The organism is Streptomyces antioxidans, assembly GCF_000968685.2.
GTDB lineage: Bacteria > Actinomycetota > Actinomycetes > Streptomycetales > Streptomycetaceae > Streptomyces > Streptomyces antioxidans.
This window is the reverse complement of the sequence record NZ_LAKD02000011.1, coordinates 115,344-169,791: the sequence shown is the minus strand read 5'-3', so window position 1 is coordinate 169,791 and position 54,448 is coordinate 115,344. Positions and strand designations below refer to the sequence as shown.

At 70.8% G+C, this 54,448-nt stretch carries 57 protein-coding genes, 1 tRNA gene and 1 pseudogene (1 of these 59 running past the window's edge); 19 read left to right on the top strand and 40 right to left on the bottom strand.

Annotated features, from left to right (window positions below):
* Positions 1-322: 322 nt before the first annotated feature.
* Positions 323-718, bottom strand: coding sequence for a hypothetical protein (locus VT50_RS06805; RefSeq protein ID WP_046083939.1), 396 nt, complete (start codon positions 716-718; stop codon positions 323-325).
* A gap of 41 nt (positions 719-759) precedes the next feature.
* Positions 760-1,161, bottom strand: a complete 402-nt coding sequence (locus VT50_RS06800; protein ID WP_046083940.1) for an ATP-binding protein — start codon at positions 1,159-1,161, stop codon at positions 760-762.
* Positions 1,162-1,315: 154 nt separating this feature from the next.
* Here VT50_RS06800 and VT50_RS06795 point away from each other — a divergent pair, with 154 nt between their 5' ends.
* On the top strand, positions 1,316-2,221 hold the full coding sequence (locus VT50_RS06795) for a DUF5753 domain-containing protein (protein WP_046083941.1): 906 nt from the start codon (positions 1,316-1,318) through the stop codon (positions 2,219-2,221).
* Entirely contained in the window at positions 2,218-2,427 is a 210-nt protein-coding gene (locus VT50_RS06790) for a DUF397 domain-containing protein (protein ID WP_046083942.1), read from the top strand. Before VT50_RS06795 ends, VT50_RS06790 begins: the two co-directional genes overlap by 4 nt.
* Positions 2,428-2,478: 51 nt before the next feature.
* Here the strand turns inward: VT50_RS06790 and VT50_RS06785 are convergent, their stop codons facing one another.
* On the bottom strand, positions 2,479-3,072 hold the full coding sequence (locus VT50_RS06785; RefSeq protein ID WP_046083943.1) for a lytic polysaccharide monooxygenase auxiliary activity family 9 protein: 594 nt from the start codon (positions 3,070-3,072) through the stop codon (positions 2,479-2,481).
* Between the two features lie 153 nt (positions 3,073-3,225).
* Here VT50_RS06785 and VT50_RS06780 point away from each other — a divergent pair, with 153 nt between their 5' ends.
* The 3 genes from VT50_RS06780 to glxA all read left to right on the top strand — a co-directional run bounded on the left by VT50_RS06780 (position 3,226) and on the right by glxA (position 6,535).
* A complete protein-coding gene (locus tag VT50_RS06780) occupies positions 3,226-3,582 on the top strand; it encodes a hypothetical protein (RefSeq protein ID WP_046083944.1) in 357 nt (118 codons plus the stop codon).
* A gap of 105 nt (positions 3,583-3,687) precedes the next feature.
* Complete coding sequence (locus tag VT50_RS06775; protein WP_046083945.1) at positions 3,688-4,368, top strand: FadR/GntR family transcriptional regulator; 681 nt, start codon at positions 3,688-3,690, stop codon at positions 4,366-4,368.
* A gap of 214 nt (positions 4,369-4,582) precedes the next feature.
* A complete protein-coding gene (glxA, locus tag VT50_RS06770; protein WP_046083946.1) occupies positions 4,583-6,535 on the top strand; it encodes a radical copper oxidase GlxA in 1,953 nt (650 codons plus the stop codon).
* Between the two features lie 61 nt (positions 6,536-6,596).
* Here the strand turns inward: glxA and VT50_RS06765 are convergent, their stop codons facing one another.
* From VT50_RS06765 to VT50_RS06750, 4 genes are all read right to left on the bottom strand, one after another.
* Positions 6,597-7,679 (bottom strand): glycoside hydrolase family 6 protein, encoded by a 1,083-nt coding sequence (locus tag VT50_RS06765; RefSeq protein ID WP_046083947.1) that lies wholly within the window; start codon positions 7,677-7,679, stop codon positions 6,597-6,599.
* A 171-nt stretch (positions 7,680-7,850) separates the two neighbouring features.
* Positions 7,851-8,558, bottom strand: a complete 708-nt coding sequence (locus VT50_RS06760; RefSeq protein ID WP_046083948.1) for a class F sortase — start codon at positions 8,556-8,558, stop codon at positions 7,851-7,853.
* A gap of 62 nt (positions 8,559-8,620) precedes the next feature.
* The gene (locus VT50_RS06755) at positions 8,621-9,166 is read right to left on the bottom strand and encodes a hypothetical protein (RefSeq protein ID WP_046083949.1); all 546 of its coding nucleotides are present in this window, start codon (positions 9,164-9,166) and stop codon (positions 8,621-8,623) included.
* 125 nt (positions 9,167-9,291) lie between these two features.
* Entirely contained in the window at positions 9,292-10,074 is a 783-nt protein-coding gene (locus VT50_RS06750) for an HAD-IIA family hydrolase (protein WP_046083950.1), read from the bottom strand.
* A 224-nt stretch (positions 10,075-10,298) separates the two neighbouring features.
* Here VT50_RS06750 and VT50_RS06745 point away from each other — a divergent pair, with 224 nt between their 5' ends.
* Positions 10,299-10,487, top strand: a complete 189-nt coding sequence (locus VT50_RS06745) for an antitoxin (protein WP_046083951.1) — start codon at positions 10,299-10,301, stop codon at positions 10,485-10,487.
* A gap of 55 nt (positions 10,488-10,542) precedes the next feature.
* Here the strand turns inward: VT50_RS06745 and VT50_RS40930 are convergent, their stop codons facing one another.
* Both VT50_RS40930 and VT50_RS06725 read right to left on the bottom strand, forming a co-directional pair.
* Positions 10,543-11,958, bottom strand: a complete 1,416-nt coding sequence (locus VT50_RS40930) for a hypothetical protein (RefSeq protein ID WP_053048390.1) — start codon at positions 11,956-11,958, stop codon at positions 10,543-10,545.
* Between the two features lie 117 nt (positions 11,959-12,075).
* Positions 12,076-13,227 (bottom strand): ROK family transcriptional regulator, encoded by a 1,152-nt coding sequence (locus VT50_RS06725; protein WP_046083952.1) that lies wholly within the window; start codon positions 13,225-13,227, stop codon positions 12,076-12,078.
* Positions 13,228-13,294: 67 nt separating this feature from the next.
* On the opposite strand from VT50_RS06725, the gene VT50_RS06720 reads away from it, so the two are divergent.
* Together VT50_RS06720 and VT50_RS06715 are read left to right on the top strand one after the other, a co-directional pair.
* Positions 13,295-14,398 (top strand): Gfo/Idh/MocA family oxidoreductase, encoded by a 1,104-nt coding sequence (locus VT50_RS06720; protein ID WP_046083953.1) that lies wholly within the window; start codon positions 13,295-13,297, stop codon positions 14,396-14,398.
* Positions 14,395-14,883, top strand: a complete 489-nt coding sequence (locus VT50_RS06715; RefSeq protein WP_046083954.1) for a heme-degrading domain-containing protein — start codon at positions 14,395-14,397, stop codon at positions 14,881-14,883. The genes VT50_RS06720 and VT50_RS06715 overlap by 4 nt, the downstream gene beginning before the upstream one ends.
* 91 nt (positions 14,884-14,974) lie before the next feature.
* Here the strand turns inward: VT50_RS06715 and VT50_RS06710 are convergent, their stop codons facing one another.
* The 5 genes from VT50_RS06710 to VT50_RS06690 all read right to left on the bottom strand — a co-directional run bounded on the left by VT50_RS06710 (position 14,975) and on the right by VT50_RS06690 (position 19,472).
* Positions 14,975-15,838 carry a fumarylacetoacetate hydrolase family protein gene (locus VT50_RS06710; RefSeq protein ID WP_046083955.1) on the bottom strand — a complete coding sequence of 288 codons (864 nt, stop codon included), beginning with the start codon at positions 15,836-15,838 and terminating at the stop codon, positions 14,975-14,977.
* Between the two features lie 174 nt (positions 15,839-16,012).
* Positions 16,013-16,672: a YidC/Oxa1 family membrane protein insertase gene (locus VT50_RS06705; protein ID WP_046083956.1), complete on the bottom strand. Its 660-nt coding sequence runs from the start codon at positions 16,670-16,672 to the stop codon at positions 16,013-16,015.
* A 202-nt stretch (positions 16,673-16,874) separates the two neighbouring features.
* Positions 16,875-17,195, bottom strand: coding sequence for a DUF6412 domain-containing protein (locus tag VT50_RS06700; protein ID WP_046083977.1), 321 nt, complete (start codon positions 17,193-17,195; stop codon positions 16,875-16,877).
* A 46-nt stretch (positions 17,196-17,241) separates the two neighbouring features.
* Positions 17,242-18,030: a class E sortase gene (locus VT50_RS06695; protein ID WP_046083957.1), complete on the bottom strand. Its 789-nt coding sequence runs from the start codon at positions 18,028-18,030 to the stop codon at positions 17,242-17,244.
* A 119-nt stretch (positions 18,031-18,149) separates the two neighbouring features.
* Positions 18,150-19,472 (bottom strand): DUF445 domain-containing protein, encoded by a 1,323-nt coding sequence (locus VT50_RS06690; protein ID WP_046083958.1) that lies wholly within the window; start codon positions 19,470-19,472, stop codon positions 18,150-18,152.
* Positions 19,473-19,749: 277 nt separating this feature from the next.
* Here VT50_RS06690 and VT50_RS06685 point away from each other — a divergent pair, with 277 nt between their 5' ends.
* Complete coding sequence (locus VT50_RS06685; protein WP_046083959.1) at positions 19,750-21,060, top strand: SGNH/GDSL hydrolase family protein; 1,311 nt, start codon at positions 19,750-19,752, stop codon at positions 21,058-21,060.
* A gap of 141 nt (positions 21,061-21,201) precedes the next feature.
* Here VT50_RS06685 and VT50_RS06680 read toward each other — a convergent pair whose 3' ends face one another.
* The 4 genes from VT50_RS06680 to VT50_RS06665 all read right to left on the bottom strand — a co-directional run bounded on the left by VT50_RS06680 (position 21,202) and on the right by VT50_RS06665 (position 24,739).
* Positions 21,202-21,993, bottom strand: a complete 792-nt coding sequence (locus VT50_RS06680; protein ID WP_063893160.1) for a DUF1707 SHOCT-like domain-containing protein — start codon at positions 21,991-21,993, stop codon at positions 21,202-21,204.
* Positions 21,994-22,079: 86 nt separating this feature from the next.
* A complete protein-coding gene (locus tag VT50_RS06675) occupies positions 22,080-23,069 on the bottom strand; it encodes an ABC transporter ATP-binding protein (protein ID WP_206269356.1) in 990 nt (329 codons plus the stop codon).
* A gap of 58 nt (positions 23,070-23,127) precedes the next feature.
* Positions 23,128-23,892: an ABC transporter permease gene (locus VT50_RS06670; protein ID WP_240529069.1), complete on the bottom strand. Its 765-nt coding sequence runs from the start codon at positions 23,890-23,892 to the stop codon at positions 23,128-23,130.
* A gap of 46 nt (positions 23,893-23,938) precedes the next feature.
* Positions 23,939-24,739: an ABC transporter permease gene (locus tag VT50_RS06665; protein WP_046083962.1), complete on the bottom strand. Its 801-nt coding sequence runs from the start codon at positions 24,737-24,739 to the stop codon at positions 23,939-23,941.
* A gap of 313 nt (positions 24,740-25,052) precedes the next feature.
* On the opposite strand from VT50_RS06665, the gene VT50_RS06660 reads away from it, so the two are divergent.
* A complete protein-coding gene (locus VT50_RS06660) occupies positions 25,053-27,407 on the top strand; it encodes a transglycosylase domain-containing protein (protein WP_046083963.1) in 2,355 nt (784 codons plus the stop codon).
* Positions 27,408-27,635: 228 nt separating this feature from the next.
* Here VT50_RS06660 and VT50_RS06655 read toward each other — a convergent pair whose 3' ends face one another.
* Both VT50_RS06655 and VT50_RS06650 read right to left on the bottom strand, forming a co-directional pair.
* Positions 27,636-27,938, bottom strand: coding sequence for a GroES family chaperonin (locus VT50_RS06655; protein ID WP_044581870.1), 303 nt, complete (start codon positions 27,936-27,938; stop codon positions 27,636-27,638).
* 125 nt (positions 27,939-28,063) lie between these two features.
* On the bottom strand, positions 28,064-28,432 hold the full coding sequence (locus VT50_RS06650) for a DUF3618 domain-containing protein (protein WP_046083964.1): 369 nt from the start codon (positions 28,430-28,432) through the stop codon (positions 28,064-28,066).
* A gap of 136 nt (positions 28,433-28,568) precedes the next feature.
* On the opposite strand from VT50_RS06650, the gene bcp reads away from it, so the two are divergent.
* Both bcp and VT50_RS06640 read left to right on the top strand, forming a co-directional pair.
* Positions 28,569-29,036, top strand: coding sequence for a thioredoxin-dependent thiol peroxidase (gene bcp / locus VT50_RS06645; RefSeq protein WP_046083965.1), 468 nt, complete (start codon positions 28,569-28,571; stop codon positions 29,034-29,036).
* Between the two features lie 57 nt (positions 29,037-29,093).
* A tRNA-Leu gene (locus tag VT50_RS06640) sits at positions 29,094-29,177 on the top strand.
* A 66-nt stretch (positions 29,178-29,243) separates the two neighbouring features.
* Here the strand turns inward: VT50_RS06640 and rdgB are convergent.
* The 4 genes and pseudogenes from rdgB to VT50_RS06620 form a co-directional block, all read right to left on the bottom strand.
* Positions 29,244-29,879 carry an RdgB/HAM1 family non-canonical purine NTP pyrophosphatase gene (gene rdgB / locus VT50_RS06635; RefSeq protein ID WP_046083966.1) on the bottom strand — a complete coding sequence of 212 codons (636 nt, stop codon included), beginning with the start codon at positions 29,877-29,879 and terminating at the stop codon, positions 29,244-29,246.
* Between the two features lie 46 nt (positions 29,880-29,925).
* Entirely contained in the window at positions 29,926-30,321 is a 396-nt protein-coding gene (locus VT50_RS06630; protein WP_046083967.1) for a hypothetical protein, read from the bottom strand.
* A 79-nt stretch (positions 30,322-30,400) separates the two neighbouring features.
* Complete coding sequence (gene rph, locus VT50_RS06625) at positions 30,401-31,132, bottom strand: ribonuclease PH (RefSeq protein WP_046083968.1); 732 nt, start codon at positions 31,130-31,132, stop codon at positions 30,401-30,403.
* Between the two features lie 86 nt (positions 31,133-31,218).
* A pseudogene (locus tag VT50_RS06620) lies at positions 31,219-31,461 on the bottom strand (PTS sugar transporter subunit IIB); the annotation flags it as partial.
* Positions 31,462-31,652: 191 nt separating this feature from the next.
* Here VT50_RS06620 and VT50_RS06615 point away from each other — a divergent pair.
* Complete coding sequence (locus tag VT50_RS06615; RefSeq protein ID WP_046083970.1) at positions 31,653-32,942, top strand: PTS transporter subunit EIIC; 1,290 nt, start codon at positions 31,653-31,655, stop codon at positions 32,940-32,942.
* 99 nt (positions 32,943-33,041) lie between these two features.
* Here VT50_RS06615 and VT50_RS06610 read toward each other — a convergent pair whose 3' ends face one another.
* From VT50_RS06610 to clpS, 8 genes are all read right to left on the bottom strand, one after another.
* Complete coding sequence (locus tag VT50_RS06610; RefSeq protein WP_046091074.1) at positions 33,042-33,794, bottom strand: MBL fold metallo-hydrolase; 753 nt, start codon at positions 33,792-33,794, stop codon at positions 33,042-33,044.
* A 189-nt stretch (positions 33,795-33,983) separates the two neighbouring features.
* On the bottom strand, positions 33,984-34,934 hold the full coding sequence (locus tag VT50_RS06605) for a PLP-dependent cysteine synthase family protein (RefSeq protein ID WP_046091075.1): 951 nt from the start codon (positions 34,932-34,934) through the stop codon (positions 33,984-33,986).
* Positions 34,934-35,212 carry a MoaD/ThiS family protein gene (locus tag VT50_RS06600; protein WP_046091076.1) on the bottom strand — a complete coding sequence of 93 codons (279 nt, stop codon included), beginning with the start codon at positions 35,210-35,212 and terminating at the stop codon, positions 34,934-34,936. Before VT50_RS06600 ends, VT50_RS06605 begins: the two co-directional genes overlap by 1 nt.
* 94 nt (positions 35,213-35,306) lie before the next feature.
* Positions 35,307-35,423 (bottom strand): putative leader peptide, encoded by a 117-nt coding sequence (locus VT50_RS41150; RefSeq protein WP_338058310.1) that lies wholly within the window; start codon positions 35,421-35,423, stop codon positions 35,307-35,309.
* A 91-nt stretch (positions 35,424-35,514) separates the two neighbouring features.
* Positions 35,515-35,940: a M67 family metallopeptidase gene (locus VT50_RS06595; RefSeq protein WP_046091077.1), complete on the bottom strand. Its 426-nt coding sequence runs from the start codon at positions 35,938-35,940 to the stop codon at positions 35,515-35,517.
* A gap of 137 nt (positions 35,941-36,077) precedes the next feature.
* Complete coding sequence (locus tag VT50_RS06590; protein WP_079343776.1) at positions 36,078-37,493, bottom strand: amino acid permease; 1,416 nt, start codon at positions 37,491-37,493, stop codon at positions 36,078-36,080.
* Positions 37,494-37,702: 209 nt separating this feature from the next.
* Positions 37,703-38,314 (bottom strand): DUF2017 domain-containing protein, encoded by a 612-nt coding sequence (locus tag VT50_RS06585; protein WP_046090136.1) that lies wholly within the window; start codon positions 38,312-38,314, stop codon positions 37,703-37,705.
* A complete protein-coding gene (clpS, locus tag VT50_RS06580; protein ID WP_046090137.1) occupies positions 38,314-38,625 on the bottom strand; it encodes an ATP-dependent Clp protease adapter ClpS in 312 nt (103 codons plus the stop codon). The genes VT50_RS06585 and clpS overlap by 1 nt, the downstream gene beginning before the upstream one ends.
* Before the next feature lie 83 nt (positions 38,626-38,708).
* On the opposite strand from clpS, the gene VT50_RS06575 reads away from it, so the two are divergent.
* Complete coding sequence (locus tag VT50_RS06575) at positions 38,709-40,043, top strand: nicotinate phosphoribosyltransferase (protein WP_046090138.1); 1,335 nt, start codon at positions 38,709-38,711, stop codon at positions 40,041-40,043.
* 78 nt (positions 40,044-40,121) lie between these two features.
* The gene (locus VT50_RS06570) at positions 40,122-40,706 is read left to right on the top strand and encodes a nicotinamidase (protein ID WP_046090139.1); all 585 of its coding nucleotides are present in this window, start codon (positions 40,122-40,124) and stop codon (positions 40,704-40,706) included.
* Between the two features lie 144 nt (positions 40,707-40,850).
* Here the strand turns inward: VT50_RS06570 and VT50_RS06565 are convergent, their stop codons facing one another.
* The gene (locus tag VT50_RS06565) at positions 40,851-41,174 is read right to left on the bottom strand and encodes a hypothetical protein (protein WP_046090140.1); all 324 of its coding nucleotides are present in this window, start codon (positions 41,172-41,174) and stop codon (positions 40,851-40,853) included.
* Between the two features lie 133 nt (positions 41,175-41,307).
* The gene (locus VT50_RS06560) at positions 41,308-43,695 is read right to left on the bottom strand and encodes an immune inhibitor A domain-containing protein (protein WP_046090141.1); all 2,388 of its coding nucleotides are present in this window, start codon (positions 43,693-43,695) and stop codon (positions 41,308-41,310) included.
* 319 nt (positions 43,696-44,014) lie between these two features.
* Here VT50_RS06560 and VT50_RS06555 point away from each other — a divergent pair, with 319 nt between their 5' ends.
* A complete protein-coding gene (locus tag VT50_RS06555) occupies positions 44,015-44,317 on the top strand; it encodes a hypothetical protein (protein ID WP_046090142.1) in 303 nt (100 codons plus the stop codon).
* A 39-nt stretch (positions 44,318-44,356) separates the two neighbouring features.
* Here VT50_RS06555 and VT50_RS06550 read toward each other — a convergent pair whose 3' ends face one another.
* From VT50_RS06550 to VT50_RS06540, 3 genes are all read right to left on the bottom strand, one after another.
* Positions 44,357-44,863, bottom strand: coding sequence for an RDD family protein (locus tag VT50_RS06550; RefSeq protein WP_046090143.1), 507 nt, complete (start codon positions 44,861-44,863; stop codon positions 44,357-44,359).
* Between the two features lie 54 nt (positions 44,864-44,917).
* Positions 44,918-45,520 (bottom strand): RDD family protein, encoded by a 603-nt coding sequence (locus VT50_RS06545; protein WP_046090144.1) that lies wholly within the window; start codon positions 45,518-45,520, stop codon positions 44,918-44,920.
* 172 nt (positions 45,521-45,692) lie between these two features.
* Entirely contained in the window at positions 45,693-47,378 is a 1,686-nt protein-coding gene (locus tag VT50_RS06540; protein ID WP_046090145.1) for an RDD family protein, read from the bottom strand.
* A gap of 506 nt (positions 47,379-47,884) precedes the next feature.
* Here VT50_RS06540 and VT50_RS06535 point away from each other — a divergent pair.
* Together VT50_RS06535 and VT50_RS06530 are read left to right on the top strand one after the other, a co-directional pair.
* On the top strand, positions 47,885-48,850 hold the full coding sequence (locus tag VT50_RS06535; protein ID WP_046090146.1) for a helix-turn-helix transcriptional regulator: 966 nt from the start codon (positions 47,885-47,887) through the stop codon (positions 48,848-48,850).
* Between the two features lie 114 nt (positions 48,851-48,964).
* Complete coding sequence (locus VT50_RS06530; protein ID WP_046090147.1) at positions 48,965-50,014, top strand: NAD(P)-dependent alcohol dehydrogenase; 1,050 nt, start codon at positions 48,965-48,967, stop codon at positions 50,012-50,014.
* 118 nt (positions 50,015-50,132) lie between these two features.
* On the opposite strand, the gene VT50_RS06525 is transcribed toward VT50_RS06530, so the two are convergent.
* The 3 genes from VT50_RS06525 to hppD all read right to left on the bottom strand — a co-directional run bounded on the left by VT50_RS06525 (position 50,133) and on the right by hppD (position 53,975).
* A complete protein-coding gene (locus tag VT50_RS06525) occupies positions 50,133-51,500 on the bottom strand; it encodes an FAD-binding oxidoreductase (protein ID WP_046090148.1) in 1,368 nt (455 codons plus the stop codon).
* Between the two features lie 87 nt (positions 51,501-51,587).
* A complete protein-coding gene (locus VT50_RS06520; protein ID WP_240529063.1) occupies positions 51,588-52,583 on the bottom strand; it encodes a phage baseplate protein in 996 nt (331 codons plus the stop codon).
* A gap of 252 nt (positions 52,584-52,835) precedes the next feature.
* Complete coding sequence (gene hppD / locus VT50_RS06515; protein ID WP_107424741.1) at positions 52,836-53,975, bottom strand: 4-hydroxyphenylpyruvate dioxygenase; 1,140 nt, start codon at positions 53,973-53,975, stop codon at positions 52,836-52,838.
* Between the two features lie 155 nt (positions 53,976-54,130).
* Here hppD and VT50_RS06510 point away from each other — a divergent pair, with 155 nt between their 5' ends.
* A protein-coding gene (locus tag VT50_RS06510) for an Lrp/AsnC family transcriptional regulator (protein ID WP_046090151.1) crosses the window boundary here: on the top strand, positions 54,131-54,448 show its 5' portion. It continues 150 nt past the right edge of the window; the window shows 318 of its 468 coding nt (coding positions 1-318); its start codon is at positions 54,131-54,133; the stop codon falls past the right edge of the window.

Below are 54,448 nucleotides of genomic sequence, written 5' to 3'. Positions count from 1 at the left end.
TAGCGACCACGTCAACGCGCGGCGTGAGGTAAAGAGTTGGCAAAACGGCGCGTGGCGGCGTGCGTTGTGCTGTCGCGCCGCTGATGCGCCGGGGGCGCATGTCCACAAGTTACCGGCGAGTGCACCTTTTGGATCCGGGGGGACTACGGACCGCAGCGGTTCGGCGCGGTTCGGCGACGCGGAGTGGGGGCCGGTGTCCGGTTACTGCCATCTCGGCACCGGACGTCCCCCTCCCCTCATCCGGGGGTGGCATCCGGGGGTGACCGCCGATGACCGCCGGCGTGAGCCGCGACCGACCGGTGTCAGCCACCACCGACCGGTGTCAGCCGAAGCTGATCGGCCCGTTGATGTCCTTGGCCTGGATGACCGGGCCGGTGATACGGGCATTGCCCCCGATGCGATTGTGCACGGCGCCCGGCTCCTCGGCCGCCGCACCGTGCGCACGCAGCCAGGCCGCCAGGTCACGGCCGAACTCGGGGTCCTGACGGGCCCGTTCGACCAGCAGATCGGCCAACTCGCGCAGCCGGGCGCCATCGTCGTACGGAATCACCACCGGCTCCGGATCGGGCGCACCGACCGGTTCGCCCCCGCCCCGCCGCAGCACCCTGCGGACCAGCGCGCCGAAGGACTCCAGGGCTTGCCGCCCGGCCTCGCCGCCCGCGCCAGACACCGCCGCGTTCACCGCCGTGACCAGCGCGCCCGCCGTCATCGGATCCATGGCCCACCCCCTGCCTACCCTCACGCTACCGGCGCGGACGGTCACGGTTCCACCGCTTCCGCGCGGAGGGTGAACCAGACCGTCTTGCCGGTCGGGGTGAGGTCCGTGCCCCAGCCATGGGCGGTCTTGCTCAGCAGGAACATCCCCCGGCCGCTCTCGGAGAGGAAGTCCGGCTCCTTGACCACCGGCAGCGCGGACTCGGTGTCGCTGACCGCCGCCTGGATCCCGTGCGGCAGGTTCTCCAGGGTGAGGACGCATTCGGGAGAGGCCGCGTGCTTGTGGACGTTGGACAGCAGCTCGGTGACGCACATCCCCGCCGCGCTGATCAGCTCCTCGCGCCCCCACAGCCGCAGTCGCGCCCCAACGGCACGGCGGATGTCGGCAAGTATCCGCGGATGGGCACGGAGGCGCAGTTCGTATCGCTGTGAGATGTTCTCAGCCATATGCTCCGGGGCCCCTCCAAAGCACGACGCACTGCCGTGTCGCCTAGCGATCCTGGCCTATGGAACGTCCCACTCGCAATGTTTCGACCCACTCACCCAAGACTGGCATATGCCTGGCTGGTAGGCGTAGTTGGCAATACGACAGACTGGCGACATGTCGTACCAGCCAGTGCCCACCGTTCGGCGCAGGCGCCTGGGCTCCACGCTACGGAAGCTGCGCGCCGAAGCGGGGATGACACTGGACGCGGCGGCCGACGCACTCAATGCGGCTGCGAACGGATCGTCCGATGCCCGTCGCTGGACGGCGCCGAAGCTCTCCCGGATCGAGAACGCCAACGCGACCATCCGCACCACCGAGGTCGACACCCTGCTGAGGGCCTACGCCATCACCGATCCGGGCACCCGCGTAGCCCTGGAGGGACTGGCCAAGGACGCGGGCAAGCGCGGCTGGTGGCAGACCTATCGAGGCGTCGTGGGCCCCGCCTACGCCGACTACATCTCGCTGGAGAGCGACGCGGAGAGCGTCCGCGACTACGCCTCACTGGTCGTCCCCGGCCTGCTCCAGACGGCCGACTACGCCCGCGAGACCATCGCGGCGAACGCCGTGGCCCGCACCGCCTCCGAGGTCGACGCCCTCGCCGAGGTGCGCCTGGCCCGCCAGGGCGTGCTCACCCGCTCCAACCACCCGCTGCGGCTGTGGGCCGTCATCCACGAGGCCGCGCTGCGCCGCCGGTTCACCGACCGGCCCGGCATCATGGCCACTCAGCTGCGGCGGCTGCTGGACGTGGCGGACTGGCCCACGGTCACGCTCCAGGTGATGCCGATCGACGCGGCGCCCAACCCCGGGGACGCGGGAGCGTTCACACTCGTGGCCTTCCCCGGCCCGATGCCGGATGTGGTCACCCAGGAGAACCTGCGCGGCCCCACGTACGTCGAAGGAGTCGACGACGTCAACGTCTTCGCCGACGCCTTCGGCCATATCGTGGACTGCGCGCTGTCCCCGGATGCGACGAAGGCCCTCATCGCTGGTCTGGTAGGAGAAAGAGGGCCCCACATATGAACACCTCTGCAATGACCGCTCATCGCCGCTCCCACTGGCGCAAGTCCTCCCACTCGGTGGGCGAGGGACAGTGCGTCGAGGTCGGCGCGGCCGGCGGCCGCGTACGGCTGCGGGAGAGCGACGACCCCGGCACCGTCCTGACCACCGTGCCGGTGGTGCTCGCCGCCTTCGTCCGGAGCGCGAAGGCGGGCGCGTTCGACGCCTGATCGTGTGACGACGGTGTGGTGCCGCCCCGGGACGGCACCACACCAGCGACGTCAGAACTGGACGTCCGAGCAGGCGTAGAAGGCGTTCGAGGTGTCCGCGATGGTCCATACGGCGAGGATCACGTGTCTGCCGGTCTTACCGCTCGGGATGGTGCCCGAGTGGGAGAGCGTGGACGGCGGACGCTGGCCGTTGTACGGAACGGTCAGGAAGGGCTGGGAGTCCAGGCTCGACCGGGTCAGCTTCTGGCTGGGGTTCCAGCCGTTCTTGGTGATGTAGTACTTGAAGTCCGTGGTCGCGTGGGAGGCCGTGAACCGCCAGTTGAAGGTGTAGCTCTGCCCGGCGGTCAGCTTGGTCGCGGGCCAGTTGCCGCCCCGCGGGTCGTCGAGCTGCGAGAACCGGCTGTTGCCGCCCGCGCAGATCGAACCGTCCGCGGGACCCCCCGAGGGGAAGCCCTTCGGACCCTCGACGCTCTGGGGCTCGTACTGGATGTCGCCGCAGCCCGTCACCGTGCCGTTGGCGCACAGCTTCTGACGGCTGATGGGCGAGTCGGTGTAGCCGTGGCTGGAGGCGCTGCCGCCGGTCGCGAGGACGGAAATGGCCGTGAGACCGATGCCGATGACGGCGGCGCTGATCTTCTTGCGCATGCTTCGCTCCTGAAGACGTGGGGAGTGCTTCGCTGAGCCGTGCACGGCGGTCTAGACCAAGTGTGAGAGTAGCCAGGAGCAATGGTCATGTCCATACCAATGATGCGGGCCCCTTCGTGACCGTTCATCAGCCTTCACGGGAGGGGTACGTCCATGTCCACGATCCTCAGATCCACCATCGGTGCCGCCCTGGCCACCGCGGCCGCCGCGACCGTGTGCGGCACCGGCTGCGACACCGACTCGGGCAACTTCAGCGAGTACGCGGGCCCGGTCATCCTCGCCGAGCTCGACGGCGTGGTCCGCTGGGGCGGGGACGACCGGAAGCCGGACGAATCGCTCTCCTACCTGGTCGTCAGGCCCGGCGACCGGCGCCTGACCGAGGTCGTGGCCAGGCTGGACCGCTGGCGCGAGACGCCGGGCAGCGGTGCGGGCGCCCCCGTCGACGTCCTCGCGTCCAAGCGCCGCACGGCCGCGACGTCCTTGGCCGGCCGCCAGGGCGCGACGTCCTGAGGACGTTCCACGAGCCTGCGTCTTGCCCGCGCCGCCGCCGCTAAGCTGTTCGGATCGGAGGTGGCGGTGGCGGCGCACTCGAATTCGCATACTCATTCGCGCGGGATGACGAACGACATCCAGGAACGCATCAAACGGCTGATCATCGACCAGCGGCTCCCCTCGGGCGCTCCCCTGCCCACCGAGACCGAACTGATGGAGCTGCTGGGCGTCAGCCGCAACTCCGTACGGGAGGCGCTCAAGGCGCTGCAGGCGATGGGGATCGTGGAGATCCGGCACGGCTTCGGGACGTACGTCGGGCCGATGTCCATGGCGCCGATGATCGAGGGGCTGATCTTCCGCACCGTCGCCGGGCACTACCGGGGCGAGGACAGCCTGCTGGAGCTGCTGGAGCTCCGCGAGGCCGTGGAGACGGGGCTGATCGCGCGGCTGGCCGGGCGGATCCCGGAGGCGGATCTCGCCGAGCTGGACGCGATCGTGCGGCGGATGGAGGCGGAGGCGGCGGAGGGCTCGGTACGGGCCGAGACGGACCGGGCGTTTCACGCCGCGCTTTACGGGAGCCTGGACAACTCGCTGCTGGGCGAGGTGCTGGAGGCGTTCTGGGACGCCTTCCACCGGGTGCGTACGGACCTCGTGGACGTACCCACGGATCCGAGGGTCACCTGCAAGCAGCACCGGGAGATCCTGGAGTCGGTCCGCTCGGGAGACACCCTGCGCGCCGAGGAAGCGATCCGCGACCACTTCGGGAACATCCGCACCCGACTGCGTTCGGCCCACCGCGACTGAACGGGCCCCCGCCGCGGGTCCGGATCCATCTTTTCTTCCCGGTGGCCTTCGGCGGGTCGCTCGCCTCTTCCCTCCACTTCAGCCACAGTCGTCCCGCGAGGACCGTTTAGGCACCATTTGCCCCGGCTGCCTCAGCCGCACCGGTCATCGCCTGGCGGTGGACCGTCCGCCAGGAGGAACGGAACACGCAGCCCGCCCTTGGGGGACGATAGAAGTGAAGTACCGACCGAGTCGCCGCACCCGCCGCTTCGGGATCGGTGCGGCGGCTGTCTTCGTGCTGGCCGGGATGAACGGCCCCGCCCTCTACCGTTTCAGCTCGGACAAGTACCACGCGTATAAGATCGACCAACCGGAGTACAAGGCGGAGAACGGCCACTGGGATGTGGTCAATATCCCCGAGGAATACCGGATCAATACGATCCACGCCGCCCTGCTGCACACCGGCAAGGTACTGCTGGTGGCGGGCTCCGGGAACAACGCCAAGAACTTCGCCGCCAAATCCTTCCGCAGCGTCCTGTGGGACCCGGGGAAGAACACCTTCACCAACATTCCCACCCCCAAGGACCTCTTCTGCTCCGGGCACAGCCAGCTCCCGGACGGAAAGCTGCTGGTGGCGGGCGGCACCCAGCGCTACGAGAAGCTCAAGGGCGACGTCGAGAAGGCGGGCGGACTGATGTTCGTCCACAACGAGAGCCCCGACAAGCCGAAGACCCTCCCGGCCGGGACCCGCTTCACGGGGAAGGAGAACGGCAAGACCTTCGAGTCCAAGGATCCGGTTCTCCTCCCGCGCGCGAAGAAGCGCAAGAATCGCAAGGGGAAGGTCACCGTCACCGCGAGCACCGCACGGGTCTATGTGGAGGCGCTGCACAAGGGAAAGAAGTACCAGACCGGCACCGAGGACAATTACCGGATCGCCGGGCTGAAGGGAAAGGACAAGCGGAACTTCTACGGGATCGCGCAGAAGCTCTCGTTCGACAAGAAGGACTTCCAGGGCATCAAGCAGGCGTATGAGTTCGACCCGGAGGCCGAGCGGTACGTCCCGGTCGACCCGATGAACGAGGCCCGCTGGTACCCGACCCTGACCACCCTCCGGGACGGCAAGGTGCTCGCGGTCTCCGGGCTGGACGAGATCGGCCAGGTGGTGCCGGGGAAGAACGAGATCTACGACCCCAAGACCAAGAAGTGGAAGTACCTGCCCAAGAAGCGCTTCTTCCCGACCTACCCCGCACTGTTCCTGACCGACAAGGGCCGGATCTTCTACACCGGCTCCAACGCCGGATACGGCCCGGACGACAAGGGCCGCACGCCCGGCGTCTGGGACCTGAAGACCAATCGGTTCGATGTGGTCCCGGGCATCAGCGCCCCGGACGAGCTGGAGACGTCGATGTCGGTGCTGCTGCCGCCCGCGCAGGACCAGCGGTACATGGTGCAGGGCGGCGGCGGGGTCGGCGAGGACCCCACCTCCACGGCGAAGACCCGGATCGTCGATCTCCACGCCGATAAGCCGCGGTTCCGCAATGGCCCGGAACTGTACGCGAAGGTGCGCTATCCGAGCAGTGTGATCCTGCCCGACGACACCGTGCTGACCACGAACGGCTCGGGCGACTACCGGGGCCGCGGCGCCACCAATGTGCTGAAGGCCGAGCTCTACAGCCCGAAGAGCAACACCGCGCGTGCGGTGGCCGACCCCCTGGTGGGCCGCAACTACCACTCGGGCGCGCTGCTGCTGCCGGACGGCCGGGTCATGACCTTCGGCTCGGACTCGCTCTTCGCCGACAAGGCCAACACCAGGCCGGGCGAGTTCCAGCAGCAGATCGACCTCTACACCCCGCCGTACCTCTTCCGCGACTCCCGTCCGAAGCTCGCCGACAGCGCGCCCAGGGCGGTCAAGCTCGGCGGGAAGACCACCTACCGGACCTCGCGCGCCTCGGCGATCATCAAGATGCGGCTGATCCGGCCCGGCTCCTTCACCCATGTGACCAACGTTGAGCAGCGGTCGATCGCGCTTGACTTCACCCGGACGAAGGGCCGGGTGACGGTGACCCTGCCGAAGGACCCGTCCCTGGTGCCGCCGGGGTGGTACATGCTCAACGCCGTGGATGACCGGGGGACGCCGTCGAAGGCGGCGTGGGTGAAGGTGCCGGTGCGCGCCCCGAAGAAGAAGTGACGGCCACTCAACTGCCGGCCAGCTCCCGCCAAGACAGCCAGGCCAGGACAGCCAGCCCTGGCTAGCTGTCCTTACGGTCGGCGTTACGGGCGAGATCGAGCGCGTACCGGGGCCACCACCGACCCGCGGTGGGACCGCCCTTGCAGGTGCCGTCCGACTCGCCCGGACGCTTGATCCACAGATAGGCGTCGACCCGCTTGTCCCCGGTGTCGACGGTCGGCCTCTCGCCCAGCGCCCGGCCCTTCGGATTGCACCACGCCTGTGGGTCGTCCTTCCCCGGGGCCGGGCCATTGCCGTTACGGCTGGTGTCGATCACGAAGGGCTTGCCGCCGGTCAGCGCGGACAGCCGCTTGCCGTACGCCAGGTTCTCCTGGGTGGTCTGGTAGTTGGAGGTGTTCAGCGCGAAGCCGTCGGCCTTACGGATACCGGCGCGCTTCAGCGGCTCGACCATCCGCCGCGGGTCCTTGATCCAGTGGGGGTTCCCGGCGTCCAGATAGACCTTGGTGCGCGGCAGCCCCGTGAGCTTGTCCACAGCGCCGGTCAGTAAGTCGTACCGCTCCTCGTGGAACCGCTTGGGCGTACAGCCGTCCACCACATGCGGCAGCGCGTCGGGCTCCAGGATGACCGTGGCCCGGCGGTGGCCGATCCCCCGGACCGCCCTGTCCAGCCATCTGCGATAGGCGCCGCCGTCGGCCGCGCCGCCCTTGGAGTACTGCCCGCAGTCGCGGTGCGGGATGTTGTAGAAGACCAGCAGCGCGTCCCGGTTCACCTGGTCCGCGGCCGCGGTGAACCCCTGCGCCTGCCCCTCCGGGTCGTCCACCCCCAGCCACTCGGCGACGGGCTGCTGCGCGATCTCCTCTATCAGCCTGGCCTCGCCGTCGTCGCCCTTCTTCCGGTACGCCGCGAGCTGGCGCGCCGCGCTGCCGTTCGGATTCACCCAATAGGGGATCGTGGCCTTGGGCCGCTGCTTGGGCTGCCCGGCGAGCGAGGCGTGGTCGCTGTCCCCCTCCGAGGCCCCGAAGCACCCGGAGACCGCGACACACGACAGGAGCGCCCCCGCGACGGAGACCACCCGGATACGGCCGCGCGCGCTGGCGTCGGTACGGGCGGCGTCACGCGAACGCCCGGCGCAACTGCCGTACATCCACTCCCCCTTGGGCACACACCCCGGGGTCCACACGACGCTCCCCCGACGGGACAAGACCGGTCGAATCAATCCTTACACACCACTCCGGACCACCATGCCCTCATCCACAACTCACCCGGCTTTTCGCCCGTACGCCCGCATCAGGCCGCACCCCGGGCGGGAGTGCCGCTAGTGCGGCGCGTTGCGGCCGCCCGCCGACACATTGCCGGAAGAGCCCGTCGTGCCGGTCAGATAGGCCGAGACGACGACGTTCGCCGAGTACGTCCGGGTCGAGCGGTCGTATGTGCCCCCGCATGTGATCAGCCGCAGCTCCGCGCGGTCATGGGACCGCGACCCGTACACCCGTCGTGGGTCGAAGTGCTTCTCCGGTACCACCTCGACGTCCTCGACCGTGAACTCCGCCGTCGTCCCGTCCGATCGCGCGACCCGCACCCGCTCCCCCCGCTTGAGGTCGCCCAGCCCGTGGAAGACCGCCGGCTCGCTCTTGGTGTCCAGGTGGCCGACCAGCAGGGCGGCTCCCGGGGAGCCGGGTTCGGGGCCCGCGCGGTACCAGCCGACCGTGCCGGGGGCGCTGAAGGGCGGCGGCTGCACCGCCCCGTCGCGGTCCAGGTCGCTGGCGACGACCGGTGCGCGGACCCCCGCCGCCTCGATCACGACCCGCTTCGGCCGGGCGGAGGCCAGCGGCGCGTGCGCCGGGGGCAGCGGATGGGCGGACGGCCGCCCGACCGCGGCCACGTCCCCGGTCATGGGCGCCGGGCCCCCCGTCCCCTCCGTCGTGTCCCGGCCCCACATCCACAGGCCCAGCAGCAGCGCCGCCCAGGCGAGTCCGATGGCCAGCCGGCCGAGGCCGGAGAGGCGATGCGCGATCCCGTCCATGTTTCCGCCATTTCCGCCATTTCCGCCACTTCTGTCCAATTCGGCACCCAGATCCATGGCGATCAGCCCGCGGTACGGGAGGGGTGGCGGCGGCGGTGGACCGCGAGGCCGCCGACGGCCACGGCCGTACCGCCCGAGAGCACCAGGCCGTACGCCTCCGCACCGCCGAAGTCATCGCGTGGCCGCGCCTCGTCAGGCGCGGTGCCGCCCCCGCCCGCGCGGACGGGGGCGACGGGCGAGGGCGGGCGCTCCACGGCGAGGGCGACCCCTTTCGCGCCGTCCCGCCCGTCCCCGCCCGCGCAGTCCAGGGTGACCCGGTGCGCACCTTCGGCCGCCGTCGAGCGGATCGTCGCCTCGCTGAAGAGCGCGTCCCCCTCGGGCGTCAGCTCCGCGTCGTCCACGAACACCGGAGACGAGGCGGTGGCCACCCGGTCCGGGCAGCCAAAGGCCCAGACCTCGACCTCGGCACCGGGGGCGAGGGCCCGCGGACTGATCCGGATCGTGGTGGTGGCGGAGTGGCGCTGGTCGGCGAGGGCCGGAGCGGCGGCCGACGCCACCGCGACGGCGGCGCATGCTGCGGTACAGAGAGTGAGTGCGACAACGCGCATGGTGAAACCTCCGATACCAAGAGGCTCACGCGCCCGGCAGGGCGCCGCATCCGCTGCGGGCGCCTACTGCGCCATCCGGGGCACGGGCACACCGGCCGCCGGTCATGCCAGCGCTCACCGGCCGGTCAGGCGATGCGCTCCACGAGGTCCGCGATGGAGTCGACGACCGTGGACGGGCGGTATGGATACCGGTCCACCTCGCCCGCCCTGGTGACCCCGGTGAGCACCAGGAAGGTCTCCATACCGGCCTCCAGCCCGGCCCGCACATCCGTGTCCATCCGGTCGCCGATCATCGCGCTGGACTCGGAGTGGGCGCCGATCGCGTTCAGCCCGGACCGCATCATCAGCGGATTGGGCTTGCCGACGAAGTAGGGCTCGCGGCCGGTCGCCTTGGTGATCAGCGCGGCCACGGAGCCGGTGGCGGGCAGCGCGCCCTCCGCGGAGGGGCCGATCTCATCGGGGTTGGTGGCGATGAACCGCGCCCCGTCGTTGATCAGCCGGATGGCCTTGGTGAGCGCCTCGAAGCTGTACGTACGGGTCTCGCCGAGCACCACATAGTCGGGCTCGACATCCGTAAGGACGTAGCCGATGTCGTGCAGCGCGGTGGTCAGCCCCGCCTCCCCGATGACATACGCGGTGCCGCCGGGGCGCTGCTCGTCCAGGAACTGGGCGCTGGCCAGCGCCGACGTCCAGATGTTCGTCACCGGCACGTCGAGCCCGATCCGGGACAGCCGGGCGTGGAGGTCGCGGGGGGTGTAGATGGAGTTGTTGGTGAGCACCAGGAACGGCGTGTCCGAGTCACGCAGCCGCTTGATGAAGGCGTCGGCACCGGGCACCGGTATGCCCTCGTGCATCAGCACACCGTCCATGTCGGTGAGCCATGACTCGATCGGCTTGCGCTCTGCCACTGGTTGCTCTCCGCTCGGAATCGGCCTCTGGCGACGACCTCAGCCTAACCGGGGAAAGTGCTGGGGAGGCCGCCCTGTGTTCCGGAGCACGGTCCGTTCGCCGTCCGTTCGCGGCCCGTCCCAGCGCGACAGATCCGCACAGGTGTCTGATCCTGGGGAGGGGGCGGAATCCGCCCCTCCGTGGAACGAGCCGGACCGTGAGGCCGGACCGTAAGGAGGCCACGATGGGCATGATGGACAAGCTCAAGGACGCGATCAGCAAGAACCCGGACAAGGCCCGGAAGGGCGCTCGTAAGGGGGCCGAGACCGCGGACAAGAAGACCGGCGGCAAGTACTCGGAGCAGATCGAGTCCGGCTCGGACAAGGTCGACGACGAACTGCGCCGCCGGGGCGAAGGGCCCCGGGGCCAGTAGTTCGTACGTGCGCCGGAACGTGCGCCGGATGTGACGGTGTCGGGGTGTCAGGGCGTCAGACCCTCGATCGCCGGGACTTCACCACGAGGACGGTTCCGCAGGTCACGAGCGCGGCGCTGATGACGCCGAGCCCCGCGAGCAGGGCGGTGTGACGGCCCGTCGCGGCGAGTTCGGGCATCCGCTCGTGCTGGCGCTCGTGGCCGCCGCCCTCCTGGTGATGGCCGTCGCTGCCGGTGCCGGTGCCGGTACCGGTGCTGGGCTCGGTCTGGGGCTCGCGTCCGGGGTCGGATTCGGTGGGGTCGGTCCCGGTGCCCAGGTCGGATTCGGCGCCAGGGTCGTCGGTTTCCATGCCCAGCTCGGTGTCGGTGCCGAGGTCGGTGCCGGGGTCGGTCTCCGTACCGAGGTCGGTGTCGGTGTCCAGGCCCTCGTCGAGGCCGGTCCCCGTGTCCGTACCCGCATCGGCGTCCGCGCTTGAGTCCGCCCCGAGGTCGGTGTCCACGTCCGCGCCGACATCCGCGCCCGACTCGGCATCCGTATCGGCATCCGTATCGGCATCCGTATCGGCGTCCGTCTGCGTGTCCGCGTCAACGTCGCTGTCGGCGCCGGGCGGCACCGCGGCCGGGCTGCCGCTCTCCTTACGGGTCGTGCCGGGGCTTCTCGTGGCGCTCGGCTTCCGGCTCGGCGAGGCCGAGGCGGTCTCCTCGGAGGTTCGGCTCGGAGTGGCCGTGGGAGCGGGCTCCGTCCCGGTGTCCGTAAGCCCGCCGGAACGCGTGGCCGCCCTCGTACGCGTTCCGGCGTCCGGGCCCGTGGTGCCGGTGGCGGTACCGGTGCCCGGAGTACCGGCGTCCACACCCGCACTCGTACCCGACCCCGTAGCCGCCCCCGTCCCGCCGATGCGGAAGGCGTAGTCGTTCGACTGCCCCACCCAGTCGCCGTCGTCCGCGTGCCGCTGTACGGCGATCGCGTTGGCCGTCACCGGCCCCTCGGGCGCGTCCGCGGTGAAGCGCGTGCGCACCTGGACGTCGACGGTCTTGTGCGCGGGCACGGTGAAGCCCTTGAAGTGGTCCTCGAAGACCCCGATGTTCTCGTCCTCGTCCGTGGTCCGGAAGGAGACGGTCCGCCAGGTGGCGCCGCCGTCCGCGGAGGGGTCAAGGAACTGGAAGCCGATATGGCGCGGCCGCAGTTGACGGGCCTGGTCGACCAGGACGGCGATGGGGTGGATGGCGCGGCAGCCGGTGTCCGTGGCGTTGCGCAGTTCGAGGTGCCAGCCGCGCCAGCCGCCGCCCAGGGCGTACTGGTCGGGCCCGCCGCGCAGATGGGCTTCGATCGGGAAGTCGGAGGCGTTCCGGTCCCCGCAGGCGGCGGGCTCGGCCTCGGCGGCGTACGCCGGGACCCCATAGAGGGCCGGGGCGAACGCGAGCGCGGCCGCCGGAAGGACAGCTCGTAGGGACAGTGCGGTGGGCAAGCGCATGAGTGACCTCTGCTGTGCTGCGGTTTTCCCCGAGCGCTCCGCTACATTCCGCGTCCGCACGCCGACACACCGCACCAGGCCCGGATTGCCCCCGACTGGCGGTCAGAATCCCCTCGATCAGCCCAGTGCGAACAGCGGCGCGAGCACCAGCCGGGCGGCGCCCTCGACGACGGCCCGCTCGCCCCGCTCCACGACGTCCACGGAGACCGGGGGGCGGCTGGCGCGGTCGGAGTCCTCGGCGATCATCGCGGCCACACCGCGGACGTACGGCCCGGGGTCGGCCAGCACCATCCGGCCGCCCAGGAGCACCCGGTCGATGTCGAGGAGCCGTACGAGGTTGGTCGCGCCGACGCCCAGCAGCCGCGCGGCGTCCTTACGGTCGCCACGCGCGACGGCGGCGAGGCACAGCGCCTCCAGGCAGCCGTTGTTACCGCAGTCGCAGGGCGGCCCGTCGAGCTGTATCACCTGGTGCCCGAACTCGCCCGCGTCGGTCCGGGCCCCCCGGTACACGGCCCCGCCGAGCACCAGACCGGCGCCCAGGCCGGTGCCCAGGTGGAGATACGCGGCCGACTCGGCGGTCCCGGCGGTCACCAGCCCGAGCGCCGCGGCGTTGGTGTCCTTGTCGAGGACGACGGGGAGGGCGAGCCGTTCGGCGAGGGCGTCGCGCAGCGGGAAACCGTCCCACTGGGGGAAGCCGGTGACGCGGTGCAGCACACCGGAGCCGTGGTCGAGCGGTCCGGGCGCGGCGACCCCGACGCCGAGCAGCCCACCGCCCGCCACCACGCCGCCTGCCGCCGCTACGCCACCCGCCGCGGTGCCCCCGCCCACCACGCCGCTGGCCGCCGCGTCCGCCAGCAGCGCCCTGACCTCGGCCGTGGCCGCCGCAAGCGCGTTCTCCGCGGGCGCCCCGAAGTCGAAGGGGGCCGAGCGGGCCGCGACCGAGGTGCCCGCGAGGTCGACCAGGACCGCCGTCACCTCGTCGCGGTCGAGCTGGAGCCCGATCGCATGGCGGGCGTCCGGGACCAGCCGGAGCGCGGTGGGCGGTTTGCCGCCGGTCGAGGCGCGCTGACCGGCCTCCGCCAGCAGCCCCTCCGCCCTCAGCCGGGCCGTGATCTTGCTGACGGCCTGAGGGGTGAGGCCGGTGCGCCCGGCCAGCTCCGGCCGGCTGACGCCGCCCTCGCCCGCGTCCCGCAGCAGTCGCAGGACGAGTGCGGCGTTATGGCTGCGTAGGGCGGTCAGATTGGCTCCGGGCCCGGCCGCTCCGGACATCGTGCTGTTCACCCCTCCATTGTGGGCACCGCTTGCACTTTGGCAACACTGTTGCCAAAGTGGCTCTATGGATGCCACCGATGACAGCAGCAGCACCGCCCGAGTGGGACTGATCGGCTACGGCCTGGCCGGATCCGTCTTCCACGCCCCCTTGATCGCGGCCACCGAGGGGCTGGCCCTCGACACCATCGTCACGTCCAGCCCGGAGCGGCAGCAGCAGGCGCGCGCCGAGTTCCCCGATGTCCGGCTCGTGGACTCCGCCGATGAGCTGTGGGCGCGGGCGGACGAGCTGGACCTGATCGTCATCGCCTCCCCGAACCGCACCCATGTCCCGCTCGCCCGCGCCGCCCTCGAAGCCGGGCTGCCGACCGTCGTGGACAAGCCGCTGGCCGCGACCGCCGCCCAGGCCGAGGAGCTGGCCGCGCTCGCCGGGGCCCGCGGGCTGCTGCTGACCGTCTTCCAGAACCGCCGCTGGGACAATGACTTCCTCACCCTCCGCAAGCTGCTCGCCGAGGGCGCCCTGGGCGAGGTGCTGCGCTTCGAGTCCCGCTTCGAGCGGTGGCGGCCGCAGCTCAAGGGCGGCTGGCGGGAGTCCGGCGACCCGGCCGAGGTCGGCGGGCTGCTGTACGACCTGGGCAGCCATCTGGTCGACCAGGCGCTCACCCTCTTCGGCCCGGTCGAGTCCGTCTACGCCGAGGCCGATGTGCGCCGCCCCGGGGCGCGGGCCGACGACGACACCTTCATCGCCCTCACCCACACCGGCGGCGTCCGCTCCCATCTGTGGATGAGCGCGACCACCGCCCAGCTCGGCCCGCGCTTCCGGGTGCTGGGCAGCGAGTCGGGCTATGTGAAGTACGGCCTCGACCCGCAGGAGGCCGCCCTGCGGGACGGGCTGCGCCCCGGCGAGCCGTCCGTCGAATGGGGCGCCGAGCCGGAGGGCGACTGGGGCCGACTGGGCGCGGGAGAGTCCCCGACGACCGGCGGCGGCGTGCCGGTGGAGACCCTTCGGGGCGACTACCCCGCGTACTACGCCGCCGTGGCCGCCGCCCTCCGCGACGGCACCCCGCCGCCGGTCACCGCGGCCGAGGCCGCGGCCGCCCTGCGGGTGCTGGAGGCGGCCCGGGTGGCGGCGGCGGAGCGCCGCACCGTCCGGATCGAGGTCCCCGCATGAGCGAGCACACGGACGCGATGTCGCAGGTGGCAGAGTTGGAGGAGCAGGAACGCCGGCTGCGGCTGCCGCGCTTCGGCAACGACGACGCCTGGCGGCTGGGCTGCCTCATCGCCGACCTGGCCCAGGAGCGCGGCGCCGCCGTGACGATCGGCGTCCAGCGGGCCGGTCAGCGCCTCTTCCACCGCGCGCTGCCGGGCACTTCGCCGGACAACGACGCCTGGCTGGAGCGCAAGTGCCGGGTCGTGGAGCGCTACGGGGCGAGCTCGTTCCTGGTCGGCACCCGCTTCCGCGCCAAGGGCAGCAGCTTCGAGGAGTCCTCGCGCCTCGACCCCGACCGGTACGCGGCGCACGGGGGCGCCTTTCCGATCCATGTGACGGGCACGGGCGTCATCGGCGCGGTCGCGGTCTCGGGGCTGCCGCAGGCCGAGGACCACGCGCTGGTGGTGGAGGCGCTGGAGCGCTATCTGTCGACGGCCGGGGCCTGACGCCGGGTTCCCGGGGTGAAGGGGCCCCGGCGGGCCCCGTTCGCCCCGCGTCAGGCGTCTTCGCACCCGCGTCACGCGTCTTCGCCCCGCGTCAGGCGTCCTTGAACTCCTGGCGCTGGCGGCCCAGTCCGTCGATCTCGAGCTCGACGACGTCGCCGGCGCGCAGGTACGGCTTGGGCTCGGGGCGGCCCATGGCCACGCCCGCCGGGGTGCCGGTGTTGATGACATCGCCGGGGTAGAGGGTCATGAACTGGCTGAGGTAGCGGACCACATGGGCCACGCCGAAGATCTGGTCCGCCGTGCTGCCGTTCTGCTGGAGCTCGCCGTTGACCCAGAGGCGCAGGCCCAGGGCCTGCGGGTCGGGGACCTCGTCGGCGGTGACCAGCCAGGGGCCCAGGGGGTTGAACGTCTCGCAGTTCTTGCCCTTGTCCCACTGGCCGCCGCGCTCGATCTGGAAGGCGCGCTCGGAGACGTCGTGGGCCATCGCATAGCCCGCGACCGAGGCGAGGGCGGCCTCGTCGGAGTCGAGGTAGCGGGCGGTGCGGCCGATGACGATGGCGAGCTCGACCTCCCAGTCGGTCTTCACGCTGCCGCGCGGGACGAGGACCGTGTCCTCGGGGCCGACGACCGTGTCCGGGGCCTTCATGAAGACGATGGGCTCTTCGGGGATGCTCGCGCCGGTCTCGGTGGCGTGGTCGTGGTAGTTCAGCCCGATGCACACGATCTTGCCGATACGGCCGAGCGGCGGGCCGATCCGCACCCCGCCGTCCTCGATCGCGGGCAGCGCGTCGCCCCCGTCGGCCGCCGCCGCGCGCACCCGCGCGAGGGCGGCGCCATCGGCGAGGAGGGCGCCGTCGATGTCCGGGACCAGGGCGGACAGATCGCGCAGGGTGCCGTTCTGATCGAGCAGCGCGGGGCGTTCCGCGCCCGCCGGTCCCACTCGCAGCAGTTTCATCCCAAGACTCCCGAGGTCGCAGGCCGGTGCGAGGCGCCTACCGGCCGATCGATCCTCCCTTCAGGGACATCCAGCCCGCAAGACCTCGTTCACGGACTGGGACAACGGTCTCAAGGGTGACCGCCGTCTCACGGATGGCCGCGGTCACCCGTGAGACGGCGGCCGGTGTCGTCGTCAGCGGTGCAGCAGGGCGCGCTCCACCGCCGTCCAGGTGGTGCTGGTCGCCAGGTAGAGCGCCGCCGCCAGCGGGACCACGGCGGCGGTGACGAGGGTCCCGAACGACAGCAGCGGCAGCACCCGGGCCATTCCGGGCGCCCCGGGGACGATCGCCTTACGGGCGCGGAGATACGTCCAGGTGGCCACGGCCGCGATCAGCGCGAAGAGCCCGAGGTAGACCAGCCCGGGCCCACCGCTGAGCACTCCGCCCCAGTGGGCACCGAGCGGGGCCCCGGCGAGCGTGTGGCCGAGGAGGTCTCCGGCGCCGCTGCCGGTGGAGAACAGGTGGTACATGAGGAAGAAGACCGGGAGCTGGACGAGGGTCGGCAGGCACCCCGCGAGCGGTGATGCGCCCTCCTTCGTCTGGAGCTCCGCCATGGCGCGCCGCATCCGCTCCGGGTCGTTCCGATGCTTGCGGCCCAGTTCGGTGATCTTCGGCGCGAGCGCGGCCCGGGCCTTCTCGCCGCGCACCGCGGCCCGGGCGAGGGGATGCAGCGCGGCGCGGACGCACAGCGTGAACAGGACGATCGCGGCCGCCGCCGCGGACGCGCCGAAGAGCGGATCGAGGCCGTCCGCCATGGTGGTCAACAGGGAGCCGAGGGAAGAGAAAAGGGACATGGGAGCCCTCCGCGGGTCTCGTCGTGCCGGAGTGAGAAACATCGGCGTGACGAGCCGCGTGGCGCGGCCATACGGATCCCGGAGCTTCCGGGGCCCCGCCCCGGATCCCGCCCCTCGACTGCCGGAGAGGCTGGAAGCACGCCGTACGGAGGAGGTACGCCGTACAGCGATGGGAAGCGATAGGGATCCGGTGGGGATGCGCCTACGCGGCCGTCGGCAGGCGACGGCCTGGTGCTCGGGGCCTCGGGCGTCCGGCGGCATCGGGATCCCGCTGCGGCAGGAACGCCGTACGGCGCTCCCGGTCCCGTATCGCGGTGCGAATCCGCCCCGCGGGGACGGGTATTCGGCCGCGGGAGGCGAGGATCGCGCACAGGGCCAGCGCGGCGGCCACGGTGGTCGTGGTCGCTACGGTGGCGGCGAGGGCGACGGCGCTGACCACACCGCTCTGCGCCAGCAGGACCCCGGTCAGCAGGAACAGGCAGACGCCCAGATGCGCCCACAGCGCTTCGAGTCGTCGCGACACCGTCACGCCCCCTTCCCGGCCGGTCTCCCTTCCTGGCTCCGCCAGTCTAATGGCCCCCTCCGACATCCCGTGGGGCGGCCGTCCTCAGCCGGGCCCAGACCACCAGGCGGTAGCGGGAGGTGAATTCGGGGGTGCAGGTCGTCAGCGTGAGGTAGTAACCCGGCTCGGTGTAGCGGTATCGGGGGTGGGCGGAGCTGTACGGCACCCGCGCGATCACCGTGCCGTCGGCGGGCGAGGTGCGCGGCAGGGTGCGCTCGATCACATACGTGTAGCGGGCGTCGGCGGTGTCGATGCGCACGGTGTCGCCCGGGCGCACCTCGTCCAACTGCCGGAAGGGCTCGCCGTGGGTGTTGCGGTGGCCCGCGAGGGCGGCGTTCCCCGCCCGGCCAGGCTGGGCGGTGCGCGGATAGTGGCCCACATAGCCCTTGTTGAGCACCGCCGCGCGGCTGATGCCCTCGGCGATGGGCACCGTAAGGCCGATACGCGGGATCCGGAGCACCGCGTACGCCTGGTCCTGGCGCGGCCCTTGAGGCCCGGTCCCGGTCCCGGTCCCGGTCGACGGATCATGGCCGCGGTCGCGACCGCCTCCGCCCCCCGGAGCGGAGTCGGAGGATCCGGCCGCCCCCGGCGTCGGCGTCGCGGACTCCTCGGCCCCGTCCTGCCACCGCCGTTCCAGCACCGACACCTCGTGCCGTGCGCCCGCCCGCGCCTGCCGGTTGGTCCACCACAGCTGGTGGACGACGAAGAGCAGCACCACGACCCCGAGGGTGACGGCGAGTTCAGCGGCCGTCCACAGCCCCCGGGCGAGCACGGCACGCCCTCCACGACGTCGCACGCGCGCACCATAGGCCAGACCGCGTGCACCTTCCAGAGCCGTGGCGCGGCGATCCGCCCGCCGTCACGAACCGACTGACCACCCAGTCGCCCGTGACCTAACCGCCCGTCACCCGCGCACTATCCGCCCAGCGCCCGCGAGACCGTATAGATGACCAGCCCGGCCAGGGCACCCACCACCGTGCCGTTGATCCGGATGAACTGCAGATCCCGGCCGATGTGTGCCTCGATCTTCCGCGAGGTGTGGCCCGCGTCCCAGCTCGCCACCGTCTCGGTGATCAGCGAGGTGATCTCGTCCCGATACGTCCGCACCACATAGACGGCGGCGTCCTCCAGCCAGCCGTCGATCTTGTCCCGCAGCCGTCGGTCCGTCACCATCCGCCTGCCCAGGGACAGAATCGCCGCCCGCGCCCGCTGCCGCAGCTCGCTGCGCTCGTCCTCGGCCGCCGCGACGATCATCGCCCGCACCGAGGCCCAGGCCGAGGCGATGAGGTCCTGGACGTCACCGCGCCCCAGCACCTCGCTCTTCACCCGTTCCACCCGCAGCCGGGTGTCGGTGTCGGACTGCAGGTCCCCGGCGAAGTCGGTGAGGAAGCGGTCCAGGGCGCCGCGCGCCGGATGGTCCGGCATATCGCGCATCTCGGTGACGAAGCGCAGCAGTTCCTTGTAGACGCGCTCGCCGACCTTGCGGTCCACGAACCGCGGCGTCCAGCCCGGGGCGCCGCCGGTCACCGCGTGCATCACCGAGTCGTTGTGCTCCACCAGCCAGTCGTGGGCGCGCAGGCACACCAGGTCAACGGCGCGGTGGTGGCCGCCGTCCGCGACCACCCGCTCCAGCAGCTTGCCCAGGCCCGGCGCGATCTCCTGGCTGTCGGCCCGGCGGGTGATCGCCTCGCCCACCACCGCCTGCACATCGGAGTCGCGCAGCACCGTGAGCGCGCCGCGCAGCGCGGTGGCCAGTTCGGCGGTCACCCGGTCGGCGTGCTCGGGCTCGGCGAGCCAGGTGCCGAGCCGACTGCCGATGCCGACCGCGCGCAGCCGCATCCGTACGACGTCGCCGGAGAGGAAGTTCTCCCCGACGAACTCCCCCAGGCTGACCCCGAGCTGGTCCTTCTTGGTGGGGATGATCGCCGTATGGGGGATGGGCAGCCCCATGGGCCGCCGGAAGAGCGCGGTGACCGCGAACCAGTCGGCCAGGGCGCCCACCATGCCCGCCTCCGCGGCCGCCGCCACATAGCCGGGCCAGCCGCCGATGCCGGAGGACCGCGCCCAGGTGGCGAGCACGTACACCAGTGCGACGCCGAGCAGTAGTCCGGTGGCGAACGCCTTCATCCGGCGTACCCCGCGCCGCCGTTCCGCGTCGAGGGGGTTGTCCGTGACGAAGGGCACAGCCGTGCCCCGGGGCGGCGGAGCCGCCGTCTCACCAGTCGTTCTTCGCTCCATACGCTCCACCTGGTCGGCCCGTCTCCCCCCGCATTGTCTCTTTCCGGTCTCGGTCGCCCATGAGTGGAACGAACGGTGAGTTCCCGTCGTCTGTCTGGGGGAGCGACCCAGCGCATTGGGGGGAGGCCGACGGGCGGAGCCGGGTCCGACCATGGGATCATGGGAGACCGACCGGACCGCATCGGCTTTGCCGGATACCACCCGCCGTTCCCGTCCACTTCCGGAGCCTCGGGCTCCGTCTGCCCGAGGAGACAACCCGCCCATGAGCGTGCCCCCAATGCCCAGACGCACGGGGTATGCCCTGCTCGCCGCGCTGGCGGCCGTGGTGGTCCTCGTCTCCACCGCGATATTCATCGGGCTCGGTGGCGACGAGGACGGTTCGGACCCCCGGGCGCAGGGGGCCCGCGGCTCGGCCGCCCCGGCCTCGGCCGGTGCCTGGGTGGGCACCTGGTCGTCCTCGGCCGCCGCCGCCGAGCCGAGGCCGCTGCGCGGCAGCCTCTCGGGCATGTCGATACGGAACGTGGTGCACACCAGCATCGGCGGCACCAGCACCCGGATCCAGCTCTCGAACTTCTACAGCAGCCGTCCGCTGACGATCACGCATGCCTCGGTGGCGCTGGCCGCGGCGCCCAGCAACCCCACCGCGGCCGCGGGCACCATGCGCCGTCTCACCTTCGACAACCGCACCTGGCTGACGATCCCGCCCGGTAAGGCGGCCACCAGCGACCCGGTGCGGCTCGCCGTCCCGGACGCGGCCGATCTGCTGGTCACCACCTACACCCCGCGGGCGGCCGGGTCCGTGACCTACCATCCGCACGCCCGCCAGACGTCGTACATGGCGCGTGGCGACCGTACGGAGGACACGGCGGGCGCCGCCTACACCCAGCAGAGCCCGTACTGGCGCTATCTGACCGGCGTGGACGTGTGGTCCAAGCAGGCCGAGGGCGCGGTCGCGGTGCTGGGCGACTCGATCACCGACGGCATCACGTCCACGGCCGGGGCCAACCACCGGTGGACCGACTTCCTCTCCGAGCGGCTGCGCAGCGAGCCCGGGGCGCCCCGGTTCGGCGTGCTCAACCAGGGCATCAGCGGGAACCGCGTACTCAGCGACGGCACGCAGTTCCCGCCCAACAACCCCAGCGGGCTGTCCCGCTTCGACCGCGACGTACTGTCCCGTACGGGCGTCAAGGCCGTGATCATCGAGCTGGGCGTCAACGACATACTCCGCATCCCCCATCAGACCGACCCCAAGCGGATCGTGTGGGGTCTGAAGCGGCTGACCGAGCAGGCCCACGCCCGTGGTCTGCGGGTCATCGGAGCCACCCTGACGCCCTTCTACGGGCACCGCGGCTACACCCCCCGGCTGGACGCCGTGCGCGAGCAGGTCAACGCGCGGATCCGCGCCGGGCAGGTCTTCGACGAGGTCGTGGACTTCGACAAGGCGCTGCGCGACCCGATCAGCCCGCTGCGGCTGCGCCCCGTCTTCGACTCGGGCGACCATCTGCACCCCAGCGACAACGGCTACCGCGCGATGGCGCGGGCGCTGGACCTGGACCACCTGCGGGGCCGCGCGGCAGCCGAGCTCTAGAGGACCCGGCACCCCACCTACCGTTGCCTCTCCCCTGCCCGCCCCTTCCCGCTCCCAGGGGCCCCGCCCCTGGACCCCCGGGAGCTGGGGCGGAGTGCCAGTTGTGGGGAGGGGCGGGGTGGGGAGCGGACTCGCCGGGGTCTAGTCCTCTCGGCGGCGGTCCTTCTCCAGGGACGGCCGTCGCTCCCCGCGGCGTTCCTCACGCCGTGCGCTCCGCAGTTCCCGGCGTTCTGCGCGCACTTCCTCCCGGCGCTCGGCCCTCAGTCGGCGGCGCTCCTCCTTCATGCGCCGGTGCTCCTCCTTGCGGAGCTTGCGCTCGACGCTGACCCCGCCGAAGATCGCGAGGCCGGTGACGGTCACCCGGGGGCCGGTGGGATCCCCGTCGGCGGAACCGGTGTGGTCGAAACCGCCCATGAGACCGATGCCGTTGACATGCGTCTCCAGGTCCGGCGGGACGGTGATCTCCACCCCGCCCATGAGGGCGAAGCAGCGGATCACCACGTCGCGGCCCTCGAACCGGGCCTCGCGCAGATCGATCTCACCGCCGCCCATGAGGGCGAAGGCGGTGAAGGAACGCGGAGCGGTCCAGGTCCCCTTGCGCTGGAAGCCGCCCATGATCGCCACGGCCCACTTCGAGGTCGGGGCGAAGCCGATCCGCTCGGACCAGCCGGTGCGGTCGGCGGGGGACGGCGGGGCCGGGGCGGCGCTGCCGGGCACCGGGAGGTCCCGTACCAGCGGCTCCAGCTCGCCATGGGTGCGCGCCGCGTAGGCCGCGCTCAGCCGCTCCTCGAACTCCTCCATGTCCAGGCGGCCTTCGGCGACCGCTTCGCGGAGGACCTCGGCGATCCGGTCACGCTCGGCGTCCGAAGCCCGCATCGCGGCCGGGTCCGGGAGGTCGGGGCTCGCTCCCTGGGAAGCACCAGCACTTGTCATACGGACAGACTAATGGTGGGCATCGGCCCTGGCCCCACTCCCACACCGTGCCCTCGCCGCTCCCGCACACCGTGCCCCACCCGCTCTCACGGAGTCCGCCCCACCCCGTCCTCCGCCCCGTGCAGCATCCGCGCGATGACGTCCTCGATCTCGGGCTCGCGCACCGAGAGGTCCACCAGCGGACAGCCGTCGGCGACCGCCGCGACGATCGGCGCCGCGCTGCTGGTCGCCGGGAACGCCAGCCACTGCCGGGGCCCCTCGACCCGCACCGTGCGGGCGCCGGGCACCTCGATGGGCGGCAGTTCCCGCTCCAGGTCGACCACGAGGGTGCGCTCGCTCTCCCCCACCGCGTGCAGCCCGTCCAGCCCGCCGTCGTACACCAGCCGACCGTGGTCGATGACCATCACCCGCTTGCACAGCAGCTCGATATCGGTCAGGTCGTGGGTGGTGAGCAGCACCGTGGTGCCCTGCTCCGCGTTCACATCGCGCAGGAACTCCCGCACCTTCGCCTTGCTGACCACATCGAGCCCGATCGTCGGCTCGTCGAGGTAGAGCACCTCGGGGTCGTGCAGCAGGGCGGCCGCGATGTCGCCGCGCATCCGCTGGCCGAGCGAGAGCTGACGCACCGGCACGTCCAACAGCGCGCCGAGGTTGAGCAGTTCCACACAGCGGTCCAGGTTGTGCCGGTAGCGGTCGTCGGGGATCCGGTACATCCGCCGCACCAGCGCGTACGAGTCGCGCAGCGGCAGATCCCACCACAGGGTGGTGCGCTGCCCGAAGACCACCCCGATCCGGCGCGCAAGCCTCGTCCGCTCCCTGGAGGGGTCGATTCCGGCGACCCTGAGCCGTCCGCCGCTGGGCACCAGGATCCCGGTCAGCATCTTGATGGTGGTGGACTTCCCGGCGCCGTTCGGGCCGATGTAGCCCACCATCTCGCCGCGCGGCACCCGGAAGCTGATGCCGTCGACGGCCCGCACCTCGCGGCGCTCACGGCGCATCAGCCCGGCCTTGCGCCGCACCTGGAACACCTTCTCGACGCCGTCGAGCTCGATCAGGTCGTCCACCGGACCGTCCATGGCGCTCCTCGTGCCATTCGCCACGGCATCCCCGCCGCCATTCCCCACGGCCATCCCCTCAACTCCCCGTGCTCTGATACGCCCGCAGCCCCGCCCGCCACGCCAACCCCGCCACCGCACAGCAGCCGCACGCGACCAGCGGCGCCGCGAAGCCGGTCCAGGCCGGGAGCCCCAGCGGAGCGGGGCGGCCCAGGATGTGCAGCGCCGGGAGCCAGTTGACGAAGGCCAGCGGGATGACGAAGGTGACGCCCCGCAGCAGCTCCTTGCCGAAGACCGTCGGCGGGTACTCCAGCAGCGTGGTCCCGCCGAAGGTGAAGGCGTTCTGCACCTCGGAGGCGTCCTTGGCCCAGAACTGGAAGGCGCCGCCGAGCACGAACAGCGCCCCGAAGATGGCGCCCCCGCTCAGCAGCATCACCGGCATCAGCAGCACCCGGTCCACCGTCCAGTCGATGTCCAGCCGGGCCAGCGACCAGCCGAGCAGCACCGCGCCCTGGGTGATCCGGCCCAGCCGCCGCAGCGCGAAGCGGTCGGCGGCCACCTGGGCGAGTATCGGCACCGGCCGCACCAGCAGGGTGTCCAACGTGCCGTCGCGCACCCGCTGGCCCAGCCGGCCCGTGCTGCCCAGCACGAGATCGGCGAGGCCGAAGGCGACGCTGGTGGTGCCGTAGAGGAAGGCGACCTCGTCCAGGGTGTAGCCGCCCAGTTCCCCGATGTGGGTGAACATCAGCACGATCGCCACGAAGTCCAGCCCGGTGGCGAGGAAGTTCCCCAGCGTCATGATCAGGAACGATGTGCGGTACGCCATCGTGGAGCGCACCCACATCCCGACGATCAGGCCGTAGGCCCGGAGCCCGTTGAACACGGCGGACTCAGCCACCCTGGACCACCACCTTCCGGGTCGCCACCGCTTGGAGCGCCCGCCCGGCCGCCAGCAGCGCCACCGCCCACCCCGCCTGGAAGGCGAAGGCCGCCAGCAGCCCCGAGCCTCGGTGCTCCTCCAGGAAGACATCGGCGGGCACCTGGAGCATCGCCGCCCAGGGCAGCGCGCGGGCGATAACGCCCAGCTGCCCGGGGAAGACGTTGAGCGGCAGGATCATCCCGGAGAAGAACAGGCACAGCAGCCCGCTCAGCATGGAGAGCCCCGTCCCGTCGAGCAGCCAGAAGGAGGCGAGCGACACCAGGTAGCGCACCGCGAAGCCGACGCACACCGCGAGCGCCACGGCCAGCAGGAACCACGCCCACGTCAACGGCGAGACGGGCATGCGGAGTTCGAAGACCAGCGCCCCGACCGCCATCGGCACCACGCCGCGCCCCAGCAGCTGGAACAGCGCCCGGCCGAGCTCGGCGGACAGCCACCAGGTCTGGAGGTCGACGGGGCGGTAGAGGTCCACGGCGATGTCACCGGAGCGGATCCGCTCCTGCAACTCCTCCTCGAAGCCGCCGCCCAGCAGCCCGACGGCCGCCAGCAGCGCCTGGCCGAGCCAGACGAAGGTGAGCGCCTGGGCGAGGTCATAGCCGCCGAGGTGCGGCCGCTCGTCCCACAGCGCGGCGTAGGTGTACGCGAGGATGAAACCGAAGACCGTGTTGGTGAAGACCCCGGCCACCGTGGCGACCCGATACGTCGCGTAGCGTTTGAACCCGCTGACCGCGACGGCCGCGTACAGCCGCATCCGACCGTGCCTCCCTCCCCGACCGCAGGGCCCGACCGGCCCGCCGCCCCGCCCCGACCGCACCGCCCCGAACGGCGCCAAAATCCGGAGCCTAGTGGGGCGACGGAAGAGACGGCCAGGCATTATTCACCGGACGGTGCGAGCGGAATCATCCATTCGACCGGTCACAGACCAGTCACGGGTGCGCGCCTGGTCCTCGGCCCGGAACGGATGATGCGACAGTGTTTTATCGGGCGTACGACGCGAATCGCCCGACCGCGCACGATCCCGCCGCCGCGCAACCTTCGACGGTGGCCGAGGAGTCTCAGGAGACATGAGCGACGAGCCCCAGTTGATCGATGGTGGCGCGGCCGGAACGGGTGACCGGCTCGGCACCGACGGTGGCAACCACGACACGCCGCACCGCGCGGACGGCCTGCCGGAGGGCAAGCCGCCCAAGGGCAGAAAGGGGCGTCCCCAGCGCACCGGATGGCGCCGGCTGCTGCCCACCTGGCGCATGGTCCTCGGGGGTTTCCTGCTGATCGTCCTGCTGATCGCGGGCGCGCTCGTCACCGGCTATCTGCTCGTCGACATTCCCCCGGCCAACAAGGCCGCCATCGCCCAGAGCAATGTCTTCCTCTACTCCGACGGCTCCCAACTGGCCCGTGAGGGCGCGGTCAACCGGGAGAGCGTCCAGCTGAGCCAGGTGCCCAAGCGGATCCAGCACGCGGTGCTCGCGGCCGAGGACCGGGACTTCTACTCGGAGTCGGCCATCGACCCCCAGGCGATGATCCGGGCCGCCTGGAACACCGCCACCGGCAAGGGCAAGCAGTCCGGTTCCACCATCACCCAGCAGTATGTGAAGAACTACTACCTGGACCAGGAGCAGACGGTCTCCCGCAAGGCCAAGGAGTTCTTCATCGCGATCAAGCTGGACCGCGAGGTGAGCAAGGACAAGATCCTCGAGGGCTACCTCAACACCAGCTACTTCGGGCGCAACGCCTACGGCATCCAAGCCGCCGCCCAGGCGTACTACGGCAAGGACATCGGCGATCTCAGCACCGCCCAGGGCGCGTACCTCGCCACCCTGCTCAACGCCCCCAGCTCCTACGACATCGTCGCCCACCCCCAGAACAAGGACCGGGCCACGGCCCGCTGGAACTACGTTCTGGACGGCATGGTGAAGAAGCACTGGCTGACCAGGGCCGAGCGGCAGAAGATGACCTTCCCCGGCCCCTCCGAGGCCAAGGCCCCCTCCGGGATGTCCGGTCAGCGCGGCTATCTCATCGAGGCCGTCGAGGACTACCTCACCAGCAACGGGATCATCGATGAGCAGACCCTGGCACGCGGCGGCTACCGCATCACCACCACGATCGACAGGAAGAAGCAGGACGCCTTCACGGAGTCCGTGCGCGACCGGCTGATGAGCAAGCTCAGCAAGGACCGCAAGGTCGATGACTACGTCCGCGCGGGCGGCGCCTCGATCGACCCCAAGACCGGGAAGGTGGTCGCCCTCTACGGCGGGATCGACTACACCAAGCAGTTCGTCAACAACGCCACCCGCCGCGACTACCAAGTGGGGTCCACCTTCAAGCCGTTCGTCTTCACCTCGGCGGTGCGCTACGGGGCCACCACCCAGGACGGCCAGACGATCACCCCGGACACCCTCTACAACGGCGACAACAAGCGCGAGGTGATCGGCTCCGACGGGCCCACCGGCTACGCCCCCGCCAACGAGGACGACAGGGACTACGGCGACATCGACGTCACCACGGCCACCGACAACTCGGTGAACTCGGTGTACGCGCAGATGGCCGAGGACGTCGGCCCCTCCAAGGTCAAGCAGACCGCCATCGATCTCGGCGTCCCCAAGAGCACCCCCGATCTGCACGCCTCCCCCTCGATCGCGCTCGGCCCGGCCACCGCGAGCGTGCTGGACATGACCGAGGCGTACGCGACCCTCGCCAACCACGGCGAGCACGGCCGGTACAGCCTGGTCGACGAGGTCACCAAGGACGGTGCGCGGATCAAGCTCCCGGAGCGGGAGAGCCGCCAGGCCATCCCGCGCAGCGCCGCCGACACCACCACCTCGATACTGCAGAGCGTGGTCGACGGCGGCACCGGCACCGCCGCCCAGGCCGCCGAGCGCCCGGCGGCGGGCAAGACCGGCACCGCGGAGGAGGACAAGGCCGCCTGGTTCGCGGGCTACACCCCGGATCTGGCGACCGTGGTCGCGGTGATGGGCCAGGACTCCAACACGGGCGTGCAGAAGTCGCTGTACGGGGCGACGGGCCTGGAGCGGATCAACGGCGGTGGCTACCCCGCCGAGATCTGGGCGCAGTACACGGCGGGGGCGCTGGACGGCAAGGAACCGGCCGAGTTCGATCTGCGGCTGGAGGACGGCGCGGGCGCCCCCGACGGCTCCCAGACCAGCCCGCAGCCCCCGGGCTCCCTGCCACCGGTGGTCACCACTCCCCCGACCGGCGCCCCGCCGGACACCTTGGTGCCCACGCCGCCGACGGACACCCCGCCGACCCTGCCGACGGACGAGCCGCCGGTCACCACCCCGCCGACGGACTTCCCCACCGGCGGCCCGACGACCGAGCCGGGCCCCGGCGGCCCCGGTGACCCGGGCGGACCAGGGGGCCCGGGCGACCCAGGAGGCCCAGGAGGCCCGGTAGGCGGCTGAGGAGGCGCCCCGGAAGGGCGCAGGGAACGGCGCGACCAGCCACAACGGCGCCGCGGACGGTCGACGGCAGGTCTGGGGCACATCCTGCGCCCCAGAAGGCGGCTGAGGGCGCGTACGGGGCTTCGCCCCTGGCCCCGGGGTCTGGGGCGGAGCCCCAGTTGAGGGAAGGGGCGGGGAGGGGAACAGCGCGCCGCAGGCGTCAAGACCCGGCGGCGCCCCTAGGAGGTCCTACAGGTAAAGGCCCGTCGAGTCGTCCGCGCCCTCCAGCCGCTCCGCGGCCACCGCATGCAGATCGCGCTCCCGCATCAGCACATAGGCGACCCCGCGGACCTCGACCTCGGCCCGGTCCTCCGGGTCGTAGAGCACCCGGTCGCCGGGCTCCACGGTCCGTACGTTCTGCCCGACCGCGACCACCTCGGCCCAGGCCAGCCGCCGGCCGACCGCCGCGGTGGCGGGGATGACGATTCCGCCGGACGACCGGCGCTCGCCCTCCGGAATGTCGGTACGGACCAGCACGCGGTCGTGCAGCATCCGGATGGGCAGCTTGTCATGGGTCGTGTTCGCACTCACGCCATGACCGTACCTGGCCGGAGCGCGGGATGGCGCCTCAGGGCCGGAGCCCGCCGTCCTTCCCTACCGGCACCGCTCGACGCGCCCTACCGGCACCGCTTGCCGCACCACGAGGAGCGGGAGCGGGACGCCTTGGCGGACCGGGAGGACCTGGCCGAGAGCGTGAGCAGGCCGACCAGCCCGGCCACGAGGAGCGCGGCGGGCACGATCCGCTCCATGCGGGGCCCGCCCTCCTCCGACACCAGCTGGCCGCGTACGCCCGTCACCACTCGGTTGACGGACACATAGGCCCGCCCGGCGCTCCGGTCCACGGCCGACGCCGCCTTCGCCTTCGCGTCCCCCATGATCGTCTTCGGGTGCACCCGCACCCCGATCTCGTCGAGCGTCACGGCGAGCTCCTGCCGCCTCCGGGCGATGTCCGCCTCGATCTGCGCAGGGGTCCTGGCATCCGACACCGCGCTGCCTCCGTCGTCTCGATGGTTCGTAGTGGACAGTCTGTCAGCTCGCCCTCCCCACCGCCCCACGGCACCCCCGGACGGGAAGCTGGCTAATGTCGGGGTGTACCCCCGATGCCACGAGGAGCACCAGACCATGAGCGAGCGACTGCAGCCCGGCGACACCGCCCCCGCCTTCACCCTCCCCGACGCGGACGGCAAGCAGGTCTCGCTCGCCGACCACATCGGCCGCAAGGTGATCGTCTACTTCTACCCCGCGGCCCTCACCCCCGGCTGCACCAAGCAGGCCTGCGACTTCACCGACAGCCTGGAGTTCCTCTCCGGCCACGGCTACGACGTCATCGGCATCTCCCCGGACAAGCCCGAGAAGCTGGCGAAGTTCCGCACCCAGGAGGACCTGAAGGTCACCCTGCTCGCCGACCCCGCCAAGGAGACCCTGGAGGCGTACGGCGCATTCGGCGAGAAGAAGCTCTACGGCAAGACGGTGACGGGTGTGATCCGCTCCACCGTCATCGTGGACGAGCGGGGCAAGGTCGAGCGCGCCCTGTACAACGTGAAGGCCACCGGCCACGTCGCGAAGATCATCAAAGACCTGGGGCTGTGACGGGCCGGGGCTCCGGCCCCGGCCCCCGCTCACCAGGCGATACCATGTCCGTGCCGGGCGGCCGTGATGGAATTGGCAGTCATGCTGGGTTTAGGTCCCAGTGGGGTAACACCCGTGAGGGTTCGAGTCCCTCCGGCCGCACGCCACGTATCCACGGGCCCGGCCCGCCTCAGCGCGGGCCGGGCCCGTGGCGCTCTCCGGGGCCGCTCACCCCAGGAGTTCGCGGACGACCGGGGCGATGGCGCGGAACGCCTTGCCGCGGTGGCTGATGGCGTTCTTCTCGTCGGGGGTCAGTTCGGCGCAGGTGCGGGTCTCGCCGTGGGGCTGGAGTACCGGGTCGTAGCCGAACCCCCCGCCGCCCACGGGCGCATGGCGGAGGGTGCCGGTGAGCCGGCCGGAGACCACGCGCTCGGTGCCGTCGGGGAGGGCGAGGGCGGCGGCGCATTCGAAGTGGGCGGCGCGGTGTTCATCGGGGACGTCGGCGAGCTGGGCCAGCAGCAGTTCGAGGTTGCCGCGGTCGTCGCCATGCCGGCCCGACCAGCGGGCCGAGAAGATGCCGGGGGCACCGCCGAGGACGTCCACGCACAGCCCGGAGTCATCGGCGATGGCGGGGTGGCCGGTGGCCCGGGCCAGGGCGTGGGCCTTGAGGAGGGCGTTCTCCGCGAAGGTCACGCCGGTCTCCTTGACGTCCGGGACCTCCGGATAGGCGTCGGCGCCCACGAGTTCGACGTCGAGGCCGGTCTCGCCCAGGATCGAGCGCAGCTCGGTGATCTTGTAGGCGTTGCGGGTCGCGAGGATGAGACGGCGGGGGTGCGGGGGGTGTCCCTCAGTGCGTTGCTGCATAGCTCCCGATTATCGAGGGTGGCTGACCCGCGCCGGTCGGCGCGGGTCAGGGCGAGCAGACGTTGGTCAGCTCGCCGGCCGCGTCCCTGACCGGGGTCAGATCGGGGTCCTTGCCGCTGTCGACGGACTTCTGGACGTTGTCCACGGCCTTCTGGAGGTCGTCGATGGCCTTGCTGACGTCCGCGTTGTCGGTGCGGTCGCCCACCTTGTCGATGTCCGTCTCGAGGGAGTCAAGGATCTTGTCGGCCTCCTGCGGGTCGACGGCGGCGCCGGTCAGAGCGTCCTGGAGGTTGTCCACGTCGTTGGATATCTCGATCGCGAGCTGGGCGCAGTCCAGGGCCTTCTCCACCGCGCCGCAGCCCGCGCTGACCGGCACGGCGAGCGCGACGGCGGCGAGGGCGGTGAGGGCGGTGGTACGGCGGTGACGGTCGCGCGGCGCCATGGAACGGGTCCTTCCCCGGGAAAGGTGCTGGTACCTGACTAAACGCCAGGCGCCGCGCGACGGTTGCCCGGTGCCGCCGTCAGTTCTCCCCGGCCAGCGCCGCGCGCTGGATTCCGGACAGGGCGTCACAGCCCGCCACGGCGAGGTCCAGCAGCCCGTTCAGCTCCTCGCGGGCGAAGGGCTCGCCCTCGGCGGTGCCCTGCACCTCGACGAAGCGTCCGTCACCGGTACAGACCACGTTCATGTCGGTCTCGGCGCGCACGTCCTCCTCGTAGCAGAGGTCGAGCAGGGGGATGCCGCCGACGATGCCGACGCTGACGGCGGAGACGGTGCCGGTCAGCGGCTGCCGGGTGGCCTTGATCAGCTTCTTGGACCGGGCCCAGCCGATGGCGTCGGCCAGGGCCACATAGGCGCCGGTGATGGCGGCGGTGCGGGTGCCGCCGTCGGCCTGGAGGACATCGCAGTCCAGGACGACGGTGTTCTCGCCGAGCGCCTTGTAGTCGATGACGGCGCGCAGCGAGCGGCCGATGAGCCGGGAGATCTCATGCGTACGGCCGCCGATCCTGCCGCGGACGGACTCGCGGTCGCCCCGGGTGTTGGTGGCGCGCGGCAGCATCGCGTACTCCGCGGTGACCCAGCCCTCGCCGCTGCCCTTGCGCCAGCGCGGCACGCCCTCGGTGACGCTCGCGGTGCACAGGACCCGCGTATCGCCGAAGGAGACGAGGACCGAGCCCTCGGCGTGCTTGCTCCAACCGCGCTCGATGGTCACGGGGCGGAGCTGGTCGGGGGTGCGGCCGTCGATACGAGACATGGGATGAGCCTATCGGCATCGCGCGGGCCCCCGGTCCGGGTCCGGCGCTGGCTCCGCCCCGGGGACGGCGCGACGGGCTCAGGAGGTCACATCAGGTCTTCGATCTCGGCGGCGACGGGGTCCGCGTCGGCGCCGATGACCACCTGGATCGCGGTGCCCATCTTGACCACGCCATGGGCGCCCGCGGCCTTCAGCAGGGCCTCGTCGACCAGGGCGGCGTCCTTGACCTCGGTACGGAGGCGGGTGATGCAGCCCTCGACCTCGATGATGTTGTCGATGCCGCCGAGCCCCTCGACGATCTTCTCAGCCTTGGTGGCCATGTTCGCTCCTGTCGTCCTGCTGTCCGCGCTGCGGCAAGTGGTCTACACCATTATGCGGGTGAGAAGGTCACTCGTCACATGGAAGAAGAGATTCCTTTGTCGGATCCCTCCGTGCTACAACAGGTCTACACCACATGTGGTTTAGACCATAGCGCGGGCCGCCCCTTCCCCCGAGAGCCCGCCTCACCAGGAGGAATCCGATGAGTACGGCCACCGCCCCGGCCGGGCCCGCGCAGAAGCGGGGTGCCGGTCTGATCAAGGGTATGCAGAAGATCGGCCGCAGCCTGCAGCTGCCCGTCGCCGCCCTGCCCGCCGCGGGCATCCTGAGCCGGCTCGGCCAGGACGATGTCTTCGGCAAGACGGGACTCGGCTGGAACAAGCTCGCGGAGATCTTCGCCCATGCGGGCGGCGCGCTCTTCGACAACCTGGCCCTGCTGTTCTGCATCGGCGTGGCCATCGGCTTCGCGAAGAAGTCGGACGGCTCCACTGCCTTCGCCGGCCTGGTCGGCTTCCTCGTCTACAAGAACGTCCTGACCGGCTTCGTCAGCGATGTGACCGGCAAGCCGGAGGACCCGGGCGTCCTCGGCGGCATCGTGGTCGGCCTGACCGCCGCGGTGCTGTGGGAGAGGTACCACCGCACCCGGCTGCCGGACTGGCTGGGCTTCTTCAGCGGGCGCCGCTTCATCCCGATCTTGATGTCCTTCGCGGGCGTCATCTACGGCGTGCTCTTCGGCTACCTCTGGGGCCCGATCGGCGACGGCCTCAACAACTTCTCCGAGTGGCTGTCGTCCAATGGCGCGGCCGGGGCCGGGATCTTCGGCGTGGTCAACCGGCTGCTGATCCCGATCGGCATGCACATGCTGCTGAACTCGTTCGCCTGGTTCCAGTTCGGTGACTACAACTCCGGCGGCCAGACCTGGCACGGCGACATCGCGCGCTACTTCCACGACGACCCGTCGGCCGGAATGTTTATGACCGGCTTCTTCCCGATCATGATGTTCGCGCTGCCCGCGGCCGGTCTGGCGATCGCCCACTGCGCCCGTCCCGAGCGGCGCAAGGCCGTGATGGGCATGATGATCTCGGTCTCGCTGACGGCGTTCGTCTGTGGTGTGACCGAGCCGATCGAGTTCTCGTTCATGTTCATCGCGCCCCTGCTGTACGGCATCCACGCGGTTCTCACGGGTGTGTCCATGGCGCTGGCCTGGGCACTCGGCATCCGCAGCGGCTTCACCTTCTCCGGCGGGCTCTTCGACTATCTGCTGGGGTGGTCGCACAGCGAGAAGGCCTGGATGCTCATACCGATCGGGCTGGCGTTCAGCGTCGTCTACTACGTGGTCTTCCGCTTCGTGATCACGAAGTTCAACATCCCCACACCGGGGCGGGAGCCCGAGGACACCCTGGACGACGCGGCGGCGACGGCGGAGGCCAAGAAGCCGGCGGAACCCAGGAAACCGGCGGAGGCGAAGAGGGCGGCGGAAGCCCAGCAGTAGTTCCGCGGCCGTATGGCGAAACGACGAAGCGCCGGGCTGGAGGACCAGCCCGGCGCTTCGTCGTTTCGCGCGCCTCTGTGCGCCTCTCGGCGCGGCTTCTCAGACTTCGTAGACCGCGCCCGCCTTGGCCAGCTCCACCGGGCCGCCGAAGACCGCCTCGGCGTCGCGCTGGTTGATCTGGGGGTCCGTCCACGGCGGCACATGGGTGAGCACCAGGGCCCCGACCCCCGCCCGCAGCGCGTGCTCGCCCGCCTGGCGGCCGTTGAGGTGCAGCCCGGGGATGTCCTCCTTACCGTGCGTGAAGGCCGCCTCGCACAGGAAGAGGTCGCCGCCCCGGGCCAGGTCCACCAGGGCGTCACAGGGGCCCGTGTCGCCCGAGTAGACCAGCGAGCGGCCGCCGTACTCGATCCGGAAGCCGTACGCCTCCACCGGATGGCAGACCCGCTCGGCGCGGATGGCGAAGGGGCCGATCTCGAAGCTGCCGGGCCTGAGCGTGTGGAAGTCGAAGACCTCGCGCATGGACTTCTCGTCGGGCACGTCCTCGTAGGCCTGGACCAGCCGCCGCTCGGTGTCCTCGGGGCCGTAGACGGGGATCGCCTCGGCGCGGCCGCCGTCGTGCCGGTAGTAGCGCGCGACGAAGTATCCGCACATGTCGATGAAGTGATCAGGGTGGAGATGGGACAGCAGTACGGCGTCGAGGTCGTAGAGACCGCAGTGGCGCTGCAGCTCGCCAAGGGCGCCATTGCCCATGTCGAGGAGCAGCCGGAAGCCGTCGGCCTCGAGGAGGTAGCTCGAGCAGGCCGATTCCGCGGACGGGAACGACCCTGAGCATCCGACGACGGTGAGCTTCATGAAGCAGGAACCTCCTTGAGGGGTCCCCATGCCGAGGGCCATGGGCGGGTGCGGGGGGTCATGCGGTGCCCCCGAGCGTAAGGCGCAAAAGCCCAGGCAGCTCCTCCACGGGCCCGCGTTGTGGGCGGAATCACCAGGACGGAGCCGGGTGGCGCCCGGCCATGCCCCCATCGGCCGATCGGCCCGCCCCTACGCCCAGAGCTGGCCGTGCAGCGTCTCGATCGCCTCCTCGGTGGTGGCCGCCGTGTAGACACCGGTGGAGAGGTACTTCCAGCCGCCGTCGGCGACGATGAAGACCACATCGGCGCTCCGCCCGGCCGTGACCGCCTTGCGGGCGACACCGAGCGCGGCGTGCAGCGCGGCCCCGGTCGAGACGCCCGCGAAGATGCCCTCCTGGGCGAGGAGTTCCCGGGTGCGGGAGACCGCGTCCTCGGAGCCCACGGAGAAGCGGGTGGTCAGGACGGACTCGTCGTACAGCTCGGGGACGAAGCCCTCGTCGAGGTTGCGGAGTCCGTAGACGACGTCGTCGTAGCGCGGCTCGGCGGCGACGATCTGGACGTCCGGCTTGTTCTCGCGCAGGAAGCGGCCGACGCCCATCAGGGTGCCTGTGGTGCCGAGACCGGCGACGAAGTGGGTGATGGAGGGCAGGTCGGCCAGGATCTCGGGGCCGGTGGTGGCGTAGTGGGCGCCCGTGTTGTCCGGGTTTCCGTACTGGTACAGCATCACCCAGTCCGGGTGCTGCCCGGCCAGCTCCTTGGCCACCCGGACGGCGGTGTTGGAGCCGCCGGCCGCGGGCGAGGAGATGATCTCCGCACCCCACATGGCGAGCAGCTGGCGCCGCTCCTCGCTGGTGTTCTCCGGCATCACGCAGACGATCCGGTAGCCCTTGAGCTTGGCCGCCATCGCCAGGGAGATCCCGGTGTTGCCCGAGGTGGGTTCGAGGATGGTGCAGCCGGGGGTCAACCGGCCGTCCTTCTCGGCCTGTTCGATCATATGGAGCGCGGGGCGGTCCTTGATCGAGCCGGTGGGGTTGCGGTCCTCCAGCTTGGCCCAGATCCGTACGTCGGATGAGGGCGAGAGCCGCGGCAGCCCGACGAGCGGCGTATTGCCGACCGCGGCCAGGGGGCTGTCGTACCGCATCAGAGCCTTCCGCCTGCGACCGCGGGCAGGATCGTCACATTGTCCCCGTCAGAGACCTTGGTGGAGATGCCGTCGAGGAAGCGGACGTCCTCGTCGTTCAGATAGACGTTGACGAAGCGGCGCAGCTCACCGCCCTCGACCAGGCGCTCCTTGATCCCGGCGTGCCGGCTCTCCAGGTCGGCGAAGAGCTCGGCGAGCGTGGCCCCGCTGCCCTCGACCGCCTTCTGGCCGTCGGTGTAGGTGCGGAGGATGGTCGGGATGCGGACCTCGATGGCCATGTCTGGGCTCCTGTCGGAGGGCGGGGTGGTCTCCCGGGCCGGGAGCGGCCGGGAGGGCGTCGTCGAAGGGCGTCGGGGCGTCTCGGGCGCGCGCTCAGGCGGCCACGGCGCGGCGCGGACACATCGCGCTGGCGAGCCGGCACAGGTCGACGTGGAGCCGCGCCACGAGCAGCATGCCCGGCGTCGTCTCGCTCACATCATCGACAACCATGGACTCATCGTATCGATTCCCGAGCCCGGCTCCGATAGGTAATCTCACGGTACGGGCAAGTAGGGACCGCGATGCGAGACAGCGCGGCGTTTCAGCCACCCGGGACGATCTCCACCTCTTCCTCGGTGACCTCGCCGTCCACGATCCGGAAGGACCGGAACTGGATGGGCCCCTCGTCATTGCCGCATTCGGCCGTGGAGACCAGCACGTAGTGGGCGCCGGGCTCATTGGCGTAGGAGATGTCGGTACGGGAGGGGTACGCCTCGGTGGCGGTGTGCGAGTGGTAGATGACCACCGGCTCCTCGTCCCGGTCGTCCATCTCGCGGTAGAGCTTGAGCAGGTCGCCCGAGTCGAACTCGTAGAAGGTGGGGGAACGGGCCGCGTTCAGCATCGGGATGAACCGCTCGGGGCGGCCGCTTCCGGCCGGGCCCGCGAGCACGCCGCACGCCTCGTCGGGGTGGTCGGCGCGGGCATGCGCGACGATCTTGTCGTGGAGGGCCTGGGTGATGGTCAGCATGGGCACACAATAGGAAGGCAAAAGGGGGTGGCGCGCAGCGCCCCCGTTGAGGGTGGTGGTGGGAGACGGGCGGGCGGGCTCCGGACATCAGTCCGGAGCCCGCCTGTTGAGATGCAGCGCCCGAAAGGCGATACGGCTTACTTGCTCGCGTACTCCGGCTCCTGCGCCTCCGCCTGGCCGAGCGGCTGGGCCCCGCCGCGGGCCTTGAGGACGTACCAGCCGATCACCAGGCATACGGCCCACCCGGCACCGACGTACAGGGAGACCCGGGCGTCCTTGTCGTACGCGACCATGCAGGTCACGATCAGCAGGAAGACCACCGCGACCCAGCTGAAGACCGAGCCGCCGGGGGCCGGGAAGGACGAGGCGGGCAGCCGGCCGGCGCGGACCGCGCGGCGGTACTTGATGTGGGCGAAGAGGATCATCAGCCAGGACCAGATGCCCGCGGCCGTGGCCACCGAGGTGACGTAGGTGAACGCCTTCTCGGGGACGACGTAGTTGAGGACCACGCCGATGCCCATCAGGAGGACCGAGAAGGTGATGCCGATGGCCGGGGACTTGCGGAGGTTGAGCCGGGCGAAGATCCCCGGGGCTTCACCGCTCGTCGCCAGGTCGCGCAGCATCCGGCCGGTGGAGTACATGCCGGAGTTGCAGGAGGACAGGGCCGCGGTCAGGACGACGAAGTTGACGATGCCGGCGGCGAAGGGGATGCCGATCTTGGAGAAGCCGTGTACGAAGGGGCTCTCACCGGCCGAGAACTCGGTCCACTTGACCACGGCGAGCAGCACCGTCAGGGCGCCGACGTAGAAGATGATGATGCGCCACGGCAGGGTGTTGATCGCCTTGGGGAGCGTCCTCTCGGGGTCCTCGGACTCGCTCGCGGTGACACCGACCAGTTCCACGGCGATGTAGGCGAACATCACGCCCTGGAGGGTCATCAGGCTGTCGCCGATGCCGTGGGGGAAGAACCCGTCGTGGGACCAGAGGTTGGAGGCGGCGGCGGTGTCACCGGCGTCGGAGAAGCCCAGGGTGAGCACGCCGAGACCGATCACGATCATGCCGATGATCGCGGTGACCTTGACCATCGAGAACCAGAACTCGACCTCACCGAAGATCTTGACCGAGATCAGGTTGACCCCGAAGAGCACCACCAGGAAGACCAGGGCGCTGACCCACTGCGGGATCGAGGGGAACCAGTAATTGATGTAGATGGCGGCGGCCGTCAGCTCGGCCATACCGGTCACCACCCACAGCAGCCAGTAGGTCCAGCCGGTGGCATAGCCGAAGAACGGGCCCAGGAACTCCCGGATGTACTCCGCGAAGGACCCCGTGGACCTTCTGTAGAGGAGCAGCTCACCGAGCGCTCGCATGATGAAGAAGATGACCACGCCCGCGAGGGCGTACATCAGGATGATGCTGGGGCCCGCCTTGGCGATGTTCGCCCCGGCGCCCATGAACAGGCCGACGCCGATGGCGCCGCCGATGGCGATCATCTGGACCTGGCGACTGCCCAGGCCGCGCTCATAGTCCTCTTCAGGAGCCGCTGAGGTCATAGTGCTGCGCCTTTCTTCCTGCGGCTGGCTGGCGATCGTGAAGATTTACCACGGCCGCCGCGCTGATCGAGTGCGCCACGTGTGGTGCACACCACAGGAAGAAGCGGACAAAAGTTGTGCGATACAGCAAAGTTAGCGACCGCAGTGATGCGATCGTTATCCGGAGTTGAGCATCCTCTAAACGAACACTCAGTAGTTGCCGGAGGGCGTCATTCCGGCATGAGCGTCTCGATCAGGGTCTCCTGGAGCCCGCCGAGCCAGAAGTACGCCATCACCATCGGCTTGCGGGGATCGGAGTCCGGCAGTCCCAGCAGCTCACCGCCGTCGTCCTCGTCGGTGACCTCCAGCCGGGTCCCGATGGCCAGCCGCAGGTCGTTGAGCGCGCCCAGCCAGTGCCGGGACCTCTCCGGCGCCAGCTCGAGCACCGCCGCGGCCCCGCCGGCGGAACCGGGGCCCAGCGCGTCCAGGTCGCGCACCACCGCCAGGGCGTCGTCGCGCTTGCGCGCCCGCAGGTCGTTCTCGGTGAAGCGGCGGAACTCGGCGGACGCCTCCCGCGCCTCCTTCTCCTCCCGCGCCCCGAGCTCCTCGTCCGGCGGGGAGTAGGCGTCCGGGAAGAGCCGGGCGAGCGCCGGATCCTCCGGCGGCTTGCTGGGGCCGTCCGCGAAGAGCGCGTCCAGCGGGTCACCGCCCCCGGCGGGCTGGTCGCCCGGGCCGATCAGCTCGGCGAGCTGCATGGCCAGGCTGCGCAGGATGGAGATCTCCACCCCGTCCAGGGCGACGGCGGCGCCGCCGCCCGGCAGCGGCTCGAAACGTCCCGACATCAGCGCTCCTGCTGGAGGGTCGCCCACAGGCCGTAGCCGTGCATCGCCTGCACGTCGCGCTCCATCTCCTCGCGGGTGCCGCTCGAGACGATCGCGCGGCCTTTGTGGTGGACGTCCAGCATCAGACGGTTGGCCTTGTCCTTGGAGTAGCCGAAGTAGCTCTGGAAGACGTAGGTCACATAGCTCATGAGATTGACGGGGTCGTTGTGGACCACCGTCACCCAGGGAACGTCGGGCTCCGGCACCGACTCGGGTGCTTCACGGGATTCGGGACGTTCGATCTCCACGGGCGCGACACTCACACGTCCCATGCTGCCACCCGGCACGGGCCGTCGCCTAAACCGGCACCCAGATCTCGTCACTCTGACGAGTATGGGGGGTAGCATCGTCAACCATGGACACTGCGGACTTGGGACTGCCGGTGGACGTGCCGTCGACCGCACTCTTCACCGACCGGTACGAACTCACCATGCTTCAGGCCGCGCTGCGGGCGGGCACCGCCGACCGCCGCTCGGTCTTCGAGGTCTTCACCAGGCGCCTCCCCGAGGGCCGGCGCTACGGCGTCGTGGCGGGCACCGGACGGGTGCTGGACGCCGTCGAGAACTTCCGCTTCGACGCCGGGGTGCTCGACTTCCTCGCCCAGCAGCGGATCGTGGACGAGCCCACGCTCGGCTGGCTCGCCGACTACCGCTTCCGCGGCGACATCTGGGGCTACCCCGAGGGCGAGGTCTACTTCCCCGGCTCGCCGATCGTCCGGGTGGAGGGCACCTTCGCCGAGGCGGTGCTGCTGGAGACGGTCATCCTCTCCATCCTCAACCACGACTCCGCGGTGGCCGCCGCCGCGTCCCGGATGTCCACCGCCGCCGGCGACCGGCCGCTCATCGAGATGGGCGCCCGCCGCACCCATGAGCTGGCCGCCGTGGCCGCCGCCCGCGCCGCCTACGTCGGCGGCTTCACCACCACCTCCGATCTCGCGGCCGGATTCCGCTACAACATCCCCACCGTGGGCACCAGCGCCCACGCCTTCACCCTGCTGCACGACAACGAGCGGGACGCCTTCACCGCACAGGTCCGGGCGCACGGCAGCGATACCACCCTGCTGGTGGACACCTATGACGTGGCCGAGGCGGTGCGCACCGCCGTGGAGGTGGCGGGCAAGGACCTGGGCGCCGTAAGGATCGACTCCGGAGATCTGCTGCTGCTCGCCCACCGGGTGCGCCAGCAGCTGGACGAGCTGGGCGCCAAGAACACCAAGATCGTGGTGACCAGCGACCTCGACGAGTACGCGATCGCCTCGCTGGCCGCGGCCCCGGTGGACGCGTACGGGGTCGGCACCCAGCTGGTCACCGGCAGCGGCCACCCCACCAGCTCGATGGTCTACAAGCTGGTGGCGCGGGCCGGTTCTGACGACCGGGAGGCGCCGCTGCTGCCGGTGGCCAAGAAGTCCATGGGCGCCAAGACCTCGGTGGGCGGCCGCAAATGGGCCGCACGGCGGATGGACGAGCACGGCGTGGCCGAGGCCGAGGTGCTCGGCACCGGTGAGGTCCCCGAGGAGCTGGCGGGCCATCAACTGCTGGTGGAGCTGGTGCGCGGCGGCGAGATCGTCGCCCGGGAGCCGCTGGACGCGGCGCGGGACCGGCACATCGCGGCCCGGGCCGGGCTGCCGCTGTCGGCGACCCAGCTCTCGCGCGGGGAGCCGGTCCTGCCCACCGAGTACGCGCGGGCCTGAGGCGGACGGGTCATGAGGAGCGGGAACGCGGACCACGCCCACTGCCGCAATCGACGCGGAGTGTCTACCCTCGGTGACATGCACCGGGCACTGATCGTCGTCGACGTCCAGAACGACTTCTGCGAGGGCGGAAGCCTCGCGGTGACGGGGGGCGCGGATGTCGCCGCCGCGATCACCGATCTGATCGGGGAGGCCACGCCCGGTTACCGGCATGTCGTCGCCACCCGTGATCGCCACATCGATCCGGGCGACCACTTCTCGGACAATCCGGACTATGAGCACACCTGGCCGGTGCACTGCGTCGCGGGCACCGAGGGCGTCGGGTTCCACCCGAACTTCGCGCCCGCCGTCGCCTCCGGCGCGATCGACGCGGTCTTCGACAAGGGCGCGTACACGGGGGCGTACAGCGGCTTCGAGGGCTCCGATGAGCACGGCACCACGCTCGCCCAGTGGCTGCGCGAGCGGGAGGTGACCGAGGTGGACGTGGTGGGCATCGCCACCGACCACTGCGTGCGGGCCACGGCGCTGGACGCGCGCCGGGAGGGGTTCGCGACGCACGTCCTGCTGGACCTGACCGCGGGCGTCGCCCCGGGCACGACCGAGCGCGCCCTGGAGGAGCTGCGGGCGGCCGGGGTCGAGCTCAGCGGCAAGCCGGTCGTCTGAGGGCACCGGAGGCGCCCTGAGCGCCCGCAGCGCCCTTCCGGATACCAGGAACCCCGCCCCTGGACTCCCGGGGTCTGGAGCAGAGCCCCAGTTCCCGGGAAGGGGCGGGGAGGGGAAAGCATCGATATGGGGCTCCGCCGCAGGTCACGCCCCCTCGGGCACCGGGGCCGGTGGCCTGAGGAGGGCGGCCATGGGATGCCAGAGCTCCCCTCCGCGGTCCGGCGCGGCGCGCCAGACCACCCCGTCGGGATGGTGGAGCACCGCCGTCACCTCGTCGGGTGTCGGCGGCGCGATATTGCCGCGCAGATAGACGGCGCGCAGCCCGAGATTGCGGAGCCTGGTCAGGGCCCGCTGTCGGTTCGCGGCGTGTACCAGCACGCGGACGCCGCCCTCGCCCAGCGGGCGCGGCAGCGTCAGTGCGACCACCACACTGCCGCCAGGCAGCTTGGTGAATCCTCCGTCGGCCATTGCGGTCATGTCCCCCGTGAGACGTCGTGTCAACAAGAAGGTCGTAGGGGCATCTAAACGCGAACGGCCGCCGCCCGCTAGGGGGCGACGGCCGCTACCGCTCTGACCTGCGAAAATACAGGCTTGTAGGGATCTAGGAGGCGGACGGTCCAACCTGGACGGTCATCGTCGAGCCACCCGGGAGCTCCTTGAGGATCTTGATCCGGGTGTTGGTGTCAGCAACCTTGACACTGCCGGTCGGGTTGCTCTTGTCCCAGTACGTACCCTTGTGGTCGTCGAAGACCGGAAGGCCCGGCTTCGGCTTCACCTTGGCGGCCTTGCCGTCGTTGTGCAGTGTGAAGCCGTCCGAGGGGAACCAGCTGAAGGGCGAGTCGTACGCCTGGATCCGGTTGCGCATCACCGCGCCGTCCGCCCACTTCTCGGCGGCGGGGTGGGCGTCGACCGGAAGGATCAGACCGCTGCCCGGGTGGACGCCGACGTTGTTGTCCGGCTGCGAGGTGTCCCACTGCCAGACCAGCAGCCCGTTCTGGTACGGGAAGTGCTCCACCCAGTTGGGCCGGGTGGAGGTCCAGCCGAAGTTGTACGGACCGGTCTTCAGGGTGGTGTCGTACGACACGTACTGGCGGTTCTCGGCGAGGTAGTACTGCGGGTAGTCCTTGGTGAAGGAGCCGCCGATGCGCGAGAAGCCCTTCGCGGTCCAGCCGTTGTCATCGCCCTCGGCGCCGTCGCTGAAGACCGGGGCACCGTCCGCGGTCAGGGTGATCGCGTCGGCGGCGAAGCCCTTCTGCGCCACACCGCCGTCGGTCTGGTAGCGGAAGCGCACATCGACCTTCTTGCCCGTGTAGGCGTCCAGCGGGAAGGAGAGCTTCTTGTACACACCCGAAGTGCCGGTCAGCGCGGGCTTGTCACCGGCGTCGCGCGGGATGGCCTTGCCGTCCGCGGTGCCGTCGATGGGCGTCCAGTTGGCGCCGCCGTCCGTGGAGACCTCGGTGTAGAGGTAGTCGAAGTTCTCCTCGATGTCCCACCAGCCCTGGAGGTCCAGGCTGGCCTTGGACTTGCCCGTGAGGTCAACGGACCGGGCCAGGGTGTTCTTGAGGTCATCACCCATGCCGCTCCACCACTGCTTGGAGCCCTCGGCCGGGTCGACCACCTCGGTGGTGACGGTCTTGGCGGGCAGCTCGACCACCAGCGCCTGCTTGTTCTTGGTGTTGTACTCGGCCACCCCGAGGGTGTGGGTGGACTTCTTACCGGCCTGGGCCGAGGCGTAGTTCAGCCAGCCCAGCTGGAGCTTGTCCCAGGCGTTCATATCGCCGGGCAGATCGCCGATGGCGTCCTTACCGGTGCCGAGCCAGGACCCGGAGGACATCAGCGACCAGAACGCGACGGACGACTCCCCCTTGCCCGTGGTGTCGTACTCGTCCGGCAGGCCCAGGTCATGGCCGTACTCATGGGCGAAGACGCCGAGGCCGCCGTTCTCCGGCTGCATCGTGTAGTCGCCGACCCAGACGCCGGTGTCGCCGATCTGGGCACCGCCCGACTTGTTCTCGCCCGGGCCGGTCTTGCCCGCGTCGGTGCCGTACGCGTACCAGCGGTGCGCCCAGATGGCGTCCTCGCCCTGGACCCCGCCGCCCGCGGACTCGTCCTCACCGGCGTGGACGATCTGGAAGTGGTCGATGTAGCCGTCGGGCTCGTTGAAGTTGCCGTCGGCGTCGTAGTCGTAGCGGTCCCACTGGTCGTACTTGGCCAGGTCCGCCTTGATCTGCGCGTCGGTGCGGCCCGCCGCCTTCTGGTCCTTGGCCCACTGGTTGACGCCGTCGCGGATCAGGTCCCAGGCGTTGGCGCAGTTGGTGTCGCCGCAGTAGTTGGAGCCGTAACGGGCCTCGTTCCAGTCGACCTTGACCCAGTCGGAGACCTCGCCCTCCACCGAGTAGCGGCCCGAGGACTGCTTCTCGTAGTACTTCTTCAGGGACTCCTTCTTCTTGTCCTTGGAGAAGTAGAGGTCCTGGAAGTGCTGGCGGTCGTAGTCCTTCTGCCAGGCCGTGCTGTTGTCGTCGGCGCGGTCCGGCTGGCCGATGGTGTTGTGCGCCGGGCCCGGGTCGCCGCCGTACTTCTTCACCGGCGGCTCGGGGCCGTCCCCGTCCGGGTCGTACATGGTGGTGTCGTCCACCTTGTCGCCGAACTCGACCAGGATGGTGAAGATCTTGTCGGTCTTCTCCCGGGCCAGCTCGACGTACTTGCCCTTGCCGAGCTTCACGACCTTGGACGCCCCGCGCGTGGTCGCCTTGGTGTCGCCGGAGATGACCTGACGCAGCGCCTCCTGGCGCTGTGCTTCCCGCTGCTTGCTGTAGGGACCCTCGAGGTCGTGCTGGACATCCGTCTTCGCGGGCGCCGGATCGTGGCGCTCCACACGCGTAGACGGCGCGTCCGCCTGGGCCATGCCGGTCGAGAGTGCCGCCGCTCCGAGCGCGGCCACCACTGTGGCTATGGCGGCCGATCTGGCCGTCCTCCGTTGGCTGTTCACTCGCTCAGTCCTCCCCTTTCCACACCAGTGCCGGACATTTGACCGGAGTGGCAGGAGAAAAGACAGACCTTGACTTGGACTGGTGAGACAAGTACGTTCTGCGATCCTGGTGTTCCGTTTAACGGACAGCAATGAGCGCGCCGTGCACGCCGGTTGGCACACCCGATGACTCCGTGCGCCCCCTGTGCAACGGCGCCGTGGGTGAGGTCACGCTTACTTCCGTTCCCCTCGGGCATGCAGGATCGTAGAGTCAGGACTGACGGTGCACTTCAGCCTGACTCATGCCCCCTGCATATCGCCCCCGAGGACGGATCCCGCCATGCCGCGTCCGACTCCTGCACAGCTTGCCTATGGTTCGGCCACCGTCGTTCTCTCGACCTTCGCCATGCTGCTGCTCTCCCAGACCCGCTCGGGGCTCGGGGTGGCGGTGGTGACCGTGGTCGGGCTGGTTCTCGGGCTCCTCGTCGCCGTCACCGTGCCGGTGGCCCGGGCGTCCCGCCCCGGCCGGGCCGTCCGCACCAGCCGGACCAGCCGCACCGTGGCGGGGTCCGGACCGGCCGATCCGGCGCGGGCCCGTGCCCGCGCCCGTGCCCGGGCGCACGCGGATTCAGTGCACGGCTGACACCACGACGGCCTACGGCACGACCGACGCCACGACGGCTTACCGTACGGCCGACACCACGACGGTGCGCGCGGCCTTGTCGTGCAGACAGCGCTGGTACGGCTTGTCCCACAGCAGTGAGACCGAGTTGACCAGCCAGAAGACCGTGCCGACCAGCAGCGGGATGAGCATCCCCGGCAGCACATAGACCGCCGCGCGGACCCAGCCCTGGCCGCCCGGCACATTCCCGTCGGACAGCATCGCCACCCGGATGCGCAGCGCCTTCTTGCCGAGCGTCTGTCCGCTGCGGGCCAGCAAGACGCCCTCGTAGCCGAAGTAGAGCGCCATCGTGATGATGAGCGCGAGGGTCACCTTGCCCATGTCCTGCTCGCCCGGGTGGTCCATCGTGTACTGGAGCGCACCGGTCGCCGTGAGCGCCACCGTCCAGATCGCGCCGAGGACGACGATGTCGATGAGCCGGGCGGCGAAGCGCTGGCCGGGGGTGGCCAGCGGGGGCATCCCTGGGGGGAACACAGGCGGGGGCGAGGACAGCGGGTCGGGGGCCATGCCCCGATTACATCAGCGGTCCCGGAGGACGGGAAGCTCGGGGGCGCCTCGGGGTCAGGGTACGGCCGAGACCACCAGGGTCTTGGCCGCCTTGTCGTGCAGACACTGCCGGTAGGGCCGGTCCCAGGTGCACCACAACACATTGACCAGCCAGAAGAGGAAGCCGCAGCAGGGCACGATCTCGGGCAGGGCGTACACCCCGGCGCGCACCCAGCCCGCCTGGCCGACCGGCGGCCTGCCGTTCTCCAGCATGGCGACGCGGATCCTCATCGCCTTCTTGCCGACGGTCTGGCCGTCCCGGGTCAGCATCAGCCCCTCGTAGAGGAAGTAGACCAGGACGTAGACCAGCGTGACGGTGGTCGAACGCGCGCTGCCCTCGATCGGGTCGTAGCTCCCGGCGACCGCGGTCACGACGAGCCCGACCGGGATGCCGATGAGCAGCGCGTCGATGATCCGGGCGATCAGACGGCGGCCCAGGTGCGCGAGCGGGGGCATCCCGGCGTACGGCTCGGGCCCCGCGGGGCGGGCCCAGTGGTCCCCGTGGTGCCCTTGGTCCCCGTACGGGGAGCCGTTCGCGCGCGGTTGTTTCGCGAACGGATCGCTGCTGTCCGGGTCCCGGGGCTCATCGGGCCCGGGCGGCGGCTGGTCGGTGCTCATGGCCCGAGTCGACCCCGGAGCCGGGGCTGTCGCATCTGGCGCGCACCGTTCGGGCGACCGTGCTGGTCCATCCGCCGCAGCCGCGGCGGATGTTCGGCGGGTCGGCGGGCCGGTCGGCCGACGCCTGGTCGACCGACCGCTCAGCCGACTGACCGCCCTGCCGACTGACCGCTCAGTCGGCCGACGCGACGAAGGTGTGGGCCGCCTTGTCGTGCCAGCACTGCCGCCACGGGCGGTCGAACAGACACCACAGCACGTTCAGCACGCCGATGACGAGCACCCCCAGCACCGAGTAGACCAGCCAGCGGCGCAGCGCGGTGCCGAAGGACGGGGTGTCGTGCTCCTCGATGTCCAGCACCCGCACCCCGCACAGCCTCTTGCCGAGCGTGCGGCCCCACTTGGCGGTCGGCAGCGTCTCCAGCACGACGCCGAGGACGAGCAGCAGACCGAGGACGATGCCCAGATAGCCGCCGGTGGTGCCGTCCAGGAAGTAGACCGTGACCGTCTCGCCGCTCTGCTTGGCCGCCTCGACCTTCTCGTCGATGTGGTCGCTCGCCTTGCTCCACAGCGGGAACGCGACGGCACCGACGACGCCGAGCAGCACCACCGAGTCGATCAGCCGGGCGGCGAGGCGGCGGCCGAGCGGGGCGGGCCGCCCCTCGGCCTGGGCGGCCAGGAGGAAGGGGTTGTCGACGGGCGGCTTCCAGGGGATGACGCCCTCGGCCGCGCCCGGGCCCGCGCCGTGCGGGGCCTGCGGCGGGCTCTGTGGCGGGGCGGACTGCGGCGGGCCGGGCTGCTGGGCGAACTGCCCCTGCGGCTGCCAGGCCGGGCCGCCGCCCTGGGCGGGGATACCGCCGAAGGGCTGCTGAGGCTGGTGCGGGGGCTGGTGCGGCTGCGGGGGCTGTTGGGGCTGGTGCAGGGGCTGGGCCGGGGGTGCGGTCTCGGCGCCCTTGCGCGCGCCGCCGCGGCCGATCGCCCGGATCGCCATCGTCCCGTCGTCCCGGCCGGCCGCCTGGCCCCGGCCCTGGTCCTGCCCCTGGCCCTGGCCCTGGCCGGTCGTGGGTGCCGCTCCGCCGCCGGGTGCCACCGTGCGGAACGTCATCGTCCCGTCGCCCGCCGGGGCGGGGGTCTCGCCCTCGCCCGCCGGGGGCAGCTCCGGGGCCCGGCGGACGGGCGGCAGGGCCTGGGCCGAGCGGTCCGCCGTACGCCCGCTCCCGCCCGCGCGCATGGTCAGCGTGCCGTCATCGCGCCCGGCGTCCTCACCCGGACCCGCGCGCCGCGGATCGGGCACCCCGGGGCACTGCCCGCCAGCGGCCTGGGGGTCACCGGGGGCGTCCGGCTCCGCGCCCCAGGAGATCCGGCGGTCCTGCTCACCACCGAACCCGCCCTGCTGGGCGGCGTCCGCCTGCCAGGCCGACCCGGCGTCGGGGCGGGTGCCGTGCAGCCGCCGGGGGTCGTTCCAGTCCACGGACGCCGGGACCCCGCCGGGGGGCACCGGCTGGGCCCCCGTGCCACCGGCCGCCGCCTCGGGCGGCCCGCCCGCACCCCGGACGTCCATCTCGGCGCTACGGCGCAGTTCGGGCAGTGCGCTGCCGGTCTCCTCCGGGACCGACGGCGCCGGATCCTCGTCCAGGAACATCGGGCCCGTCTCATCCGGCGGCGGGCTGATCACCTGGGTATGGGTGATCCCGGGCGGCGGCGCGGGCATGGCCTCGCCCTCCGCAGGGGCGGGACGGCTGGTGCCGGGCACCCAGGCGGCACCGTTCCAGTAACGGATGTAGCCAGGGATGGACGGATCTGGGTAGTACCCCACCCCGGGCATTTCTGCCGGACCCCCGCTACTAGGAGGCGTCGCCATGTCCCCTACTCCCTTCACGGCCAACACGCTTGGCCTGTCCGCCGGGTCCGGCATCGACGACCCGATGATCACGCAGCTACGCGAGCGAGGCCGCCCACCACCCTGGACCTCTCTGCGGGCCACGCGCAGTACGTACCACAGCGACCGGGCGGATACCTACGTCTCTCTATGCATGACATTAACGAAGAACGACGAGCCCCGAAGGAGGCGTCCAAGAGGAAGGCCGCCATCGAACGGCAGACCGAGGACATCGACGCCAGGCGCCAGCGCCAGGTTGGGGCGTAAGCAGTTTGCCGTACAGGAGCCGCAGTGCAACCCGGAGCGCGCGGTCAAGGTCTGTCAGACCGGCCCACCGGCACCAGCCCACCGCTCCCGCCACCACTCTCCCGTGCGAGCACCACGAAGCCGTACGAGCGGCGGCGGCCCGCATGGCCCCGCCCGGCCTAGGTTCAGTAGACCTACTCTGGCACGCTCAGACGCCTTTTCCGTTGCCAATACTGGAACCCATGGACCGCAACACCGAGCTCAGTGAGTTCCTGTGGAGCCGCAGGGCACGGCTGAGCCCCGGCGACGCGGGGGTGAGCGCGAGCAATGACAGCCCCCGCCGGGTGCCGGGGCTGCGCCGTGAGGAGCTGGCGCAGCTGGCCGGGGTGAGCACGGACTACTACACGCGCCTGGAACAGGGCCGTCACCTCAATGTGTCGGAGACGGTGCTGGACGCCGTGGCCCACGCCCTTCAGCTCGACGGGACCGAACGTGCGTACCTCTTCGAGCTGACCCGGCCGCGCCCCCGCCGCACGGTGCGCCGCCGGCCGCCCCGCCCCCAGCGGGTACGGCCCGGGGTGCGCGCGCTGCTGCACACGCTGGACGGGATCTCACCGGCCTTCGTCCTCGGGCGCAGGGGCGATGTCCTGGCCTCCAATCAGCTTGCCCGGGCGCTGATCATCGACTTCGAGGCACTGCCGTACCACGAGCGGAACATGGCCCGTTTCATGTTCCTCGACGAGGCGGCCCGTTCGCTGTGGCCGGAGTGGGAGACGGTCGCCGCGGAGATGGTGGCGTCCCTCCGGCTGGAGGCCGGGCGTCATCCCGACGATCCCCGGCTGACCGAGCTCGTGGGCGAGCTCACCATCAAGAGCCCCGAGTTCCGCACCTGGTGGGCCGACCACAACGTGCGGGAGAAGACCCACGGCGTCAAGCGCTACCACCATCCGGTGGTCGGGGACATGACGCTGGCCTACGAGAACGTGACCGTGCCCGGCGATCCCGACCAGGCGCTGTGCATCTACACGGTCGAGCCCGGCTCCTCCTCCGAGGCGGCCCTGCGGCTGCTGGCGAGCTGGACCGCGGCGCCACCGGCTGATCGGACCCACCCCGCCGATCGGACCCACCCGGCCGATCCGGCCGATCGTTCCGCGCCCTCGTCCGAAGCGCGTCCTACGGGGGGACCGTCCTCCGACGTTTCCCCCTGATCCCACCCCTTTCCTCGTACACCCTTCACTCCCTTCACTCTCCTTACCTCCCCCTTCCCTTCACCCATCCCCTTTCATCCCCTTTCCCCCCATTCGTCACAGGGATACACGTTTATGACCACCAGCGTCACCGCCTACGCAGCCCCCGCTCCGAAGGCCCCGCTGGAAAGGACCACCGTCGAGCGCCGCGCCCTGCGCGAGCACGACGTGCTGATCGAGATCGCCTACGCCGGTATCTGCCACTCCGACATCCACCAGGCCCGCGAGGAGTGGGGCACCGCCCTCTTCCCGATGGTGCCCGGCCATGAGATCGCCGGTGTGGTCGCCGAGGTCGGCCCCGCCGTCACCACGTACGCCGTCGGTGACCGGGTCGGCGTGGGCTGCTTCGTCGACTCCTGCCGCGAGTGCGCGAACTGCCTCGCGGGCGAGGAACAGTACTGCCTCAAGGGCGAGGTGCCCACGTACAACGGCAATGAGTACGACGGCGCCCCCACCTACGGCGGCTACAGCACCCATGTCGTGGTGGACGAGAACTACGTGCTGCGCATCCCCGAGGGGATCTCGCTGGACGTCGCCGCCCCGCTGCTGTGCGCCGGGATCACCCTCTACTCCCCGCTGGCCCACTGGAACGCCGGGCCCGGCAAGAAGGTGGCCATCGTGGGCCTCGGCGGCCTCGGCCACATGGGTGTGAAGATCGCCCATGCGATGGGCGCCGAGGTGACGGTGCTGAGCCAGACGCTCCGCAAGAAGGACGACGGGCTGCGGCTGGGCGCCGACCACTTCTACGCCACCGGTGACGAGTCCACCTTCACCGAGCTGACCGGGACCTTCGACCTGATCGTCAACACGACGTCGGCGAACCTCCCGCTGGACGGCTATCTGTCGCTGCTGAAGCTGGACGGCACGCTGGTGCACGTGGGCGCGCCGGAGAACCCCAGCTCGTTCAACCAGTTCTCGCTGATCATGGGCCGGAGGTCAATGGCCGGATCCAAGATCGGCGGCATCCGGCAGACCCAGGAGATGCTCGACTTCTGCGCCGAGCACGGGCTCGGCGCGGAGATCGAGCTGATCGGCGGCGAGCAGATCAACGAGGCGTACGACCGCGTCGTGAGCAGTGATGTGCGCTACCGCTTCGTGATCGACATCGCCTCACTCAAGGCGTGATCAGCCGCCAGTGAGACCGAGGCCGTCCGGACCACCCCCGGGTCCGGGCGGCCTCACCACGGCCAGCCCGCACAACAAGCCAGCCCGCACAACAAGCCAGCCCCCACCCAGCCAGCCCTCAGAACAGCTTGCCCGGGTTCAGCAGGCCCAGCGGATCGAAGACCTCCTTGATGCCGCGCTGCAACTCCACCCCCACCGGGCCCAGTTCACGCGCCAGCCACTCCCGCTTGAGGACGCCGACGCCGTGCTCCCCGGTGATGGTGCCGCCGAGCTCCAGGCCCAGCGCCATGATGGCGTCGAAGGACTCCCGGGCGCGGCGGGACTCATCGGGGTCGGCGGGGTCGAAGCACACCGTGGGATGGGTGTTGCCGTCCCCGGCGTGGGCGACGACGCCGATGGTCAGGCCGTACTTCGTGGCGATGGCCGCCGTGCCGTCGATCATCTCGGCGAGCCGGGAGCGGGGCACACAGACGTCGTCGATCATGGTGACGCCCTTGACCGCCTCCAGCGCCGGAAGCGTCATCCGGCGGGCCTGGAGCAGCATGTCGGACTCGGCGGCGTCCTCGGCCGGGACCACCTCCGTGGCGCCGGCCGCCGTGCACAGCTCGGCCACGGCGGCGAGGTCGGGGGCCGGGTCCGGGGTGTCGAAGGCCGCCATCAGCAGGGCCTCGGTGGACTCCGGGAGGCCCATGTTCCCCATCGCGTTGACCGCGCGGACGCTCGTACGGTCCATCAGCTCAAGCAGCGAGGGCGCGTGGCCGCGCTCCATGATCCGGCAGATGGCGTCGCAGGCGGACGCGGTGGAGGGGAACTCGGCGGCGAGCACGAGCTGTTCAAGCGGGGCGGGCTTGAGGGCGAGGACCGCGCGCACGACGATGCCGAGACTGCCCTCGGAGCCGACGAAGAGCCGGGTCAGGTCGTAGCCCGCGACGCCCTTGGCGGTGCGGCGGCCGGTCTTCAGCAGTCGGCCGTCGGCGAGGACGACATCGAGCCCGAGGACGTACTCGGCGGTGACGCCGTACTTCACGCAGCACAGCCCGCCGGACGCCGTGCCGATGTTGCCGCCGATCGTGCACTGCTCCCAGCTGGAGGGGTCCGGCGGATAGTAGAGGCCCTGCTCCATGACCGCACGGGACAGGGTCGCGTTGACCACGCCCGGTTCGACGACCGCGATCCGGTCCACCGGGTTGATCTCCAGGATCCGGTCCATCTTGACCAGGGACAGCACGACGCAGCCGTCGGACGCGTTGGCCGCGCCCGACAGCCCGGTGCGCGCGCCCTGGGGCACGATCGGGACGCGCAGCGCGGTGGCGGTGCGGCACACGTGCTGCACCTGCTCCACCGTGCGCGGGAGGACGACCACGGCGGGCGCGCCCGCCTCGCAGAAGCTCGCCATGTCATTGGCGTAGGCCCCGGTCACATCAGGGTCGGTCAGCACCGCCTCCTCGGGGAGGCCCTCCCGCAGCAGCTCGATGAGGTCCGTCATACCTCCAGACTCGCACCCGGGGAGCGCCCGGGGAAGATCGCTGCAGCGGACGGCTGACCGCGAGGAGGGCCGTGCGGTACGGGCGCGCTACTGCGCCTTGTAGTAGACGCTGGCCTTACGGTCACCGGCGGCACCCGAGGCGAAGCCCATGCACAGCCGGCGCGGGCTGGACAGCTGGACGGCCATCCCCTCGGGCTCGCGGTAGTCCAGCGAGTAGGCGGCCTCGGTACGGGCGCGCTGGACGAGCTCGCCGGTGCGCAGATCGATGCAGGAGACATGGGCGTTGCCGTGGCCGGAGGGCGGGTTGGTGCCGTCCTCGCCGGTGTAGGCGGTGCCGGTCAGCTGGTACGCGTAGTCGCCGAGGACCGTGAAGCCCTGGAAGACCTCGCCGTCCTCGATACCGGTCTGGGGTATGTCGTCGTATACGGGGGTGTAGTCGCCCGCGCTGACCCCGGACAGGCTCATCAGCCGGTAGCGGACCTCGCCGCCGAGCCGGTAGCGCAGCAGCAGCCGGCGGTTGAGCATGTCGACGGCGGGCTGGTTGCTGGTGGAGCCCGCCACCGGGCGGTGCTTGACCAGCGAGGACGAACCGGACGACAGCACGGTGCCGTCGGCGAACTTGAAGCGGCTGATGGCGCGGCCGTAGCCGGAGTCGGGGTTGGCGTCCGACTCGGTCCACAGATAGACCGTGGAGCCGACCGGCTCACAGCCCATGGCGACGCCGTGCCCGAACCCCTTGAGGTACATCGAGCCCAGCTCCGCCCCGGCCGGGGACAGCTTGGTGACGCAGAGGTCGCCGTGGGCGGCGCGGTCGGCGCCGGAGACGGGGGCGGACTCCCCGCTGAGCTGGATCCCGCCCTCCATCAGCTGGACCGTGTAGACGTGCCCGCCCACGTCGTCGAACGCGAAGGACTGCAGCACGGTGGAGTTGTGCGGGGCCTTCTCGCGGATCAGCTGGGTGGAGGGCACCGACAGGTCGAACCGGCCGCCCGCCACGGTGGCGGCCCCGGCGCGGGCGGCGAAGGCGCCGAGCGCACCGGCCGCGGCGACTCCCCCGCCGAGGGTGAACCTACGCCTGGTCAAACGGCCCGCAGTGTACTTTTCCGTGTGCATTGATACTCAACAACTCCCGTGTGATCACGCCGTGTTGGAGTGAACAGATCGCCGTGAGTGTAGACGGTAAGAAAGCGCTCCCATTCAGGTGTTCGCTTTTTCTGGCACCGACTGCGCAGGGGCGCGGGGGTGTGGGTGCATGTGCACGGAATTGGGGGGGCAGCGACGCGGGGCGGGCCGTTGCCCGCCCCGCGTGAGAGTTCGGAGACTGCCGCTCAGCGGTCAGAGATTGCCGCGCCTGGCCTGCTCGCGCTCGATCGCCTCGAAGAGCGCCTTGAAGTTGCCCTTGCCGAAGCCCATCGAGCCGTGCCGCTCGATCAGCTCGAAGAAGACGGTCGGCCGGTCCTGGACCGGCTTGGTGAAGATCTGGAGCAGATAGCCGTCCTCGTCCCGGTCGGCCAGGATCTTCAGCTCCCGTAGGGTCTCCAGCGGGACGCGGGTGTCGCCGACCCACTCCCCCAGGGTGTCGTAGTACGAGTCCGGCGCGTCCAGGAAGCTCACCCCGGCCGCGCGCATCGCCCGCACGGTGGCGACGATGTCGTTGGTGGCGAGCGCGATGTGCTGGACGCCGGGGCCGCCGTAGAACTCCAGGTACTCGTCGATCTGGGACTTCTTCTTGCCGACCGCGGGCTCGTTGAGCGGGAACTTCACCTTGCGGGTGCCGTCCGCAACGACCTTCGACATCAGGGCCGAGTACTCGGTGGCGATGTCGTCGCCCACGAACTCCTTCATGTTGGTGAAGCCCATGACGTCGTTGTAGAACCCGACCCACTCGTCCATCCGGCCGAGCTCCACATTGCCCACGCAGTGGTCGATGGCCTGGAAGTTGCGGCGCGCGGGCGGGGCGACGATCGGCTCGGCCTCGGCGTAGCCGGGGAGGTACGGGCCGGAGTAGCCGGTGCGCTCCACGAGGGTGTGGCGGGTGTCGCCGTAGGTGCGGATCGAGGCCATGACCACCGTGCCGTGCTCGTCCTTGAGCTCGTGCGGCTCCTCGATCCCGGTGGCGCCGTGCTCGACCGCGTACGCATACGCTGCGCGCGCGTCCGGCACCTCGACCGCGAGGTCGATCACCCCGTCGCCGTGCTCGGCGACGTGCTCGGACAGGAAGCGGCCCCAGGCACTCACCGGCTTGATGACGGAGGTGAACACGAAGCGGGCGCTGCCCGAGACGAGGACGTAACTGGCCGTCTCCCGGCTGCCGTTCTCCGGACCGGAGTAGGCGATGAGCTTCATGCCGAAGGCGGAAGCGTAGTAGTGCGCGGCCTGCTTGGCGTTGCCGACGGCGAAGACGACCGCGTCCATCCCCTTCACGGGGAACGGGTCGGCGTGCCGTGCGTCCCCCTGCTGCAGCATCTCTGTCATCTCAGTCATACTTCGAAGCGTCCTCCGGTGGTCCAAGGTGCGCAACACTTCGCGAAATCGCTGGTCAGCATGTATAGCCAGAACCGCGTGCGGCAGCGCATCCTGCACAAGGTGACTACCGTCACAGAGGATCCTGGGACCCGGAGGGGGAGCACATGGGAATCGACGGGCTCGACGCCCGACTGATCGAACTGCTCGCCGAGGAGCCACGGATAGGGGTGCTGGAGGCGTCGCGCCGCCTCGGCGTCGCCCGTGGCACGGCGCAGGCGCGGCTGGACCGGCTGCGGACACAGGGGGTGATCCGGGGCTTCGGCCCCGATGTGGACCCGAGAGCGCTCGGCTATCCGGTCACCGCGTTCGCGACGCTGGAGATCAGGCAGGGGCAGGGGCCGGACGTACGGGCCCATCTGGCGACCGTTCCCGAGGTGCTGGAGCTGCACACCACGACCGGCCACGGAGACATGCTCTGCCGG

Coding starts and splice junctions, on each gene's coding strand:
- VT50_RS06805 (WP_046083939.1), bottom strand. CDS start 718: ATGGATCCGATGACGGCGGGCGCGCTGGTCACGGCGGTGAACGCGGCG.
- VT50_RS06800 (WP_046083940.1), bottom strand. CDS start 1,161: ATGGCTGAGAACATCTCACAGCGATACGAACTGCGCCTCCGTGCCCAT.
- VT50_RS06795 (WP_046083941.1), top strand. CDS start 1,316: ATGTCGTACCAGCCAGTGCCCACCGTTCGGCGCAGGCGCCTGGGCTCC.
- VT50_RS06790 (WP_046083942.1), top strand. CDS start 2,218: ATGAACACCTCTGCAATGACCGCTCATCGCCGCTCCCACTGGCGCAAG.
- VT50_RS06785 (WP_046083943.1), bottom strand. CDS start 3,072: ATGCGCAAGAAGATCAGCGCCGCCGTCATCGGCATCGGTCTCACGGCC.
- VT50_RS06780 (WP_046083944.1), top strand. CDS start 3,226: ATGTCCACGATCCTCAGATCCACCATCGGTGCCGCCCTGGCCACCGCG.
- VT50_RS06775 (WP_046083945.1), top strand. CDS start 3,688: ATGACGAACGACATCCAGGAACGCATCAAACGGCTGATCATCGACCAG.
- VT50_RS06765 (WP_046083947.1), bottom strand. CDS start 7,679: ATGTACGGCAGTTGCGCCGGGCGTTCGCGTGACGCCGCCCGTACCGAC.
- VT50_RS06760 (WP_046083948.1), bottom strand. CDS start 8,558: ATGGACGGGATCGCGCATCGCCTCTCCGGCCTCGGCCGGCTGGCCATC.
- VT50_RS06755 (WP_046083949.1), bottom strand. CDS start 9,166: ATGCGCGTTGTCGCACTCACTCTCTGTACCGCAGCATGCGCCGCCGTC.
- VT50_RS06745 (WP_046083951.1), top strand. CDS start 10,299: ATGGGCATGATGGACAAGCTCAAGGACGCGATCAGCAAGAACCCGGAC.
- VT50_RS40930 (WP_053048390.1), bottom strand. CDS start 11,958: ATGCGCTTGCCCACCGCACTGTCCCTACGAGCTGTCCTTCCGGCGGCC.
- VT50_RS06725 (WP_046083952.1), bottom strand. CDS start 13,227: ATGTCCGGAGCGGCCGGGCCCGGAGCCAATCTGACCGCCCTACGCAGC.
- VT50_RS06720 (WP_046083953.1), top strand. CDS start 13,295: ATGGATGCCACCGATGACAGCAGCAGCACCGCCCGAGTGGGACTGATC.
- VT50_RS06715 (WP_046083954.1), top strand. CDS start 14,395: ATGAGCGAGCACACGGACGCGATGTCGCAGGTGGCAGAGTTGGAGGAG.
- VT50_RS06710 (WP_046083955.1), bottom strand. CDS start 15,838: ATGAAACTGCTGCGAGTGGGACCGGCGGGCGCGGAACGCCCCGCGCTG.
- VT50_RS06705 (WP_046083956.1), bottom strand. CDS start 16,672: ATGTCCCTTTTCTCTTCCCTCGGCTCCCTGTTGACCACCATGGCGGAC.
- VT50_RS06690 (WP_046083958.1), bottom strand. CDS start 19,472: ATGGAGCGAAGAACGACTGGTGAGACGGCGGCTCCGCCGCCCCGGGGC.
- VT50_RS06685 (WP_046083959.1), top strand. CDS start 19,750: ATGCCCAGACGCACGGGGTATGCCCTGCTCGCCGCGCTGGCGGCCGTG.
- VT50_RS06680 (WP_063893160.1), bottom strand. CDS start 21,993: ATGACAAGTGCTGGTGCTTCCCAGGGAGCGAGCCCCGACCTCCCGGAC.
- VT50_RS06675 (WP_206269356.1), bottom strand. CDS start 23,069: ATGGACGGTCCGGTGGACGACCTGATCGAGCTCGACGGCGTCGAGAAG.
- VT50_RS06670 (WP_240529069.1), bottom strand. CDS start 23,892: ATGTGGGTGCGCTCCACGATGGCGTACCGCACATCGTTCCTGATCATG.
- VT50_RS06665 (WP_046083962.1), bottom strand. CDS start 24,739: ATGCGGCTGTACGCGGCCGTCGCGGTCAGCGGGTTCAAACGCTACGCG.
- VT50_RS06660 (WP_046083963.1), top strand. CDS start 25,053: ATGAGCGACGAGCCCCAGTTGATCGATGGTGGCGCGGCCGGAACGGGT.
- VT50_RS06655 (WP_044581870.1), bottom strand. CDS start 27,938: ATGCTGCACGACCGCGTGCTGGTCCGTACCGACATTCCGGAGGGCGAG.
- bcp (WP_046083965.1), top strand. CDS start 28,569: ATGAGCGAGCGACTGCAGCCCGGCGACACCGCCCCCGCCTTCACCCTC.
- rdgB (WP_046083966.1), bottom strand. CDS start 29,879: ATGCAGCAACGCACTGAGGGACACCCCCCGCACCCCCGCCGTCTCATC.
- VT50_RS06630 (WP_046083967.1), bottom strand. CDS start 30,321: ATGGCGCCGCGCGACCGTCACCGCCGTACCACCGCCCTCACCGCCCTC.
- rph (WP_046083968.1), bottom strand. CDS start 31,132: ATGTCTCGTATCGACGGCCGCACCCCCGACCAGCTCCGCCCCGTGACC.
- VT50_RS06615 (WP_046083970.1), top strand. CDS start 31,653: ATGAGTACGGCCACCGCCCCGGCCGGGCCCGCGCAGAAGCGGGGTGCC.
- VT50_RS06610 (WP_046091074.1), bottom strand. CDS start 33,794: ATGAAGCTCACCGTCGTCGGATGCTCAGGGTCGTTCCCGTCCGCGGAA.
- VT50_RS06605 (WP_046091075.1), bottom strand. CDS start 34,934: ATGCGGTACGACAGCCCCCTGGCCGCGGTCGGCAATACGCCGCTCGTC.
- VT50_RS06600 (WP_046091076.1), bottom strand. CDS start 35,212: ATGGCCATCGAGGTCCGCATCCCGACCATCCTCCGCACCTACACCGAC.
- VT50_RS41150 (WP_338058310.1), bottom strand. CDS start 35,423: ATGGTTGTCGATGATGTGAGCGAGACGACGCCGGGCATGCTGCTCGTG.
- VT50_RS06595 (WP_046091077.1), bottom strand. CDS start 35,940: ATGCTGACCATCACCCAGGCCCTCCACGACAAGATCGTCGCGCATGCC.
- VT50_RS06590 (WP_079343776.1), bottom strand. CDS start 37,493: ATGACCTCAGCGGCTCCTGAAGAGGACTATGAGCGCGGCCTGGGCAGT.
- VT50_RS06585 (WP_046090136.1), bottom strand. CDS start 38,314: ATGTCGGGACGTTTCGAGCCGCTGCCGGGCGGCGGCGCCGCCGTCGCC.
- clpS (WP_046090137.1), bottom strand. CDS start 38,625: ATGGGACGTGTGAGTGTCGCGCCCGTGGAGATCGAACGTCCCGAATCC.
- VT50_RS06575 (WP_046090138.1), top strand. CDS start 38,709: ATGGACACTGCGGACTTGGGACTGCCGGTGGACGTGCCGTCGACCGCA.
- VT50_RS06570 (WP_046090139.1), top strand. CDS start 40,122: ATGCACCGGGCACTGATCGTCGTCGACGTCCAGAACGACTTCTGCGAG.
- VT50_RS06565 (WP_046090140.1), bottom strand. CDS start 41,174: ATGGCCGACGGAGGATTCACCAAGCTGCCTGGCGGCAGTGTGGTGGTC.
- VT50_RS06555 (WP_046090142.1), top strand. CDS start 44,015: ATGCCGCGTCCGACTCCTGCACAGCTTGCCTATGGTTCGGCCACCGTC.
- VT50_RS06550 (WP_046090143.1), bottom strand. CDS start 44,863: ATGGCCCCCGACCCGCTGTCCTCGCCCCCGCCTGTGTTCCCCCCAGGG.
- VT50_RS06545 (WP_046090144.1), bottom strand. CDS start 45,520: ATGAGCACCGACCAGCCGCCGCCCGGGCCCGATGAGCCCCGGGACCCG.
- VT50_RS06540 (WP_046090145.1), bottom strand. CDS start 47,378: ATGGCGACGCCTCCTAGTAGCGGGGGTCCGGCAGAAATGCCCGGGGTG.
- VT50_RS06535 (WP_046090146.1), top strand. CDS start 47,885: ATGGACCGCAACACCGAGCTCAGTGAGTTCCTGTGGAGCCGCAGGGCA.
- VT50_RS06530 (WP_046090147.1), top strand. CDS start 48,965: ATGACCACCAGCGTCACCGCCTACGCAGCCCCCGCTCCGAAGGCCCCG.
- VT50_RS06525 (WP_046090148.1), bottom strand. CDS start 51,500: ATGACGGACCTCATCGAGCTGCTGCGGGAGGGCCTCCCCGAGGAGGCG.
- hppD (WP_107424741.1), bottom strand. CDS start 53,975: ATGACAGAGATGCTGCAGCAGGGGGACGCACGGCACGCCGACCCGTTC.